Here is a 55331-nt window from a genome sequence, read left to right on the forward strand (position 1 = left end):
AAATTTATACCATCTGGTAATAATTAAGAGAATCTGATGATTAAATAATCAACCCCACCATTGTTTTGACTAAAAACTCATCACGTTTCAGCGTGTTGTGATCCCCGTCTGCTCTGACCACACGATTTCCTTCGACGTGCATCACTTTCGGCACGGTTATATTTTGCGTCGCTTATGAATTGCAGGTAGGATGCCTCGCCATGTTTCGCCTTATCCATACGCAGAATGACTGGGGAGGCGACATGTGTTTGCGCAGAAGCAATCGTTTGTATTGCGCTCTGCCAGGCAGGACTATCACGATAATGGTTCAGACAGGCAAACAGGTAACTCAATGAAAACAAGCAATAAAAGCGCAGCCGATCATCATGCTGCTAAACGTCGCTGGTTGAACTCCCACGAAGAGGGCTACCACAAAGCGATGGGCAACCGTCAGGTTCAAATGATCGCCATCGGCGGCGCTATCGGAACGGGTCTGTTTTTAGGTGCTGGTGCACGCCTGCAGATGGCTGGCCCGGCTCTCGCCCTGGTCTATCTGGTGTGCGGGATCTTCTCTTTCTTCATTCTTCGTGCACTGGGCGAACTGGTACTGCATCGCCCTTCCAGCGGCAGCTTCGTCTCTTACGCCCGTGAATTCCTCGGTGAAAAAGCCGCTTACGTCGCGGGCTGGATGTACTTCGTCAACTGGGCGATGACCGGTATCGTCGATATCACCGCCGTTGCGCTGTATATGCACTACTGGGGCGCGTTTGGCGATGTGCCGCAGTGGGTCTTTGCGCTTGGCGCGCTGGCGATTGTCGGCACCATGAACATGATCGGCGTGAAGTGGTTCGCGGAGATGGAGTTCTGGTTTGCGCTGGTAAAAGTGCTGGCCATCGTGGTGTTCCTGGTCGTGGGTACCGTCTTCCTCGGCAGCGGTAAGCCGCTGGATGGCAATGCCACCGGCTTCCACCTGATAACCGATAACGGCGGATTCTTCCCGCACGGTCTGTTGCCTGCGCTGGTTCTGGTTCAGGGCGTCGTGTTCGCCTTCGCCTCCATCGAGCTGGTGGGTACCGCAGCAGGTGAATGTAAAGATCCGCAGACGATGGTACCAAAAGCCATCAACAGCGTGATCTGGCGTATCGGTCTCTTCTACGTCGGTTCCGTGGTGCTGCTGGTGCTGCTGCTGCCGTGGAACGCCTACCAGGCGGGCCAGAGTCCGTTCGTGACCTTCTTCTCTAAGCTGGGCGTGCCTTACGTGGGCAGCATCATGAACATCGTGGTGCTGACGGCGGCGCTCTCAAGCCTGAACTCCGGCCTCTACTCGACCGGTCGTATCCTGCGCTCCATGTCGATGGGCGGTTCTGCACCGAAGTTCATGTCCAAGATGAGCAAGCAGCATGTGCCGTACGCCGGTATTCTGGCGACGCTGGTGGTCTATGTCTTCGGCGTGTTCCTGAACTACCTCGTCCCATCTCAGGTGTTCGAAATCGTTCTGAACGTGGCTGCACTCGGGATTATCGCATCCTGGGGCTTTATCGTGGTCTGCCAGATGCGTCTGCGCAAGGCGATTAAAGAAGGCAAAGCCGCTGACGTCAGCTTCAAGCTGCCTGGCGCGCCGGTAACGTCCTGGCTCACCCTGCTCTTCCTGTTCAGCGTGCTGGTGCTGATGGCGTTCGACTACCCGAACGGCACCTACACCATCGCGACCATTCCACTGCTGGCCGTGCTGCTGATTGCGGGCTGGTTCGGCGTGCGTAAACGCGTTCATGAAATTCACAGCACCGCGCCGGTTCATCCTGATGATGAAAAACACGACGCGCCGTTGGTGGAAGAAACCTCGCGTTAATAAAAAAGCCGGGTGGCGGCTTCGCCTTACCCGGCCTACATTTCATTATTTTGTAGGCCCGGTAAGCGCAGCGCCACCGGGCAATTCCCATCTTACAGCGCGATACGAATCACGTCGTCAGGCTGGGTGGCTTCCTGCTGGCGGGTAGATTTTTGTTTCACCGTCACGTACAGGGTTTTGCCATCCGCAGAGAGCGCCAGGCTGTTCGGGTAGACCGGCGTGTCGAACGTTTTAGTCACCTTATACGTTTTCCCATCAATCACGCTCACCTTGCCGGCTTCACGGTGCGTCACGTAGGCTTCATTGCGGGCCGGGTTAAACAGGACCGCCAGGGATTCCGGCGCGGCGATTTTCGCGATCACGCTGCCGTCTTTCAGGCTCACCACCAGCACTTCCGGCTGTTTTGAATCGGTCAGGAACGCACGCTGACCGGCTGTATCGAGGCTCAGGTTCAGGTAGAAGTGCTCTTTCCCGTCATCCTGCACTTTTTTACGGCTCAGGATTTTGTTCGTTGCCGTATCAATGGTTAACAGCTCGCCGTCCGCATTCGTGGTGTACAGACGTTTCGCCTGCGCATCCAGCGCCAGGCCGGTGCTGTAAGTACCGGTATTGGCAATGGTCTCTTTCAGCTTCAGCGTGGCGCCATCCACCACCCAAATCACGCTCTCTTTACCGACACCGGTGATGTAAATCGTGTTGCTTGCGTCATCCACCACCAGCTGGCGCGGCTGCAGCGGTTTGACGGTTTCGCTGCGTTGACGCCCGTCCAGCACCAGTCGCCCTTTTACGTCCCCCGTTTTTGCATCAATCGCGGTTACCGCGCCGTTGATCGTATTACCGAACCACAGCGTTTGGGTCGCGTTGTCAAAGGTGGCACCAAAGGGTTTGAGATCGCTATGGATCGCCTGCGTCACGTCCAGCGTGACCGGATCAAGACGGTAAACAATCCCGCCCTTGTCGGTTTTACGGCTTTGCGAGGTCGCCACCCACAGCGCATTCTCCTGCTGGCTCACGGCCATTTCATACGCCCCTTTGCCCACCGCTTTACGCAGCACCTCTTCGGCGGCATGCACCTGGAACGTCCCGGCAAGCAGTAAAGTGGCAGACAGCAGTGACAGGCTCAGACGCGGCGAGCACAGATGACGTAAAGACATAACAATTCCTTTTCTGAAAAGTGGGGTTTGGGCTGACATCACTTCCGGCAGACAACGTCATGGCATTGCCTTTTGATAATGAGAATAGTAATCATTAATCAGATGAATGTGGAGTTTTTCTTTCCCCTCTCGCCTTTCATTAACGCAATGTGCGGTTATAGTTTTCAAAACATTTACAAAACCTTTAACATGTATGGACATGTTCCATTTGGTTCGTTTACATACCACAACCGGTTTTATTCATGAAAATCATTTCTGCCCGTAAGGCTTCTCTCCCGCTGCTGCTGGTTCCTGTTATCTTTGCGCCGCTCACCGCCATGAGCGCAGAGGAACAGACCATGATCGTCAGCGCCACGCCGCAAACCGTATCGGAACTCGATACCCCGGCAGCGGTCAGCGTCGTCAATGGCGATGATATGCGCCAGGCTGCACCCCGCATCAACCTGTCTGAATCCCTTGGCAGCGTCCCGGGACTGCAAATCCAGAACCGTCAGAACTACGCCCAGGATCTCCAGCTGTCGATGCGCGGATTTGGCGCTCGCTCAACCTTTGGGGTGCGCGGTATCCGTATGTACGTCGACGGTATTCCAGCCACCATGCCGGACGGACAGGGTCAGACCTCCAACATCGATCTTTCCAGCGTAGAGAGCGTTGAAGTGCTGCGCGGCCCCTTCTCTGCCCTGTACGGCAACGCCTCTGGCGGCGTGATTAACATCAACACCCAGACCGGTCAGCAGCCGCCGACTATTGAAGCGAGCAGCTATTACGGCAGCTACGGTACCTGGCGCTATGGCATGAAAGCCACCGGCGCGATGGGTGATGGCACCCACGCGGGCGATGTGGATTACACTGTTTCCACCACCCGTTTCACCACCCAGGGCTACCGCGACCACAGCGGCGCGCGTAAGAATCTTGCCAACGCGAAGCTGGGCGTGCGTATTGATGACGTCAGCAAGCTGACGCTGATCTTCAACAGCGTGGACATGAAAGCCAACGATCCGGGTGGACTGAATTATCAGGAGTGGCGGGACAACCCGCGCCAGTCGCCGCGCGGCGATCAGTACAACACCCGCAAGACCATCAAGCAGACCCAGGCCGGTCTGCGCTACGATCGCCAGCTCAGCACCCAGGACGACCTGAGCGTGATGATGTACGCCGGCGAGCGTGAAATGACGCAGTACCAGTCGATTCCGTATCAGCCGCAGCTAAAAGCCACTCACTCCGGCGGGGTGATTGATATGCAACGCCACTATCAGGGCGTGGATACCCGCTGGACGCACCGCGGCGAGCTGCTGGTGCCGGTGACCTTTACCACCGGTCTGAACTACGAAAATCTGAGTGAAGATCGTCGCGGCTACGAGAACTTCGTGATGAGCAACGGGGTGCCGGACTACGGCGTCAAAGGCGATAAACGTCGCGACGAACGCAACCTGATGTGGAACGTCGATCCTTATCTGCAGAGCAGCTGGCAGCTGACGCAGAAACTCTCTGTCGATGCGGGTGTTCGCTACAGTTCGGTCTGGTTTGATTCCAATGACCATTACGTTACGCCGGGCAACGGCGATGACAGCGGTGACGCGAGCTATCACAAATGGCTCCCGGCGGGCGCCGTGAAGTATGCGGTGACTGAGGGGTGGAACCTCTACGCAGCCGCAGGGCGTGGGTTTGAAACGCCAACCATCAACGAACTCTCCTATCGTGCCGATAATCAGGGCGGTCTGAATATTGGCCTGAAGCCATCCACGAATAACACGTATGAAGTGGGCAGCAAAACCCGAATCGGCAACGGTCTGCTGACGGCGGCGTTGTTCCGCACCGATACGGACGATGAGATCGTGGTGGACTCCAGTTCCGGCGGCCGCACAACCTATAAAAATGCCGGGAAAACCCGCCGTCAGGGTGTGGAAGTTTCCCTGGATCAGCAGTTCGCGGAGAACTGGAAGCTGAAGATGGCGTGGACGTATCTGGATGCCACCTACCGGACTAACGTCTGCAGCGACGCAGACTGTAACGGTAACCGTATGCCGGGGATTGCGCGCAACATGGGCTTCGCTTCGTTTGGCTGGCAGCCGGAGGAAGGCTGGTACGCGGGCACGGACGTGCGTTACATGAGCGATATCATGGCCGACGACGAAAACACCGCGAAAGCGCCGTCTTATACGGTAGTCGGGCTGAATACCGGGTATAAGTTTAACTACGGCAACTGGGGAATGGACGTCTTTGGCCGCGTCGATAACCTGTTCGATAAAGAGTACGCAGGATCGGTTATTGTCAACGAGTCCAACGGTCGTTATTACGAGCCTGCACCAGGCCGTAACTATGGCGTCGGGCTGTCGGTCTCTTATCGCTTCGAGTAAGCAAAAAAGAAAAGTTTATTTTATAAATGAAATAACCCTCCTGATGGCAATAAGCCATCAGGAGTTATTCACCAGATAAATAATTAGCGGCGGTATATAGTCGCTCTGATAAATAATCTCTCAGTTAAAATATTGTTGCTGTAAAAGAGAATCCGCTTCATCAATCAACTTATCAATCGCCTTTTGGCTGGCCTCCACATCTCTCCGCTCAAGGGCTGAAAGAAGTTCGTCATAGTGATATGTTGCCGTTTTGATGTCGCTAAGCTCCTGGTGCAGATAGTTCATACAGGGGCCGATGCGGACCCATAGCTGTTCAATTAAGGCATTAAGCGTCGGCATTTCAGCATACTGATAAAGCGTAAACCTGAAGACACGATTCGCATGCAAGGCCTGCTGAACGTTTCCATTGCGCATGGCCTCATGGAAGGCCTCTGACATTTTGCGCAATGCCTCCAGCTTGCCGTCTGACATATTCTGGCATGCTGCGGCAACCGCCATTGGCTCAAGCTGTTTTCGGATGGCGTTAATCTCGTTATAACGCTCCAACGTTACCTCAGGGACCAGAAAAGCCTGCGCTGGCGTGGCGTGAAGCGCGCCTGAGGAGACCAGGCGCAGTAGCGCTTCGCGAACCGGCGTAATACTGGTGCCTAATTTATCAGCAATCTCTTTCGTAATCAGTCGTGCTCCTGGTTTGAGGGAGCCTGTAATTAACGCCCCTTTCAAACTGTGTTCAACCTGCATGGTAAGGCTAACCCTTTGGGCTTTTTCTAAGTGATCCAAATCAAGCATGTGGAATTCCTGTAGCTAAAACTTAATGCTATTTTTAAACGCCAGTTTTAATAAAACGGCGCCGGTACGATATATCCTGTATCGTCATGCCTGGTGGTGGGAAGTACGTAAAACAGCAAAAAAAAAGCAAACATCATTTTTTTTATCGTTTTCGGGCTCATCCGGGATGATGGCGCGAAAAACCGTGTCCAGTAATTAAAGACAATATATCGTATCTTCACAAATAAATATGGCGGGAAACCCCGCCATTGTGCGCTTTATTTATTGTCACTCGCGACGCGAATCACGACTTTGCCGAAGTTTCGTCCTTCCAGCAGGCCAATCAGCGCCTCGGGAGCGTTTTCCAGCCCGTCCGTCACCTGTTCGCGATAGTGGATTTTTCCCTCCTGCACCCAGCGCCCCATCTCTTCCTGGAACTCATGAATGCGGTGTCCATAATCCTGGCCGATAATAAAGCCCTGCATACGAATGCGTTTCTTGAGAAGGGTCGCCATCAGGAGCGGCAGGCGGTCCGGCCCTTCAGGCAGGCCCGTCGCGTTATAGCCGCTCACCAGGCCACACACCGGCACGCGCGCGGAGGTGTTCAGCAGGGGCAGCACGGCATCAAACACTTTCCCGCCGACGTTTTCATAATAGACATCAATACCGTTCGGACAGGCGTGTTTCAGCTGGTCGGCAAAATCCGCCGCATGGTGATCCAGACACAGGTCAAAGCCGAGAACCTCAACGGCATGGCGGCATTTCTCTGGGCCACCGGCCACGCCGACCACCCGGCAACCCTTGATTTTGCCGATCTGCCCTACTGTCGCGCCAACCGGGCCGGTCGCCGCAGCCACCACCAGCGTTTCACCCGCTTTCGGTTGCCCGATATCCAGCAGCCCCATATAGGCGGTAAAGCCCGGCATGCCCAATACGCCCAGCGACCAGGAAGGATGAGACGGATTGTCGCCCATCTTCACCAGGCCGCTGCCGTCCGAAAGTTCATACTCCTGCCAGCCGCTGTAGCCCAGCACCCATTCACCGGCTTTGAAGTCGGGATGGTTTGACTGCTCAACGCGGCTGACCGTTCCCCCCACCATCACCGCACCGATCTCAACCGGCGGTGAATAGGATGGCGCGTCGCTCATGCGACCCCGCATATAAGGATCCAGCGACAGCCAGACGGTACGAAGCAGAAGCTGCCCCGCACCCGGTTCCGGAACAGGCTGCGTTTCCAGACGAAAATTTTCCGCGACCGGTGCGCCCTGTGGACGAGAGGCCAGCACCCAGCGGCGGTTATGCGAAACAGAGTGATTCATCAGGATCTCCTTCTGGTACAAATGTCATTACAGCCTGGCTCACGTTCAGCGTTATCGCATTAGCATTACGAGCCAGACTGATTGAGGCGTACAACCAGATAGATGCAGGTTTCATTCGTCTCGTTGATGAACCGACAGTCATTAGGCGGCCCCAGCTCAAGACAGTCTCCGGCGTGCATCTCGTGGCGGGTGTCGCCCTCCTGAAACACCAGCTCACCGGACTGCAGCCAGATAAGCTGACGCGCCAGGGCGTAAGAAGAGGCCGGCATCGGAACGTCGCTTCCCGCAGGCAGTTCCACCTGAACAAGGTCGATGGGCAGATCGGTACGGGGAGAAACATGGCGGCGGAGGTAGTGCGTCTGCGGATCGCGCCAGACGGGCTGGTTTGCCAGGCGCAGCAGCTTACCCTCCTGCATTTCGGCCCGGGCAATCAGCGTTGACATGCTGATGCCAAACGCGCCCGACAGGCGGGCAAGCAAGGTGGCTGTCGGGCTACTGTCCCCGCGCTCGATTTTATGGATCATGGCGCGGGAGACCCCTGCCCGGTCCGCCAGCTCGCTGAGGGACCATCCGCGAGACTCGCGTTCAAGGCGAATTCTTGCGCTAATCCGTTGATTCATCGTGTCTGTTATGGTGTTCATGACGTCATACTATAGTGTATGAACGGCAATTCAATGGGCTTTTGATAACAAAAAAATATGGCTTATGCCATAGCGATCGGGCGATACAGTTGTGTAATATCGTAGCGATAACGTAATACTATAGTGAACAACACACAGAGGCTTCATCATGATCGTTCGTCATGCCTGCAAAGAAGACTGCGCTGCGATAGGCGAGATTTACAACCACGCGGTGCTGCATACCGCCGCGATCTGGAACGATAAAACCGTCGATACCGATAACCGAATCGCCTGGTTTGAGGCGCGCTCGCTTGCGGGCTACCCGGTTCTGGTAAGTGAAGAGGACGGCGTAATCACCGGCTACGCCTCTTTCGGCGACTGGCGCGCCTTTGACGGCTTCCGTCATACGGTTGAGCACTCGGTCTATGTCCACCCGGCCCATCAGGGCAAAGGGATTGGCCGCACGCTGATGAAGGCGCTGATTAACGAGGCCCGCGCCATTGGGAAACACGTGATGGTGGCCGGCATTGAAGCGCAAAACCATGCCTCGATTCATCTCCATGAAACGCTCGGCTTTGTGACGACCGGACAAATGCCGCAGGTGGGAACCAAGTTTGGCCGCTGGCTGGACTTAACCTTTATGCAGCTGCAACTGGACGAGCGCAGCGATCCGGACGCGATCCCATGAATCAGTCCCTGACCCTGGCGTTTCTGGTCGCGGCGGGCATCGGTCTGGTGGTGCAAAACACCCTGATGGTGCGTATCACCCAGTCCTCCTCCACCATTCTCATCGCGATGCTGCTGAATTCGCTGGTCGGCATCGTGCTGTTTGTCAGTATTCTGCTGCTGAAACAGGGCGTGGCCGGGTTCAGCGAGCTGGCCGCGACGGTGCGCTGGTGGACGCTTATCCCGGGGCTGCTGGGGTCGTTTTTCGTGTTTGCCAGCATCAGCGGCTATCAGAACGTTGGCGCGGCGACGACCATCGCCGTGCTGGTCGCAAGCCAGCTGATTGGCGGGCTGGTGCTGGACGTGCTGAGGAGCCATGGCATCCCGCTGCGCGCCCTGATCGGCCCGGTGTGCGGCGCGGTGATGCTGGTGGTCGGGGCCTGGCTGGTGGCGCGACGCCAGTTTTGATGGTTACAGTATGGTGCCGCCTTTCGTCAGCTGTTCCTCACGCGCGTCCATCTCCTCTTTATGCTGCTTACCATGGTGCGAAATCGCGGTGCGCAGACGCTGCTGCTGGGTGTAGCGATCTTCACGGCTGAGCTCTGCATCATCGCTTAATTCAATCAGCAGCTCGTTCATGTGGGTAATGACGCTCTCTTCGATAGCGGCATCGACGCGGGCGATAACTTCGTTTAAATGTGACATTGTCACTCCTTGTAATGTGCCCGGTGGCGGCTCCGCCCTTTCGGACCTACGGGTGCCAAATGTAGGCCGGGTAAGGCGTAGCCGCCACCCGGCTAAAAAGGCTTAGTTCAGCTTCGCTTTCGAGAAATCGCTGCCCATCAGGCTTACGCTGTACCCGGTCACATTGCTGCGGGTCGCGTAGAACGTTTTCCCGTTGGCCAGCGCGATCCACGGCGCCTGCTGGTAGAAAATCTCCTGCGCCTGGCCATAGAGCTTGGCTCGCTCAGCCGGGCTGCTGGTCAGCTTCGCTTTTTGCACCAGACCATCATACCCCTTATCGCACCAGCGCGCGGCGTTTGAGCCGGTTTTAATGCTGTTGCAGCCGAGCAGCACGTCGGCAAAATTGTCCGGGTCGCCGTTGTCGGACATCCAGCCAAACAGCGCGGAGTCATGTTCGCCTTTACGCATTCCGGAGAGATATTCGCCCCACTCGTAGGAGACAATTTTGGCCTTCACGCCGACTTTTGCCCAGTCGCTTTGGATCATCTCCGCGATACGACGCGAGTTCGGGTTATACGGACGCTGAACCGGCATTGACCACAGCGTGACTTCCGCGCCCTTCTCCAGACCCGCCTGCTTCAGCAGGGCTTTCGCTTTTTCAGGATCGTAGCTGTAGTCCTTGAGGTCTTTATTGAAGCCCAGCATATTTGGCGGGATCGGCGATTTTGCCACCGTGCCCGATCCCATAAACACCGCATTAACGATGGCCTTCTTGTCGGTCGCGTAGTTGAGCGCCTGACGCACCAGCACGTTATCAAACGGTTTTTTCTCGGTATTAAACGCCAGATAACCGACGTTCAGCGCATCGACCGAGTGCAGCGTCAGGTCTTTGTTGTTTTTGATGGCGTCAAACTGAACCGGGGATGGCGCAGGAATGATCTGGCACTCGTTGGTCTGCAGCTTCGCCAGGCGGGTTTCCACGTTTGGCGTAATGGAGAAAATGAGATGCTTCGTCGGCACCTCGCCTTCCCAGTAGTTCGGGTTCGCGACGTAGCGGATCAGCGAATCCACTTTGTACTGCTGCAGCACGTAAGGCCCGGTGCCAATCGGCCAGGTGTCCACGTTCTCAGGCGTGCCTTTTTTCAGCATTGCGTCGGCGTATTCAGCGGAGAGAATCGAGGCGAAATCCATCCCCCAGTCGGCCAGAAACGCGGCGTTGGGTTCACTGAGGGTGAACTGGACGTGATAATCATCGACCTTTTTAACGTCCTGGATCAGCTTATCGAGACCGACATCATTAAAGTACTCGTAGTTGCCCTGCGACACGTTGTGGTACGGGTGTTTAGGGTCTTTCTGACGCATGACCGAGAAAATAACGTCATCGGCATTAAAGTCGCGCGTCGGTTTGAAGTATTTGTTGCTGTTGAACTTCACCCCTTTACGCAGGGCAAAGGTATAGGTCTTGCCGTCCGGCGAAATCGTCCAGGACTCCGCCAGCGACGGCACCGGGTGTTTTTCACCGGGTCGAAATTGATCAGACGGTTATACAGTACCTGAGAGCTGGCCACAAAAGACGGGCCAGAGCTGGCGATTTGCGGGTTGAAGGACTCGGGGGAGGCCTCTGAACAGTAAATAAGGGTGTCGTTATTTGCCGCCCATGCGGCACCGGCTGGTAACAGCGCGCTCAGCGCAAGGGCGAGCAGTGTTTTCCCTGTAGACATGGTTATAACCCTGACAGTTTTATTATATAGGACAGTAATAACAGCACAGGCGTTTTGACCTGGCAAATAACGAAACACTATCAGGTTATTCTAAAGCCGCGTTTTTTGCTGTTTTAACCGCCAGCGCTCAAAAAGATGATTTGCCTTAAGTGCCATTATTCGTCAAGCACAACCGTCACTTTCTATGCCGCAAGAAATCGGCGCTTTTAGCGTCTCTTCCTCCGTTTGTTTGCTTCCTCGTTTCGTTAAAGTAATGGTGTGAAGAAGTATATGGGATCAAATCGTGGCAAAAACTCTTTTACGCAGCGGTAATCTGGATGATTTTCAGGCCGTTGGCGGCGGCGGACAAGCCGTTTTCGAATCAGCGTTGCAAATCCGGGAAGCGCTCCGTTTGCGCAAACAACAGGCCATCGTCGACTGTCTGGCGATTCCTCAGGTCAACGACAGTGGCGACCGCGTGGACTGGTATTCCCCGGTTGAAGGGAGCGTAATCAGCTGGAAAGCGGCCGATGAAGATGATCGCTATCGCGCCCTGCGCTATCTGGAAAACACGCTCGCCAGCGTCGAGTCATTAAGCAAGAAATGCCTGCAGTCGCCTAAAACCGCGCAACAGCTTTTTGGCTCTCTGCTGTCAAAGGCGTTTCAGTTTCCGGGCGAAAACTTCCTCTTCCTGGTGGACGGAAAGCCGGTCATTAGCTTCTGGGGGTTTGTAAACCTGAACGAGAACGCGCGCGACGATGTCCTCGACTGCCTGCGTGAATCGCTGATCCCTGAGCCAGCCCCCGTTGTGATTGACGATCCTGAACCCGAGCCTGAGCCAGAGCCGGTGATGACCTTTGAGCATGCTGACGAGCCGCTGATCGCCCCATCCACGGTGGTGCGTATTACGCCGGAGGAGCTGTATGAGCCCGAACCGGCCCCCGTCGTTGCACAACCTGTTCAGGCGCCTGCTCCGGCGAACGTCGTGAAAAAGCGCCGCGTTCCCCTCTGGACCCTGCCGGTTGCCGCCGTGATCGTCGCCGCCATTGCCGCCCCGCTGCTGTGGCCAAAACAGGCACCTTCCGCTGAGCCCGCCCCGGCCCCCACACCTGAACCTGTGGAGATTGCGCCAAAACCGATCAAAGCGGTTGAGCCGCTGGCGATGAAGCTACCGCTGCATCAGGCGGAGGTCGTGGCCAGCAAAGAAAAAGACGCAGCTCCGGCCGCTCCTGCGCCACAGCCCGCTCCGGTGGTGATTGTCGCCATCCCGAAAGACGCCATGGTGATGGAAGCGAATCAGGTAAAAGCGGGATCGACGCGCTTCCTGAACGGCACCTGGCGCGCCATCCTCGATGTGAAAGATCCGGTTACCGGCAAGCCGCCGTCGCTGCGCTATCAGATCCAGAACAATAAAGGTTTCGCCCGCGTTGTCCATGGCGACAATATTGTCTGCCGCGCGGAGGTCTTCTCCGGGCTGCACAGCAATGGCGAGCTGATGATTAAGAGTCGCGGCACTGCCCGCTGCACCGACGGTTCCCGCTACCCGATGCCGGAAATTGCCTGTAAAGCAGGCACCAGCGATATCGCAGAATGTCGCGCCCGTTATGATGCCAACACCGTCGTCCCACTGACGTTCAAGAAAGCAGGTGCCTGATCCTATGCTGGTAAATCTTTGCGACTATAAACAAAGCGTCACGCTTATTGCCAACAGCGGCGTGCAGTTCCTCGATTTCGGTCTGACGCCGCAGGACTCCGCCAGCAACGGGCGCTTCGTACGTAAAACCGCGAACGGCCCGCTATTGCGCCTCGATTTCGACCTGGTCAACGGTCGCTATACCCTGCCCGGCATGAACGGCGGGCAGCCAGAAGTGGTCAAACCGGAAACCACTATCCCGCTGCATCAGTCGCTGGCGGTACTGGATGGCGTCTGGCTTCCGGTTCCGTTCCTGCGCTTCAACCCGCCGCGGACCTTTGTTGAAGGGCCGGATAACTGGGCGCGCGTTCAGGTGCGCAAGCTTGACACCCCGGACACGGCAGGCAATACACACCGCGTCACCCTCGCGCTTGACAGCCAGATTGCCGATCATGCCACGTCCGCGCTCTCTCCGGTGGAAAACGATATTCTGAACGGGACCCGCTTCGCGCTGGCGTGGCGCGATAACGAGGTAGACAGTTTCCTCGATCAGACCTGGATTGACGGCTGGCTGCGCGAGGCGTTTACCCAGTATGCCGACGGCGTTGAGAACCGCTCTGAACGCGACCTGCAGCAGGCGATGCGCAGTTTTGAATATCAGGCCCACTGGCTTAACCTGCTGACTATGCTCGGTGAACAGCTCACCGTACCGGAAGTGAAATTTGTCACCCATACGCTCAGCACGCCAGCCATTCCGGTCGACCTGATCCTCGACGTGGGTAACACCCACACCTGCGGCGTCATTATTGAAGACCACGGCGATGCGAACGATGGGCTGCGTCAGACCGCCGAGCTGCAGGTTCGCTCGCTCAGCGAGCCGCAGTTCCTGAACGAGCCGCTGTTCACCAGCCGTCTCGAGTTTTCAGAAGCGCGTTTTGGCAAGCAGCACTTCTCGGTGGAAAGCGGTCGCGAAGACGCCTTTGTCTGGCCGTCGATTGTCCGCGTCGGCGATGAGGCCCGCAAGCTGGCGATGCAGCGTCTGGGAACCGAAGGCAACAGCGGTATCTCCAGCCCGCGTCGCTACCTGTGGGATGAAACCCCGGTCGTGCAGGACTGGCGCTTTAGCCAGATGAACAGCAAGACCCAGCGTGAACCGCTTGCCACCGCGTTCCCGCTGATGAACCTGATGAACGATGACGGCGAGCCGCTCTTCACGCTGCCGCAGGACGAGCGCCTGCCGGTCTTCTCGCCGCAATACAGCCGCAGCACCCTGATGACCCATATGTTGTGCGAGCTGCTGGCACAGGCGCTGGGGCAGATCAACAGCGTCGCCACGCGCCTGCGTCTGGGCTTCCCTGCCTCGCCGCGCCAGCTGCGCACGCTGATCCTGACGCTGCCCTCCGCCATGCCAAAGCAGGAGCGCGAGATCTTCCGTCGCCGCATGTTTGAAGCCATCGCGATTGTCTGGAAAGCGATGGGATGGCACCCGCAGGATGAGGATTTTGTCACCCGCAAACAGCAGGAAAAAAGCGTGGTGCCGGTACCTGAAATCCAGATGGAGTGGGATGAAGCCAGCTGCGGTCAGCTGGTCTGGCTGTATAACGAAGCCATCTCCCGCTTTGGCGGCCAGACCGAAGCCTTCTTCGCCTCCCTTGCCCGTCCGGACCGTGAACCTGAGCCGGGCAGCCAGCCGGGGCGCGCGCTGCGCGTCGCGTCCATCGACATCGGCGGCGGCACAACGGATATGGCGATCACCCATTATCAGCTGGATGACGGTTCCGGCAATAACGTCAAAATCACCCCGCAGCTGCTGTTCCGCGAAGGGTTTAAGGTCGCGGGCGACGATACGCTTCTGGACGTGATTCAGCGCTACGTGTTGCCCGCTCTGCAAACGCAGCTGCAGAAATCCGGTATCGCGGATGCCTCGCTGCTGATGGCCTCGCTGTTCGGTGACTCCGGGCGCATTGATACCCAGGCCGTACTGCGCCAGCAAACGGCGCTGCAGCTCTTTATGCCGATTGGCCATGCCATTCTTGCCGGATGGGAATCCAGCGACGTTGACGATCCGCTGGCCGGACTGCATGCCACCTTTGGCGATCTGCTGCCGCAGAAGCCGACCCGCAACGTGATGAACTATCTGCAGCAGGCGATCGATCATGCCCTGCCTGCGGGTTCAGACGCTTTCGATCTTTTCGCCGTGCCGCTGCATGTGAACTTCCGCGAAATGCAGGATGCGATGCTGGCCGGGCAGTTTACGCTGGCCTCCCCGCTCCACGCGGTTTGTGAGGCGATCTCCCATTACAGCTGCGACATTCTGCTGATCACCGGACGTCCGGGCTGCCTGCCTGGGGTTCAGGCGCTCATTCGTCACCTGCAGCCAGTGCCGGTCAACCGCATCGTCTGGCTGGATAAATACCAGGTACATGAGTGGTATCCGTTCAGCCAGCAGGGGCGCATTGGCAACCCGAAATCGACCGCTGCCGTGGGGGCCATGCTCTGCAGCCTGGCGCTTGACTTGCGTCTGCCGCGCTTCAACTTTAAAGCCGCGGACATTGGCGCGTATTCCACCGTGCGCTATCTGGGCGTGCTGGATAACACCGTCAATACCCTGCGCGAGGAAAACGTCTGGTATCAGGATATCGATCTTGATAAACCCGGCGCGAAGCTTGATGCGCGTCTGCACTTCCCGCTGCGCGGGAACGTGACTCTCGGCTTCCGTCAACTGGCAAACGCGCGCTGGCCGGCCACGCCGCTCTACACGCTCAGCATTAACTCGGCCGAACTGGCAAAAGCGATTGCCGGCGACGGCGTGCTGAACGTGCGGCTCAAGCTCTGCGGCGGCAGCAAGCAGGAAGGTCCGGAGGCCTTCGAGCTGAGCGATGCCTGGCTGCAGGACGGCACGCCGGTGGCGCCTGACGCATTAACCTTCAAACTGAATACCCTGGCCGATCGCCGACACAGCGGTAGCCACTACTGGATCGACAGCGGGAGCGTATACCTGAAATGACAGCGACCACGAACACCACTCAGGCCTTAATCGGGTGGATTAACGAGACGCGCCTGACCGCCCCTGTGCTGGATAACGATGCCGACGCCCTGCTTGCTCGCATCAACGCGGTGCAGGCGCGGGAGCAGGCCATTGAACGCGCCATGACCCGCCAGAGCAGCATTGGGCTTTACGGCCATTCGCAGAGCGCGAAAGCGCACCTGCTCTTATCGCTGTGCGGCAGCGGCAATGGTCGCCTGAACGTGACGCCAGGCCAGCGCACCTTTGACTATTTTTCGCATATCAATCCAGGACATGCCCTGACCAATATGGCCGTCCGCTTCACCCGGGAAATCCCGGAAGCGCTTGACGAGGCGTTTCCGCTGCGCCTGAACCTGGTCACCGAGGCCGAGCTGGTACAGCTGTTTATTGCCCGCACGACGCAGCACCCGCAGATGCGCGCGGTGGATAAGGCGGTCATCGAGACACGGCTGGAGAAATGGCGCGGCCTGCGCCAGCCGCAGGGCGTGCCCGGCATCACCGCTCAGGAAGTGGGGGCAATTGCCCGCTTCTGGCAGAGCATGGTACCCGCAGCGAAACAGCAGATTGATGATGCCCTGTGGCATGAGTTTGCCCAACTGGTGCCTTCACTCGATCTCAGCACGCGAGCCAGCGTCTGGTCGCTGCTCTGGGGCGAACAGCAGGAACTGACCCAGCAGTGGTTAAACCTGGCCCATGTGCTGCACCAGACCAGCCATGCCAGCGAGCTTGCGGCCCCCCTTAGCCTGCTGGTGGACAGCTTTGGGCTGCCGGGTGAAGGGTTCCTGACGCACGACGGTTCGATAGCGCTTCAGCACGCACAGGAGACGCTTCTTCATCCGCTGAACAACGGTGAAATGCTTAACGCCATCAGCCTCCCGGTCGATGTGCTGGCCTTCCTGACCCGCGAACTGGTGCTGCCGGTTGAGAGCGGCGCGCTGGATAATGTTGATATCATTGATATCCCGGTGTTTGAAGATAGCCATGCCGATCCGCTACGCCAGGCGAAATCCCAGTGGCTGCTTGAGCACTATCGTCAACAGCTCCAGCCGGATGTGCTGGTCATTTGCAACGCGACGGCGCAGCACGAACAGACGGCCAAAAAAGCAAAAGTGTTAATGAACTGGGTCAGGGAGACGCAGCCTGCCGAAGAATCTGCCCTGCCGGGGCTGGTGTGGGCGATCACCCCGCATGACGCCCGCTTTACTACCCGGCAGAACCTCGACGAAGCCGTACAGCATCTGCTCGGAAAGCCGGGCTTGCGCTGGGGCACCCTCCAGGCCCTGGACAGCCACAGCATGCAGCGCGTCATTGAGTGGCTGTCTCAGGCCACGTTGCCCGCGCAGCGACAGAAACGTCTCGGCACGCTGAAAAATGCGCTGCATCAGGAGCTCTCGGCGCTGATGCAAAGCTACCTGGCACCGCTGGTTGAGGAACCGGGTACCCGACGCGCTCAGGCAGAAAACATGGTGCGCATGCTGCAAAGCAGTGCCGCCCGCCACGGCGAGCTGCTTGAAGGCCTGCTGCCGCCGCTGAAGGCCTTTGAAACGCTGCTGGCCGTTCAGCAGCCGCGCGAGGAGCAGGTTAACGGGCTGTTTACGGATACCATTGACCTGTTTGCCGATAATGCCCAGGAAAGCGCAGGCCTGTTCCAGACCAAAGACAAAGCGCGTCTGGCGCACAGAGTATGGATAAATCATCTGCGCCAGTGGAGCCGCAACGAGGCGACCGCCGCCCGTCTTGGGCTGGATCCTGAGGTGTTACAGCAAATCGCGGATGTGCTGGTCGTCACCAGCTACCGGCTGAATCTGCCTCAACAGCTGCAGCGAATTGTCGAAGCAGATAAAAGTAGCGCTGCGCAACTGCATGCTGTGATGGGCAATTTCGTTGGCTGGCTGGGTTACGACCAGACGCCCGTGGCGACGCGTCCGGCAAGCCGCATCCGCAAGGGCCAGGCCATCTTCGTCACGCCGGTGGTCAGCAGCGCCGAACCTCGCCTGACGCGCCTGGGAGAACAGCCGGTCCATGCGGCTACCGCATATGTTTACGACTGGCTGGTCGCACTCTATAGCCGCGCGATAGAGAACATTGATTACCAGCACCCGCATGATGTTCAGCCTGACGCACGTCAGGCACTACGTGCTTTAATAAAGTAGCCGCCCTTCTTGCCGGGTGGCGCTGCGCTTACCCGGCCTACATTTCGCAACGATGATACATTGCACAATAATCACTCCGTCATACATTCGGCTAAGGCCCGCGCCAGCGCAGAGGGGTTTTCCCAGGACATTGAGTGACCCGCCGCAGGAATAATTTTCACCTCAACGCCCTTCTGCTGGAGATTTTCCACATCGTCATCCGGCAGAGAGAGCTCGCCAAAAATCAACGTTACCGGGCAAGAGAGTGACAGGAACTGCGCTTCCCATTCCGGTTCAACGCCCGCGACCAGGCCAGATGCACCGCGCCAGACGGCATAAGCGGCATTGCTCTGCAGGCATCCCGCCCACGCTGTTTTTTCTGCGCTAAGCATGGCGTCATATCCGTGCTTCAGAAATTGTTGCTCTGATTGCGCCGCTATAGACCGGCTGAACATGCCCCCACCCGCGTGAAAATTGGGCTCTGACACCATCAGTCCCTTCACGCGCGTTGCCAGCAGCCCCGCCGTCTCGATAGCAATACTGCCGCCCATGCTGTGGCCGTATAACCAGAAAGAATCCAGTTTAAGATGGTCAATCAGTTCCGCGACAACGTGCGCCTGGTCAGTGGTTTTATAGCTGTAGTGCTCAGGCTTATCGCTGTAGCCGCTGCCGGGCAAGTCGATGAGAATCGCTCTGCGCGCGCCAAACAGCGGGTCACAAACGACGCGGGGATATTCATAGGAAGAGGCGCAGCCCAGCCCGTGAATGAACACCACGGGATCGCCGGAACCGGGCAAGTCGTGCCAGCGCACGGTGCAACCGGCCTGCTGCGAGTAAAAACTGTTCATAAGCACTCCTTTTATGATGCACTGTTTATTTATACAGTTATCACATCAGGAATGCTATGTTCATCTTTTAAAACTGGAAGCGTGCTTCAGAAAAGCGAGACCAGCAGCGCAACGGGAAAGCTCATTGGCCAGGTTGACCCCACCAGGAAAGCGCTGAGCAGGCGGATACGTTTGCGGTCTTTAGAGAGGAACCAGGTGATTAATGCGCAGATGGAAGCCATGATTGCGTAAAAAACCAACATCTTTTGATACAACGTCATTCTGTATACCAGAGCCGAAAAAATAACCGCACGCAATATGCGTCATATGTTGACACAGATCAAGTTTTTTCGTTACAGAATAACCACTTAAAAATTACGGCTAATAACAATTGAGTATCTTGCGTAACACATGTGGCGAGCAAGGAGCACGCCTGGCCGCGCAAGCGGCCAGGCTGAGCGGATCAGTGTTTGATCATCACATGCCTGACGACCGTATAATCCTCAAGCCCGTAGACCGACATATCTTTCCCGTAGCCCGATAATTTCATGCCGCCGTGCGGCATTTCGCTCACCAGCATAAAATGGGTATTCACCCAGGTGCAGCCGTACTGCAGGCGCGCACTCAGGCGATGGGCACGCCCCACGTCTTTGGTCCAGACCGATGACGCCAGGCCGTATTGCGAATCGTTCGCCCAGGCCAGCACCTGCGCCTCGTCATCAAATTCGGTGACGCTCACCACCGGGCCAAACACCTCGCGTTGAACGATGGCATCGTCCTGTTTTGCCCCCGCCAGCAGGGTTGGCTGGAAGTAGTAGCCCGCTCCCTCTTTTTTGCTCCCGCCGGTGACAACCCGGATATGACCGAGCGCTTTCGCCTCATCGACGGCCTGGCAGACGCGTGAAAGATGGGCGGCCGAGCTGAGCGGACCGAGTTCGGTAGCCTCGTCCTCCGGGGCACCCATTTTAAGACTGGCAACCGCGGCGCCCAGCTTTTCCACCAGTTGGGCATAAATTCCCTTCTGGGCATAAATGCGGCAGGCCGCCGTACAGTCCTGTCCGGCATTGTAGAAACCAAACGTCCGCACGCCTTCGACCACCGCATCGAGGTCGGCATCATCAAACACGATCACCGGCGCTTTGCCACCCAGCTCCATATGGGTGCGTTTAATCGAGGACGCCGTATGGCCGATGATATGTTCCCCGGTCGCAATCGAACCGGTCAGCGAAACCATGCGGACCTTCTCGTGTCCGGTGAGCGGGTCGCCGACCGTTTTGCCCCGACCAAACAGCACGTTCAGAACGCCCGCCGGGAAGATATCTTTTGCCAGCTCTGCCAGCTTCAGCGCGGTCAGGGGCGTGATCTCTGAGGGCTTAATCACCACACAGTTCCCTGCTGCCAGCGCGGGGGCCAGCTTCCAGGCTGCCATCATCAGCGGGTAGTTCCACGGCGCGATAGAGGCCACCACGCCCACCGGGTCACGGCGAATCATTGACGTGTGGCCGTCAAGGTACTCGCCAGCGGCGAGGCCGTTCAGGCAGCGGGCGGCCCCGGCAAAGAAACGGAAAACATCGACCACCGCCGGGATTTCATCACCCAGCGCGCAGTGCAGCGGCTTACCGCAGTTAAGGGACTCGAGCCGGGCAAACGCCTCGCCGTGCGCTTCAATCGCATCCGCCAGCTTCAGCAGGCACTCGGCGCGGGTTTTCGGCGTCGTTTGTCCCCACGCCGCAAAAGCACGGTCAGCAGCCAGCACCGCCGCGTCGACCTGGGCCGCTGACGCCTCAGCAATCTCCAGCAGTACCTCTCCGGTGGCCGGGTTATAAACCGGCTGTTTTTCACCTTCTCCGGCAACCAGCTCACCGTTTATCAGCAGATGTTTTTGCATAGCATTTTCCTGTTGAATTCACTGTTATTTCCCGCTGCCGGCAATGTTTTCGCCGTCGCGGGTTAGCCACCAGGCTCCCAGAATGGGGATAGTTGTCACCAGCATCACCAGCAGAGCTACGACGTTGGTGACGGGCACGTCGCGTGGACGCCCGAGCTGGTTGAGCAACCACAGCGGTAACGTGCGCTCGTGTCCCGCCGTAAATGTTGTGACGATTATCTCGTCAAACGACAGGGCAAACGCCAGCATTCCCCCGGCCAGCAGCGCGGAACCCAGATTGGGCAGCACCACGTAGCGAAAGGTTTGCCACCCGTCAGCCCCGAGATCCATCGACGCTTCCACCAGGCTCCAGGAGGTGCGTCTGAACCGGGCAATCACGTTGTTAAACACCACCACCACGCAGAAGGTGGCGTGTCCGACAACGATGGTGAAAAACCCCGGCTCAAGATTGATCGTTTTGAAAGCCGTCAGCAGCGCCAGACCGGTGATGATCCCCGGTAACGCAATCGGTAACAGCAGCAGCAGAGAGATCGCATTCTTGCCAAAAAACGCGCTTCGCCACAGCGCTGCTGCAGCAAGCGTGCCAAGCACAAGGGCAATGGCGGTGGAAAGCGCGGCAATTTGAAGTGACAACGTCACGGATTCGATAATGTCGCCGCGCCCCGCCGCCACGCTAAACCATTTCAGCGTCAGCCCCTGTGGCGGAAAGCTGAAGGCGGCGTCTTCGGTGTTGAAGGCATAGGTCGCGATAATCAGCAGCGGGAAGTGCAGGAAGATGACGCCTCCCCACGCTGCCACTTTCAGGAACAGCGGTGCGCGTTCAGAGTGCATCGAATGCTCCCAGACGTTTCACGAACGCCAGATAAAGAGAAATCAGCACGATGGGAACCAGCGTAAACGCGGCGGCCATTGGCATATTGCCGATAGCGCCCTGCTGCGAGTAGACCATGTTACCGATGAAATAGCCCGGCGGGCCGACCAGCTGAGGAACGATGAAGTCCCCCAACGTCAGGGAAAACGTGAAAATGGACCCCGCCGCAATGCCCGGTATGGCCAGCGGCAGAACGACATAACGGAACGTCTGACGGGGGCGCGCGCCGAGGTCGGCTGAGGCCTGCAGTAGCGAGGCCGGCAGGCGCTCCAGCGCCGCCTGGACGGGCAGGATCATAAACGGCAGCCAGATGTACACGAACACCAGAAACCGCCCCAGCCCGGAGGTGGATAAGGTGTTACCGCCCACTGCCGGGAGCGTCAGGATTGAAGTCAGAATCGTCTCCAGTCCAAGATGGCTGAGAAACCACTGGGCCACGCCGTCCTTCGCCAGCAGCAGCGTCCAGGCGTAGGCTTTGACGATATAGCTCGCCCACATTGGCAGCATCACGGCGATATAGAAGAAAGCCTTCCACTTGCCGCTGGTGTATCGCGCCATGTACCAGGCCATCGGGAATGCGAGGATGGCGCTGGCAATGGTCACCGCAATCGCCATCGTTAACGTGCGCAGGATGATGTCGTAGTTTGCCGGGTTGAAGAGCGCCTGAATATTCGCCAGCGTCAGATCCGGCGTGACCGCCATGGTGAAATCGTCAAAGGTGTAAAACCCCTGCCACAGCAGCGTCAGCAGCGATCCTAAATAGACGATGCCAAACCACATCAGCGGCGCAAGCAGAAGCAGGAACAGGCCGAGCGACGGTTTACGCCAGAACAGTGCGGTCATGCGGCTTAAGCGGCCGCGCGGGGCGGGAGGATGCGCGACACTCATATCCATTTCACCTCTCCTCATGCAGGCGGATCATCGCGTCACGTGACCATGACGCCATGACCGCCTGCCCTGGCGCAATGCCGCTCAGCGGCGAGACGTCACTGAAGTTAGCCTGACTCACCAGCAGTTTGGCGCCATCGGCGAGCTTCAGCTCCAGACGCGTGGCAGCCCCCTGATACTGAACGGCCTGCACGACGCCCTGAACCTGAACGTCACCCTGTTCATTAAGGCGAATATGTTCCGGGCGCAGGGAAAAGGTGCCCTCCATCCCGCAAAGTGTCTTCGCAAGGCCCGCATCAAAAACGTTAGAGGTGCCAACAAAACCGGCGACAAAAGGCGTGCGCGGACGCATGTAGAGATCGCGCGGGGTATCCACCTGCTCGATGCGCCCGTTATTGAACACCGCCACCCGGTCCGACATGGAAAGGGCCTCGCCCTGATCGTGGGTGACAAAAATAAAGGTGATGCCGAGTTCCTGCTGAAGCTTCTTCAGCTCGAACTGCATCTGTTCCCGCAGCTTGAGATCGAGCGCCCCTAAAGGCTCGTCCAGCAGCAGGACGCGCGGTTCATTCACCAGCGCGCGGGCAATGGCGACACGCTGACGCTGGCCGCCGGAAAGTTGCGAAGGTTTGCGGGCGATGGCAAAGCTCAGGCCCACTTTTTCCAGGGCATCACGGGCCTGGGCATGACGTTTTTTCTTGTCGACGCCTTTGACCATCAGCCCGTAGGCAACATTGTCGAGGATCGACATATGCGGGAACAGCGCGTAGTCCTGAAACACGGTGTTCACATCCCGCTCCCAGGGGGGCAGTTCGCTCGCCTCTTTGCCGAAGATAGAGATCGTGCCACCTGACAGCTGTTCAAAACCGGCGATCAGACGCAGGCAGGTGGTTTTGCCGGAGCCCGAAGGCCCCAGCATGGAGAAAAACTCTCCGTCACGAATCGCAATGGTGACCCCATCCACCGCCCGGACGTCGCCGTACAGGCGGGAAACATTGTTAAACTCGACTGCGTACGTCATGTTCTGCTCCCGGGCAATTAACGACCGCCCATGATGGCGATGTAATCCTGCGTCCAGCGGCTGTAAGGGACAAATTTGCCGCCTTCTGCGATGGGGGTTTTCCAGAACATGATTTTGTCGAACTCGTTATAACCGTTTGTTTCGCAGCCTTTATCGCCCAGCAGCGTGCTGGCTTTACACCCTTCCGGAACCACAGGCAGGGAACCAAACCATGCTGCCAGATCGCCCTGCACTTTCGGCGTTAGCGACCAGTTCATCCATTTGTAGGCGCACATCGGGTGTTTAGCCTGCGCATGGAGCATGGTGGTGTCCGCCCAGCCTGTCACCCCCTCTTTCGGGAAGACGGTGGCAATGGGCTGGTTCTCGGCCTTCAGCGCATTCGCCTGATACGGCCAGGCGCTGGAGGCCACGACGCCTTCGTTTTTGAAGTCGCTCATCTGGACGGTAGTGTCGTGCCAGTAGCGGTGGATCAGGGCATGCTGGTCGCGAAGCACCTTAAGCACGGCGGCATACTGTGCTTCGGTGAGCTGGTACGGGTCTTTAATACCCAGTTGCGGCTGCGTGGCTTTAACGAACAGCGCGGCATCGGCGATGTAAATCGGGCCGTCATACGCCTGCACGCGTCCCTGATTGGTTTTACCGTCCGGCAGATCCTGTTTAGTAAAGACCACGCTCCAGCTGTCCGGCGGCGTCGGGAAGGTTTTGGTGTTGTACATCAGCAGGTTTGGCCCCCACTGGTACGGCGTGCCGTAGACCTTGCCCCCGACGTTAAACCATTCCCCTTTCACAATCCGTTCGTCGAGGGTTTTCCAGTTGGGGATAAGATCGGGGTTAATCGGCTGGACGCGTTTGCCCATGATCAGCCGCAGGGAGGCATCACCTGAGGCGGTCACCAGATCGTATCCCCCTTTCGCCATCAGGCTGACCATTTCATCCGACGTGGCTGCCGTTTTGACGTTGACCGCACACCCGGTCTCTTTTTCAAACTGGGTGACCCAGTCGTAGTTTTTATCCGTCTGCCCCCGCTCGATGTATCCCGGCCAGGCGATAATATCCAGTCGACCTTCCCCGTCGCCAATGGCCTTGGGGGGTTCTGCGGCTTGCGCTGTCATGATAGTCATGCCGAGCGCACACAGGCTGCTGCGGGCAAAATTTTTGCTCATAAGAGTTACTCCTGTCGCAATGAAATTTAGCGGCAGCCATGCCGTAAAAATATCTCCCTTATTAAACGTAGACCGCGCAAATGCGCCGCACCGTACGGCTTCAGGAAATTTCATCAAGGTGTGACCGAGGGCGCATTCCCCGTTAACTGGATTATAGACAAGGAGTTAGGCGCGAGAGACGGTATGCAGATTTCCTATGACAGGTCACCGCGAAATATTCGCAGTGCCGTCATCAGGATAAGAATTGATTATTTAAATAACGGAGAAAGGATTATTCCAGCATCGTGCTAATTAATTTTCCTAACTGAATGACCGCCTGCTCTTCCCGCTCTCCCCAGGCCCAGGAAGTATTAAAACGAAAGAACGGCGTCCACGCGTCAGAGGTGGAAAACATCTTTCCGGGGGCAATGCTGATGTGGTGCGTTAAGGCCTTTTCGCTCAGCAGCCCCGCATCCAGCGGTGCCGGCAGTTCCAGCCATAAAAAGTAGCCGCTGTCGTTATGGTGAATTTTGACACCGGCAGGCATATGGCGCAGAAGTGACTGCCAGGCCTGCTGCTTGCGCTCGGCCAGCGTACGCCGCAGGCGGCGCAGGTGGGCGTCGTAGCGTTTGGTCGCCAGGTAATCCACCAGCGCCAGCTGCATGGGAGAACTGGTTGAGAGCGTGCTCATCAGCTGCAGCTGCTGAATGCGACGCGCGTGTTTTCCTGCCGCCACCCAGCCGATGCGAAAACCGGCCACCAGACATTTTGAAAAGGACGAGCAGTGAAGCGTCATGTCCTGACGATCCCACGCTTTCGCCGGGAGCGGCTTTTCGCGGCCAAAATAGAGCTCGCTGTAAACGTCATCTTCAATCAGCGGGACGTTGTGCTGTGTTAACAGCGCGACAAGCTGCGCTTTTTTCTCCGCGCTTAGCGTGAAGCCGAGCGGGTTTTGGCTGTTGGTCATGATCCAGCAGGCTTTAACCGGGTACTCATTCAGCGCCTGTTCAAGGGCGTTGAGATCGATCCCCTCGCGGACGTCTGTCGCAATCGACAACGCTTTAAGCTTCAGGCGTTCCAGCGCCTGCAGCGCGCCGTAGAAACAGGGGTTTTCGACAATCACCCAGTCACCCGGCTCGGTCACCGCCTGCAGGCTAAGATTCAGCGCCTCGAGCGCGCCTGCGGTGATCACGATCTCTTCCGGGGAGATGTTCATTCCCTGCTGAGCGTAACGACGGGCAATGGCGTGGCGGAGATCGACGTTACCCGGCGGCAGGTTCTCAATCACGCTCATCGCCGTTGCGGTTTTACTGACGTTAGCCAGCGAGCGGTTGAGCTGCTGAAGCGGGAAAAGCCGGGGATCGGGAAACGCGGAAGCAAAGGGAACTACGGAGGGGTCGCGGCTGGCCTGTAAGACATCGAAGATATAGGTATTGATATCCACCGCTTCGTCACGCATCACCTGAGCGGGTGGCGCAGGCTGTTGTGCGGTCGGGCGCGAGGCAACGTAATAGCCCGACTGCGGTCTGGCGACGATGCGCCCCTGGCTTTCCAGCATCTGATACGCGTGGCCAACGGTCATAAAACTCATGCCGCTGCTTGCCACCTGCTCTCGCAGGGAAGGCAGCTTATCGCCCGGCAGCCATACGCCAAGCTCAATCTGCGAGATAATTTGTTGCGCCAGACGCTGGTATTTTTTCATCAGATTCTCCTTATGACCGATAGTGTATATCAGCAGGAGAAAAAGAGAAGATTTAGCTAACTGTTATAGTCTGGAAGATGAATTACTTACGGTATTCGGTCACGTGGCTCTGAGCGGAATGCGCGGCGGCCAGGTGGTCGAGCGTGATCATCGGCGATTTGCAAAAAATGCATTTCGCGCCAAACGGGTTTTTCTCAGACACATCAAAGGCTGAGGTACGGTACTGCGAACCATGGCAGCATGGGCAGCGAAAATGGATATAAGAAGTCATAGGATTCTCCTGAAACGTTAAAACGTAAATTACTAATGGGCCGATTGGGCATAATGGTTTTAAACAAAACGAATCGGAATGTAGATAAAGACCCAAGAGAGGCTGCGGAGAGGCACAACGTGATGAGAACTGCTTTAAAAACTACGTCAGATATTTATTTGGACTCAAAACCAGAAGATCATTAACGCACGACGCTGACGACAAAGCAAGCGGTTTAATGCGGAAAATTCATAAAAAGAATGTTTTTATTCATCAATACTAAGGTTGGCACTAACTATAGGTTAAGTCAATTACAAACAAAACTCCTATAAATCAATGAAATATAAATATTTTGCATAACACTTTTTGCCTAATAACCTTATCACACCGGGAGTAATAACATTCGTTAAAACACGAATTGTTAAAGAAAAAAGGAGTTTGAGATGGCCATTCCAGCATACCTTTGGCTCAAAGATGATGGCGGCGCAGATATCAAAGGCGCTGTTGATGTACAAGATCGGGAAGGAAGTATTGAGGTGTTAGGATTCGGTCACGGACTGCATCTACCGACAGATAACATGACAGGAAAAATAACGGGTACCCGTATTCATTCAGCCCTCGTTTTTGAGAAGGAATTCGACAGTTCTAGCCCCTATCTCTACAAAGCCGTTGCAAAAGGTCAGACGCTGAAAAGTGCGGAATTTAAGTGGTATAAAATCAACGATTCCGGGCAGGAAGTTGAGTACTTCAATATGCAGTTAGAGAATGTCAAGGTGGTATCTATATGTCCACTCATGCACGACGTTAAAAACCCGGCAACAGAGAAACATAACCATCTGGAAAGTATCGCCCTGCGTTACGAAAAAATAACCTGGAAGCACTGTGACGGTAATATTATTTTTTCTGACGAGTGGAAAGACAGATGATTCGGTGTACTTTTCATTTGAATGGCTATCAGCTTTCTACTTTGAGCTGTCCTGGCTTAGGTTTTTTTCCCGCGTATTCTGGAAACTCGGGGAATAACAGAAATAATCCTGATACCGTTGCTACTGCTGAGGTGGGCCCCTTACCACCAGGACTCTATTATATCGTGACACGACCACGAGGCGGGCTTGGTACTCACTGGCATGACGCAATCAAAGGGTTGGAAAGCGGTTCAAACCATGACTTTTGGTTTGCTCTTTACCGCCACGATACTCACATCGATGACAGAACTTTTATCAATAACGTTGAACGCGGTTCTTTCCGGTTACACCCTGCGGGACAGTCTGGAATTAGTAATGGATGTATTACGTTACCAAATCACTCCCACTACAGAATACTGATGCATGGTCTACTCGCATCCGGCACGTTTAAAGTCGCAGCTGGATTAGATGCACTTGGAACAATACAGGTATATTGATGAATGCAAAAAAGCATACCCTGACCTGGGTTATTGAAACATTGATGCTGTTTGTTATTTACTCCCTTGTATGTTACTTCATGCCTGATGTATTACTTTATCATCTCTTTACCAGACATTTTGGTTTTGTAACTGAACTCGAATGGAGTGAAAGCTATACGCTATTGCTTTTCATCTTTTCATTTTTGCTCAATGCCATGTTGATTTATCTCTGGGCATTACGAAAATGAACCTCTTCAGGGCGGAAAAATGGCCGCCCAACAAGAGCTACAACTCAGGCAGGCATGAGAACTGTTATAGATAAATAACAGAGGTCTGTTTCTGCAACCCAGAGCTGGCGCGGCTTAGAATGGCATCGACATAATTACATCGCGGAGTTTTGCATGTTTGGTTTGGATGCTTTTCACCTTGCGCGGATACAGTTTGCCTTTACCGTATCCTTTCACATTATTTTCCCGGCCATCACCATTGGTCTCGCAAGCTACCTTGCCGTGCTCGAAGGGCTGTGGCTGAAAACAAAAAATCCGGTCTGGCGCTCGCTGTACCATTTCTGGTCGAAGATTTTTGCCGTCAACTTTGGCATGGGCGTGGTCTCCGGGCTGGTGATGGCCTACCAGTTTGGCACCAACTGGAGCGGCTTTTCACAGTTTGCGGGCAGTATTACCGGCCCGCTTCTGACCTACGAAGTGCTTACCGCCTTCTTCCTCGAAGCCGGATTCCTCGGCGTAATGCTGTTCGGCTGGAACAAAGTTGGGCCTGGGCTGCACTTCTTCGCTACCTGCATGGTCGCGCTGGGGACCATCATCTCTACCTTCTGGATCCTCTCTTCAAACAGCTGGATGCAGACCCCGCAGGGCTATGAGATCGTCAACGGTCAGGTGGTACCGGTAGACTGGTTCGCGGTGGTGTTTAACCCCTCCTTCCCTTACCGCCTGCTGCACATGTCGATAGCCGCGTTCCTGAGCAGCGCCCTGTTTGTCGGCGCATCCGCGGCATGGCATCTGCTGCGCGGGAATAATACCCCCGCCATCCGGGCAATGTTTTCGATGGCGCTGTGGATGACGCTGATTGTCGCCCCCATCCAGGCCCTGGTTGGCGATATGCACGGGTTGAACACCTTAAAGCACCAGCCCGCCAAGATCGCCGCCATTGAGGGCCACTGGGAAAACCCGCCGGGTGAGCCGACCCCGCTGCTGCTGTTTGGCTGGCCGGATATGGAACAGGAGCGCACCCGCTTTGGACTGGAGATCCCCGCGCTCGGCAGCCTTATTCTGACGCACAGTCTGGATAAACAGGTTCCGGCGCTGAAAGAGTTTCCAAAGGAAGACCGCCCGAATTCCACCATCGTCTTCTGGTCGTTCCGCATTATGGCGGGCCTGGGCATGCTGATGTTGCTGCTTGGGGTAACGGCACTCTGGCTGCGCTATAAAAAGCGCGTTTATTCATCGCGCCCTTTCCTGTGGTTTGCGCTGCTGATGGGGCCATCCGGGCTGATTGCCATTCTGGCCGGGTGGATCACCACGGAAGTGGGCCGCCAGCCGTGGGTGGTCTATGGGCTTCAGCGAACGAAGGATGCGGTTTCTGCCCATGGTGATTTGCATATGAGCGTGAGCCTGCTGGCCTTCTTCATCGTTTACATCTCGGTATTCGGCGTGGGTTACAGCTATATGGTGCGCCTCATCCGAAAAGGCCCGCAGCCGCATGAGTCTTTCGCCACCGAGTCCGATGGACGTCCGGCGCGCCCGCTTTCTGCCGTCACAACTGAACATAAGGAGCAGCCATAATGGGTATCGATCTTTCCATTATCTGGTTTGTGATCATCGTCTTTGCCACGCTGATGTATATCGTGATGGACGGTTTTGATCTGGGGATCGGCATTCTGTTCCCGGCCACGCAAAACGCCGACGATCGCGACGTGATGGTCAACAGCGTCGCGCCGGTCTGGGACGGGAATGAAACCTGGCTGGTGCTGGGCGGTGCCGCCCTGTTCGGCGCATTCCCGCTGGCCTATGCGGTCATCGTTGATGCCCTGACCATTCCGCTGACATTAATGCTGATCGGACTTATTTTCCGCGGGGTGGCATTTGAGTTTCGCTTTAAAGCCACGCCGGCGCACCGTCCGTTCTGGGATAAGGCGTTTATAGGTGGTTCCATTCTGGCGACGTTTACCCAGGGCGTGACGGTGGGCGCCGTCATTAACGGCTTTACCGTCACCGGCCGGGCCTATACCGGCGGCCCCTTTGACTGGTTTACCGCGTTTAACCTGTTTTGCGGCGCGGGCCTGGTGGTGGCCTACGCGCTGTTAGGCTCGACCTGGCTGGTGATGAAAAGCGAAAACGCGTTGCAACAGCGGATGCGTGAAGTATCGAAAACACTGTTAATCGTGCTGCTGGCGTTTATTGCCGCCATTAGCCTCTGGACGCCGCTGGCGCAACCGGCCATCGCCGCGCGCTGGTTTACGCTGCCGAACCTGTTTTATCTGCTGCCCGTCCCTGCTCTGGTGGTGATTTTTAGCCTGTACCAGTGGCGCTGCCTGAATAATCAAGCCAGCCATAGCCGTCCGTTTATCCTGACGCTGGGGCTGATATTCCTCGGCTTTAGCGGGCTGGGGATCAGCATCTGGCCGCATATTATTCCACCGTCGATCACCCTGTGGCAGGCCGCCGCACCGACGCAAAGCCAGGGCTTTATGCTGGTCGGCGCGCTGTTGATCATTCCCGTAATTCTGGTCTACACCTTCTGGAGTTACTACGTTTTCCGCGGCAAAGTTCAGCATGGGGAGGGTTATCACTGATGCAACAACCGGTCTGGAAAAGATTGCTGTGGCTGGCCATTATCTGGGGCGGCAGCGTACTGGCGCTGGCTGCGGTCAGTATGCTCTTCCGTATGCTGATGACGGCAGCAGGGTTTAAATCGCATTAACTTCATCCCGGGCAACCGCAGCGTTGCCCGTCTCCTTCCCCCCGCACTTTCAGATAAACCCCATTAACGCACGGCAGAGTATCGTTACACTGGAAAAAGATTCACAGTATTTATAGTTTGAGAAGAAAAATGAAAAAGCTCATTGCGTTAAGTGTTATCAGTCTTGCCCTTACCGGGTGCGTTAATCCGGGTAAAGCCTCCGTTCAGCCGGAGCAACTTCAGAACCACCGCTTTGTGCTGGAAAACGTGAACGGTAAGGCGGTTAAGACCGCGACAACGCAACCTGAGATCAGTTTTAGTGCCCTGCCTGATATAAGCCTGGTGAATAACATCAGCGTTTCTGGCCAGATGTGTAACCGCTTCAACGGACAGGGGAAATTGTCCGAAGGCGAGCTTAAAGTGAAAACGCTGGCCATGACGCGCAAGCTCTGTACTGAACCGCAGCTGAATGAGCTGGATCAGGCCATCGGCGACATGCTGCGCAAAGGGGCGCAGGTCGACCTGACGGAAGACCAGTTAACGCTGGCGACAGCCGATAAAACGCTGATGTTTAAGCGTGTAGAATAATCAGTAGTTACCGCAGCTTCCAACGGCAAGCGACTGTTCACTACAGCGTTTGCCGTTTGGCAAGGCGCACATCCCAATCGCAGAACCATCAAGCTGGCGGGCAACCGACAGCGAGCCGCCAATCATCGCGCAGTTAGCCTGACCCGAGCTGGACATCGCCGCTTTCATTCCCGGCGCCACGTGGGCTGCCGTTGCCTGCTGAACGGGTTCACTGCTACATGCCGACAACAATAATGCGGCACACCCTACCCAAAATGCTGAGCGCATGCTCTCTCCCCCATGAATAATGCGAAACCTATGCATAATAGGCATCCCATCCCGTGTCGTCGAGAGCGGAAGCGCGTATTTATGCGCTCCAGAAACAATTTCTCGCAATTTTTTCGCCAAAAGTTTGATCTACTCATTGATGGCGAGAATACCGAGGACACAAAAGCGAAAATCGTAAAATCCCCCGTTTGCTAGAATACACAGATAATATTCAGGGTTTGTCGTCGTAATACAGACCCCTATTTTTTGCGCAATGTAAGGGTGTTGTCCTATGCAAACTATTGACGGTAATGGTGCAGTTGCCTCAGTCGCGTTTCGCACCAGTGAAGTTATCGCCATCTACCCGATTACGCCAAGTTCGACCATGGCTGAGCAGGCAGACGCCTGGGCGGGTAACGGGTTAAAAAACGTCTGGGGCGATGTCCCGAGAGTGGTTGAGATGCAGTCTGAAGCCGGTGCGATTGCCACGGTACACGGCGCGCTTCAGACCGGCGCGCTTTCCACGTCGTTCACCTCTTCTCAGGGATTATTGTTAATGATCCCGACGCTGTACAAACTCGCCGGGCAACTGACCCCCTTCGTTCTGCACGTCGCGGCGCGGACCGTTGCCACCCACGCGCTCTCTATCTTTGGCGATCACTCAGACGTGATGGCCGTGCGCCAGACCGGCTGCGCGATGCTGTGCGCCAGCAGCGTTCAGGAAGCCCAGGACTTTGCCTTAATTTCGCATATCGCCACGCTCAAAAGCCGGGTGCCGTTTATTCATTTCTTTGATGGTTTCCGCACCTCTCACGAAATTAACAAAATCGTCCCGCTGGCTGACGAGACAATCCTGAATCTCCTCCCGCAGGCGGATATCGACGCGCATCGCGCCCGCGCCCTGAATCCGGAACACCCGGTGATTCGCGGCACGTCGGCGAACCCGGATACCTATTTCCAGTCCCGTGAGGCCACGAACCCGTGGTACAACGCGGTTTACGACCATGTTGAACAGGCGATGAATGACTTTGCCGCCGCGACCGGTCGGGAATACAAACCCTTTGAGTATTATGGCCATCCGCAGGCGGAACGGGTCATTGTGTTGATGGGCTCTGCCATTGGCACCTGCGAGGAAGTTGTTGACGAGCTGCTGACGCGCGGCGAAAAGGTTGGCGTGCTTAAAGTGCGTCTCTATCGGCCGTTCTCGGCGAAACATCTGCTTTCGGCACTGCCGGAGAGCGCGCGTACCGTTGCGGTGCTCGATCGCACCAAAGAGCCGGGCGCCCAGGCGGAGCCGCTGTATCTGGATGTGATGACGGCCCTGGCCGAAGCCTTTAATCAAGGCGAACGTGAAACGCTGCCGCGCGTGATCGGAGGGCGGTATGGTTTGTCCTCCAAAGAGTTCGGACCGGACTGCGTGCTGGCGGTATTCAACGAGCTCAGCGAAGCGAAGCCCAAGCCGCGCTTTACCGTCGGCATTTATGATGATGTGACCAATCTGTCCCTGTCGTTGCCAGAAAACACCCTGCCCTCAACCGCCAAACTCGAGGCGCTGTTCTATGGTTTGGGCAGTGACGGTAGCGTCTCTGCGACCAAAAACAACATCAAAATCATCGGAAACTCCACGCCGTGGTACGCTCAGGGGTATTTCGTCTATGACTCCAAGAAAGCCGGCGGTCTGACTGTTTCCCATCTGCGGGTGAGCGAACAGCCCATCCGCTCAGCGTATCTTATTTCTCAGGCTGATTTTGTTGGCTGTCACCAGCTGCAGTTTATCGATAAATACCAAATGGCCGAGCGCCTGAAGCCTGGCGGTATTTTCCTCCTGAATACGCCATACAGCGCAGATGAGGTCTGGTCGCGCCTGCCGCAGGAAGTGCAGGCGGTGCTAAACCAGAAAAAAGCCCGTTTCTTTGTAGTGAACGCGGCGAAAATTGCCCGCGAATGTGGCCTTGCCGCGCGTATCAATACCGTTATGCAGATGGCCTTCTTCCATCTGACAAATATCCTGCCGGGCGACAGCGCGCTGGCGGAACTGCAGGGCGCGATTGCCAAAAGTTATAGCAGCAAGGGCCAGGAGCTGGTCGAACGTAACTGGCAGGCGCTGGCGCTGGCGCGCGAGTCGCTGTTCGAGGTACCGCTGCAGCCGGTCAATGCCGCAAGCCCGAACCGCCCTCCAGTCGTGTCCGATGCGGCGCCTGATTTCGTGAAGACCGTGACGGCGGCGATGCTGGCCGGGCTGGGTGATGCCCTGCCCGTCTCTGCGTTGCCGCCAGATGGCACCTGGCCGATGGGCACCACCCGCTGGGAAAAACGAAACATCGCCGAAGCGATCCCCATCTGGAAGGAAGAGCTGTGTACCCAGTGCAACCACTGCGTGGCGGCCTGCCCGCACTCTGCCATTCGCGCCAAAGTGGTGTCACCGGAAGAGATGGAGGCCGCGCCGGCCAGCCTGCATTCGCTGGATGTGAAATCACGCGATATGCGCGGACAGAAATACGTTCTGCAGGTCGCACCGGAAGATTGCACCGGCTGTAATCTGTGCGTCGAGGTCTGTCCGGCGAAAGACAGGCAGAACCCGGAGATCAAAGCCATCAATATGATGTCGCGTCTGGAGCATGTTGAAGAGGAGAAGGTTAATTATGACTTCTTCCTGAATCTGCCGGAAATCGATCGCAGCAAACTGGAACGCATTGATATTCGCACTTCGCAGCTGATCACGCCGCTGTTTGAATACTCCGGCGCCTGTTCAGGCTGCGGTGAAACGCCGTACATCAAGCTGCTTACCCAGCTGTACGGTGACAGGATGCTGATTGCCAACGCTACCGGCTGCTCATCTATCTATGGCGGTAACCTGCCCTCCACGCCGTACACCACTGACGCCAACGGGCGCGGTCCCGCGTGGGCGAACTCGCTGTTCGAGGACAACGCCGAATTTGGCCTGGGCTTCCGCCTGACCGTTGACCAGCACCGCGCACGCGTGATGCGCCTGCTGGAACAGTTTGCCGGGCAGATCCCCGCCGGGCTCAATGACGCGCTTCACGCGGACGCGACGCCAGAGGTACGTCGTGAGCAGGTTGCTGAGCTACGTCAGGCGCTTCAGGGCGTGGCGGGCGCTGAACAGCTGCTGACCGACGCGGACGCGCTGGTTGAAAAATCAATCTGGCTGATTGGCGGTGACGGCTGGGCTTACGATATCGGCTTCGGTGGACTGGATCACGTGTTGAGCCTGACCGAAAACGTCAATATCCTGGTTCTGGATACGCAGTGTTATTCCAACACCGGTGGCCAGGCGTCGAAAGCGACGCCGCTTGGCGCAGTCACGAAATTCGGTGAACACGGCAAACGCAAGGCACGTAAAGATCTCGGCGTGAGCATGATGATGTACGGCCACGTTTACGTCGCACAAATCTCGCTGGGTGCCCAGCTTAACCAGACGGTGAAGGCTATCCAGGAAGCGGAAGCATATCCAGGCCCGTCGCTGATCATTGCCTACAGCCCGTGTGAAGAGCATGGCTACGACCTGGCACTCAGCCACGATCAAATGCGACAGCTGACCGCGACCGGCTTCTGGCCGCTGTACCGGTTCGACCCGCGCCGTGCGGACGAAGGTAAGTTACCACTGGCGCTGGATTCACGTCCGCCGTCAGATGCCCTGGCCGAGACGTTGATGCAGGAACAACGCTTCCGTCGCCTTAACGCGCAGCAGCCGGAAGTGGCCGAACAGCTATGGAAAGACGCAGCGGCCGATCTGCAAAAACGGTATGACTTCCTGGCTCAGCTGGCGGGTAAAGCCGAAAAATCGACCAGCGACTAGTTTCTCAGCCCGGCGTGTCCGGGCTTTTTTTTGCCATAAAAAAACCCGGTGTATTCACACCGGGCGAATCCAGATAATCATTAAATATCTATTTAGTTTCCTAAATAATATTCACGCGAATTATGGATAAATAATCTTAAAGGCATATAACGCCGCCAAGAATAGCTTACTTAACGCCTGATTAATAATTTTAATTTTATATACTTTGCATTAAGACATTCATCAAACCAATGACTATTACCGTTGATTTATTCGGTTTAGATTTTACTTAGTTCGTAACAATTATAATTTATTACTCTTACTCAGGAGTGATTTAGCATGAGACAACTTTCTCATTCAGGAAGTTCAACAGGTAATTAAATAAAAACAACCGCAAAGGAATATCATAATGCAAAGAAAAGTACTGGCCCTGATGATTCCGGCTCTGTTAATGGCTGGCGCAACTCATGCAGCAGAGATTTATAATAAAGACGGTAACAAATTAGATCTGTACGGAAAAGTAGATGGTCTGCACTATTTCTCCGACGATAAAGGCGCTGACGGGGATCAAACCTACATGCGTCTGGGCTTCAAAGGCGAAACCCAGATCAACGACATGATGACCGGCTACGCGCAGTGGGAATACAACATTCAGGCTAATAACACCGAAGGGTCTGATAACCAGTCCTGGACACGTCTGGCCTTCGCCGGTATCAAAGTGGGTGATTATGGCTCCTTCGATTACGGTCGTAACTACGGTGTTCTGTACGACGTGGAAGGCTGGACCGATATGCTGCCTGAGTTCGGCGGGGACTCCTACACCAAAGCCGATAACTTCATGACCGGCCGTGCCAACGGCGTGGCCACCTACCGTAACACCGACTTCTATGGTCTGGTGCAGGGTCTGAACTTTGCGCTGCAGTATCAGGGCAAAAATGAAGATGCCAGCAACAATCAGGAAGGCACCAACAACGGTCGCGACACGCGTCACGAGAACGGTGACGGCTTCGGTATCTCTACCACCTATGACTTCGGCATGGGGATTACCGCAGGTGCAGCCTATACCTCTTCTGACCGTACCAACGAGCAGGTGATGAATACCACTGCGGGCGGCGATAAAGCGGATGCATGGACTGCGGGCCTGAAATATGACGCCAATAACATCTATCTGGCAGCCATGTACTCTGAAACCCGCAATATGACGCCTTACGGTGATAACACCGACGCCGTGGCCAACAAAACCCAGAACTTCGAAGTGACCGCACAGTACCAGTTCGACTTCGGCCTGCGTCCGTCCCTTTCCTACCTGCAGTCTAAAGGTAAGGACCTCGGCAACGGCCAGGGCGACCAGGATCTGGTTAAATACGCTGACATCGGCGCGACCTACTACTTCAACAAAAACATGTCCACCTACGTTGATTACAAAATCAACCTGCTGGATGAAGATGACAGCTTCTACAAAAACAACGGCATCGGCACGGATGATGTCGTGGCACTGGGCCTGGTTTACCAGTTCTGATTGCCAGAGCCCGCATGATGATGCGGGCTCCCCCCCCTTTTTGAAGCTCGTCACAAAAAACAGGTTCTGGAATCGTGTGGTTGAGGGTAAGTTGAGGGAAAGCTGGTTAAACTCAGACGATAACCTTTTCATCACAAGGGATAACAGCGTTGTTTGGTCGTGTATCCGTTGCCGTACTTACTCTTTTAGCGCTCATCTGGATGGCGTTAATTTTTGATTTTGCTGATATTGTCGGTCATCTGGGCGCGGTGTTGAACCACCTCGATGGCGTTTAATATTGCTCCCGCGAAAATAAAAAGCCACCAGCAGTGCCGGTGGCGGGTAAACGCGCAGTACGCGTTATTTTTTCACGGGTTGAGGCTTTTTATCACCTGATTCAGGGGCCTCACGCGGATCGTCTTTTTCAACACAGAGCATAGTTTCTCCTGTTTCAGATAACCACCCTCCACTATAGCCAGGCTGATTACAGAGTGGCCAGGCGGCAATTACGCCTCAACTGCCCCTTTCTTGCGAAAAGAGAGGTAGCCAAACACCCCACTGTCTCCATCCGAGGGATGGTTTACCCCGTCCATTACCGTCACTTCAGGGAAATCGAACGGTGAGACGTTTTCGAAGCAGGCAACGTTCACGCCGTATTCGTTTGGATTGGAACGCCGCTGATGGAACGTGTAGATCCCGCACACCGAGCAGAAGAAGTGCCGTGCCGTCCCCGTGTTAAACCGGTACTCCGTGAGCTTATCCTCACCTTTGGTCACGGTAATCCCTGACAGCGGCGCAGAGACGACGACCGCGCCCCGCATGCGACAAAAGGAACAGCTGCAGCGCCGCGCGGTATTCAGGCCATCCGTGAGCGCAACGGTAAAGGCCACCGCACCGCAATGGCACTGCGCATTACGACATTCAGCCATAGGCTATACCCCTTTTCTCACCAGCTCGGCGGCCTTGACGAAAACCTCGTCTTCTACACCATCGCCTTTTTGCCTGCCGAGCCTGACCAGTTCATCGACAATACTGTTGCGATGGATCGGTTTCTGCGCTGAAACCAGCCCAATGACGGCGGCCCCAATCGCCAGCCCCACTAAACCTGTTTGTTCGTCTTTGTTCATCATGCTCATGCTCCTGATACAACAAACAAGCGTAGCAGGAATCCGGTAAAACGGAATGAGGACACACGCTTTGTGAATATAATTTACGTAGTTCAGACAGGTACGACTTCTAAAATCGACAGATACGAACGGGTGTCTATTATAGTGTTTAACTTCAGACTGGTCTTTTCAAACAAGGTCTGATACTCAGACTCCGTTCTTGCCCGCCCTCCATCAAAGCTTGTTAAAAGAAGAAGGTCAATTTCAAATCGTCCCTGCTCATTATTTTCTTTTTTTATAAGTGGTTCAAAAATTAATAATCGGGAATTTTCTTTCATTGCATTTCTACACGATTGAAGTATCTGAACCGCTTTCTCATCAGGCCAGTCCATCAAAATATATTTAAGCAGGTAAATATCCGCTACAGGACAGGCTTCAAAAAAGTCACCCTCAACTGCCTTCCATCGACGATTGTCATTTAACAGATACAGTCGATTCCGCGCAAGCACGTCTTTTTGATCGAACAGGATCCCTGTTAAGGTCGGATTTCGGCGTAAAACAGCCAGCAATAAATTACCCAGCCCACCGGCAATATCGGCAACGATAGCATTTTGAGGAAACGAATAGCTATCGGCGATGACTTCATTCTCTACGGATGACATAGAGGCCATACCCGCATGAAAAATGTTGCTGTCAGTCATCGTGTCATCATGCTGCCAGTAGTCGTAAAAAGGCTTGCCAAACAAATCATTAAAAACAGGTTTGCCTTGCAATATCTCATCCATTTTAGCCGCTGGCTGCCAGAATGTTGGGTCTGTCAGCATGAGCACCGCCGCACGCAATGAAAATTCATGCTCAGAACACAGGAACTGTGCTGAATGGCTAAGGCTATATTCAGCTTCGGACAGTTCGTTGAACACTCCACGAGAGGATAATACGCGCATGATCCGATGAAGATAGTCGCCATCGACATTAAGCTCCTCCGCCAGTTGCGTAACGGATTTTTTTCCTTCAACCAGACGATCTGCAACGCCTAACACTGCGACAGCCCGAAGTGCTGCCTGCCAGACAAAACCCATGCTTTGCTCTAACAAACACATTCCTTCTTTACGGCTTAGCAAATCCAGACTATTAGGATGTGACATTTTCTGCTCCTTACCAATAAAGATGTGCTGAACAACTAAAACGCCGTTAGCAAGCGTAAGTCTGGTAGCGAGCTTTATCCATAATGTCAGTAAGGATTATTTGTGCGGTTTCGTACCGTTTAGCATACAGTCCATTTCAATACGTAAAAAAACAGGGCCACTTACTCCATATTTTGATTAATAACACCATGACACTATTCTTTCATAAATGATTACCATGATAGAAATAATACCTGTCGTGAGACAGACATTTCATCGTTAGAATCTCGGTGCCAGCCCGTATTTTGGCGTTTTGATATTTGCCGCCCAAATTTTGATATCGTTTTGCAGGAGAATAGTGAAATCAGATTTTAAATGCGTCACCATGCCATTGACGCTGTCCGCATCCACAACTGAAAAATGTTCAATTCTGTTCTTCCCTATCTGAACACAATCATATTTGGCGGGCAGCACTTTACCATTCACATTGAGTGGCAGCTTATTCTCACCACAGCGCCCTTCCGTAATATATGACACCAGCAAATTAGCGGATTTCCTCCCAGGCTGGGATACGCTCACCATGACGGGATAACCTTCCGAGGTCTGCGTCATATCATAAAGCACCGCATTTTTCATATACCAGGTATTATATTCCCGCTCCTGAAAAGCGGACCAGGCAGGCTCAGAAAAAAGCGCCAGCACTGCCAGCATAATAGAGACTATTTTCATGGGATGTTATCGTCCGTGGTGTTGCACGTATTATTCAGATTGTGCAAAAAACAGCAACAACTTAAGAATAGTCCTACTACTATTGGCAGTGATGGAGGATCAATTAACGACGCGCGACGCGGTCTGTTTCCTGTTGCTAACGTATCTTCGCTTTATTTATTCCGACTGGCCGTTCGGATCGCTTCCAGACCGACGCGCTGTCCGAATGACAGCTCTAACGTATTTCCATCGGGATCGGCAAAAAAGACATAGTATCCGACGGGGTCGCCTACATTCTCAGGCGCCTTCCTTAGCACACCTTCAGCGGTGGCCATCGCGGTTTTTCTGTCAATTTCTTCGCGGGTCGCACAGGCAATTCCCAGATGCCCGAAGCTGCCCAGCGGCGTGTCGGTCACGGTATCGGCCTGTACCAGAACCAGTGCAAAAGGACGGGTATGGTCGCTAAGCCATGCGACTTTTCTGGCATCAGGCATGTCGGGTTCACGTAAATGAATGACCTCCATACCGGCATAGCGACGATAGAAGGCAATACTCTTTTCCAGGTCCCTGACCATAAACGCGACATGAGTGAAACCTACATCAATGTCTTTCATTTTAAGATGTTACTCCTTTATCAACGTGGTGCTGACATCTTAAAAGCTCAAGTTAACTTGATGTCAATACGCTCATAAAGAAGAAACAGGCGAGAAATGGTAAACCGCCGTCATCACGGCAATGCTAACGACAATGCTTAAGAAAAAGTAGGTTTTAAAGGGCTGCTTTTGCGTTTTATGGCGAAAGAGTTGCTGGCCCACAATCGCGCCAGGCCAGCCGCCGGTTACGCCAAATACCAGCAGCGTGGCTTCCGGTACCCTGCGCATACCCTTACGCGCTGCCTGTTTATCGGCGCCATACATAGCCATCGTCAGCACATTGATCAGCAGAAACCACATAGCCAAAGGGTTAGAGGCAAAAAGGCTGCCGATTGCAGCAAAGATCAGGAGTAAATAAAAAAAGCGATTGAGGGTCATAGCACCAACCACCGGGTTGTTTAGCAATTACGAAGCCGCATTATACCCTATCTTGCTGACGCATCTTCAAGCCAGGTTAATATGTAAGCATGACTGCATCGTCATTTCGCAGTCAGCATTTTTTTCTTAAAAAATTATACGGAAACGCCTAACGTCCAAAACCCACCGCCAGAGCAGTTGCTTAACAAGTTAAACATGATTGCATCTATTATTCAGCCGTGAAGGCGGTAATATTGACCAGGATCAACTTTAAAATTTTACCTTAGACTCTTCATTCTTTTTTTAGTATGTAATCTCTACAGCAAAGGTTGAAAACAATTAAATTGACCACAAAGCACTCAGATAACAAAATAGCACCGTAGTTAAAACAATAACGGTCTGCATTTTATTTGGGGGATGATGCCCCCCTTTTTTTCTTTATCGCAATTCCGGGGAAAACGTCACTCCACCCTCACTTTAACCTTTGGCTTCGACAAAAGGATTTTTATCAACTCCTTAAAAGGAACAGGTTTGTAGAAGAAGTAGCCCTGTAAAAACGTGATGTTATTGCGGATGAGATAATCAAGCTGTTGCTGGGTTTCAACCCCTTCCGCAACAATACGGATTGACAGTTTTTTTGCCAGTTCCAGTACCGAATCCAGGATCAGGGTGGAATCCTCATTGGCATTCACTCTGGCAACAAAGCTTTGGTCGATTTTGATGTAATCAATGCGCAGGTCCTGCAGGTAGGACAGGCCAGAATAGCCCGTTCCAAAATCATCCAGCGCAATTGCAAATCCGTTGTTATGCAGTTCATTCAGGGTCTTAACGAGATGTTCATCTACGTGGAGGGGCTCGCGCTCGGTCACCTCAACGACGAGGTTCAGATCCTGTTGCACAAAGCTGCGCTTGTAATACAGACACTCTTCAAAAAAAGTTGAAGCCACGATATGAGACGCACTGAAGTTAATTCCTACATGGAATCCTTCCGGCAGCAGCGTAGAAATTGAATTCATCTGCATTGCAACCTGACGCATTAAGCTTTGGGTTAATGGAATAATTAGCCCTGATTTTTCTGCAAGAGGAATAAACGACGCGGGAGAAATAAACCCGGATTGCGGATGCTTCCATCTGGCCAGCACCTCGACACCGCGCAAGGTGCCCTCTTTTCCGCTCACGACGGGTTGGTAATAGGGAATAATTTCATTTCTGTAGATGGCAGTACGCAGCGAATCTTCAGGCGATATATCCTTAGAGAGATAGCGTTGCAGAAGATAAGCAGGAAGAGAGGAAATGAGCAGCAGAAATAACAGCACCCCACCGGCCTGGTCGAATAATCTCGTCAGGCTAAAAAGAGGCGGAGCGTTAAATTGAATCGCGAAGGGATAATCAGCGTCTTTTACCGTCAGTACATCTTTGTTTGCATGGGGTGCCGTCAACACATCGCCGGATTGGCCTAAACGACGATTGCCGACTTGCAGTGAATACGCCACGCCACGTAATGGCACATTCAGCGCATCCCGGATATGGCTGTCGCTGATGCTCACCATGATTCGGCTTCCGGCATGGTTTGTCTGGTATAAGAGAACCGGCAGGCCGTTGACCGTACTTTTCGATGGAACAAGTAGCAATGATGCCTGAGGCAGCGCTGAGCCGTTAACCAGCAACACGCGATTTCCCGGTAAAGAGGAGCACCAGACCGCATCTTGTTTCAGAATAACGATCGTTCTCAGATGGGGTTGTAATGCCGCTTCAGTACCGAGCCGATACTGCCCTTCAGCATCACACTCATTCTCAGCAAGCTGCATTGCTATCTGGGTCGCATGACGGGCTTCTTTAAGAATGACGTTCATGTTTCGCACGACATAGTGCGCCCCTGCAAGGCTGTCAGCCCGTGCAGAATACCAAACCTGTAAATTGATGATAAAAACGCCCAGCATAAAAATTGCCGTGGCTGCAGCTAAGGAGATAGGTGCATGGCGCATTCAGGATTCTCGACTCGAGTGACGTTGCCGCTTCGGTGATGCTGAAGTGATTGAATTGTCTTCGTCTTAAGCATGGTTGATAAAGAAAGAAATACCATGTCAGGCGTCAGAAATTTTCCCGCAAGCCAGACTCCATCTTTGCACCTTCTCAAATGGGGAAATAAAAAGGCCGCCGAACGGCAGCCCTGGTTAATACGTGCTTATTAGTACTGCTTTATTGTCTTGACCGGCGTTCTTTCTGACCAGTCAGGCCGCTCGCCTGCCATGATTGCGCGCTGTTGTGATGGCGTCACAGACTGCGTTATTTCAGGCATCGATTTGTATTCAGGTTGCTGAGGTGGGCTGAGAACCAGATCGGCGCTACAGCCTGACAGTAGCAACGCCACCAGTAGCGATGAATTAAGCTTGAACACGTTAACCCCTTCCAATGGGATAAAAGTTACAGAAAAAGCGTGGCGTCGGTTCTATCCCGGTGACTTTTCTTTGTTATACAACGTCACGCGCCTGGCTACCGGCCATAGATTCACCACGCAGATAACCCCGCAAGGATATATTCACTCGAGCAATAAGCGCAACGCTTTGTTTTCCTGCCCACCAGTGAAAAAAGGTGTCAGTAAAGCAGAGTACGCTTCTGGTATCGACGATGTTTATGCTAAAACCGCTGGTATGTTTCTTTTGAAAAAAAGTTATGAGGGAAGTTGAATGGTGACGGTTGAGGAATTAAAAATGAAATACCCGGGCGCACAGGCCTGGCAAATGGGTGACAGCCCGGAACTGGCGAACGAACTAGCGGACCTGATTAAAAAAGGGCTCAAAACGGCCACCTGCGGATCTTTTGCCTCGTACTCGCAGGAAGTGTCTGCTCCACGGATAGGAAGCTACAACATAATCCTTGATGGTCAGAATGTCCCAGTCTGTGTGATCCGGCTGGTTTCCATGCGACTGGTGCGTTTTTGCGATGTTAATGAGGAATTCGCTCGTAAAGAGGGTGAAGGTGATTTAAGCCTTGAATACTGGCAGACAGAGCATCAGCGATTTTTCTTCCGCGAAGGCCATTTTTCTGAAGATATGGAACTGGTCGCAGAAGAATTTGAATTGGTTGAGGTGCTGTAAGCGGAGATAAAGTGGCAGAGGTGTATCTGTTACTTAAGCAGGCTTACCAATATTAAGCTCATAGACTACGCATTCCGTATCGTAATGCTGCTCTATTGCTTTATAAGTCATACCTAACCTTTTCATAACACGCTGCGATGCGATATTTTCGGGATCGGCCACGGCCACCAGATAAGATGCTCCCACCCGTTCTACAGCGTAATCAACGATCGCTTTCGCTGCCTCTGTAGCATAGCCTTTGCCATTGTGTTCAGGAACGAGGCGCCAGCCAATCTCTAATGGTGCACCCTCCACGTTTGCCAGGTGCTGGAGGCATGCTGCACCAACGATCGCACCAGAAGATTTCTCTCTGATAGCCCACCACGAGAAGTGATACTTATCCCAGCGAGCCTGCACCCTTCTGATGCCCTCCCAGGTTTCTTCGGGCGTTTTAACAATACCCTTATTGATATAGCGCATCACCTCAGCATCACTATCCATTACCCTTAAGCCTTCATAATGTGAATCATTAAAGGGTTCCAGGATTAAGCGGACCGTTTCTACATTCATCTTAAATTCCTCTTACATTAAGCCAGTGCCTTCATTGAACTCGTCCCGATAAAACACCATGACGCCGGAGGTAGCTTATTGGAATCGTTTTAATCTAGTAGAATTCAACTTTCGTATGCGCTGTCATTGAAACTGGTTTCGGCACCGGATTACCTGCGTTCTGTACTGTGGCATTACATATTTCAGGCACAAGCATTTCGTTATAATGACAAAAACTGGTTGCTGTATACCCCTCCGAGAAAACTGATGAGTTTATTAGTTTATAATCAAGAGGCTTTCTTTTTTTATCAACATAAGATATTTCATTTTTAGACATAACGCTTTCTGAACTATAAAATTCAGAGCGCGTCAAATTATAGTCTTCATCATAAAAATGTTCAGATATTTTTTTGCCTAAAAAATAGGTGTCTTTAATTAATCCATTCGGGTAAAGAGTGTAACGCAACTCGTCACCGTTTTCATTTTTACTCAAAATGTGACATTTTTCATCAAGTTGTATTGAGAAAGGCTTGCCATCTCTATGGCCAATAAGACTTCCATTTGTATATTTTAGAATGGTTTGATGTCCAGAAGAAACATTATCAAGATTTAAGCTATCAACACAACCATTTTTATCCAGTCTGATGGAGATTTTATAAGTGATTTTTCCATTCTCCTCAACATCAGTATCTAACGATTTAACAGCCCCCTTAACTGGATTGAAATCAAACATAGTCGATAAGTTATAAAGTAGAGGTATGTAGTGATTTTCTGCAAAAGCCATGCTTGAAAATAAGGAAGTACAAAGGAAAAGAGTAGAAGTTTTTATCATTTTTAAATCTAGGCTCAAGTTACCCTCAAATTAAGTAAGCTCATTACAGCATGCTACTGCTAATCTTCAACATTGATACTGGCGGAGATGATTGCACCACAACTGTACCGTTTGCCGTAAAGTCGCTATCGTATCCAAACGTCTGAACGCTACCCTTTATCACGTATCGGCGCCAGATTTCACGCAGCCGTAAAACGTGCTGGCCTGAATCAGTCCATACAGCGCCGCAAGCTCTGGCTTTTCACGCACCGCCTTCACGAACTGCTGGTAGACGAACTTGAACACTTCTGGCGTCGTCGTTACATTGATGCCATTTCGCAGCCCATCGACCTTATAACGCATACGGGCGATGATTTTTCGCCAGGCCTGCTGCGCTTTGGCAGCCGCCATGACGTCCAGCTCATCCACCATCGCGTTACCAATTTTGAAACCAACTATCGAGCCGGGCTTCTCCATCGAGCGGCAGATGGTTGTCCCGCGGTAGCGCCATCCCTCGTAGAAGTGAACTTCTTTGTTCCCCTCGTTGATTTTGACGCTCAGCCCCCAGTCAAAGGCCACCTCTTCAATCGTCGGGTAGAAGATGTCACGGATCTGCGGATATGTTGGAGCGAAATAGCCCTGGTTGATTTTAGGGTGCTCCCACATCCCCTTACAGATGCCGCTATAACCCACCCACGTCTTACCGGAACCGAACCCGGCAACATAGGCTTTGAATTTATGCTGCATTGCCAAGAACCGAGCTTGAGGGATATTAAGTGTCGGGCTGATCCCCATCGTCCGCCCTCGCGTCCACTACGTTGATATTGATTTGAACTGGAGTTGGCTCGTCATCGTCACCATCACCCGCCAGCTCCTTGCGGAGTTTCTCGACCTCAAGCTGCCGGCGTTCGATTTCGATCTGCTGCAGACGCTGTGCAAACTCGCTATCAGCAAGGCCAAGGCGCTTCATTACCGCTTCGAACATACGCTCGCGGCTTATTGCTGTGATTTCGATGCCATTTTTGCCGACCTTCACGCCTGAATAAGCGAGCCGTGAGACTGGAGGAAGTTTGCGAGTATCAGGGAAATAAGGCTGGCCGATGCCGTCACCGTTGCAGCGCGGGCATTCTGGGTTTGGTTCTCGGTTATGGTCGTAACCATAGCCGCCAGTATCCTGCGGCAGCCTGGCACCTTCCCTCGACTTTTGCCGTTTCCTCATCAAACTCAACTGCATCGCGCCACTGGTAATGGTGACCGAAGCCCCAGCAGTAACGACACGCGCCGCGACGATACTGTGAAAGCTGGTTTGCATCGAAAGTGGCGAGCTGCCACATCTGCGCCAGGACTTCATCGGCACTGCCAAGCGTGCGCACAATGGAGGCTTTCTGCTGCTTCGCAATGGCCTGGGCAACGTTAGGATTCGCTATGAGCTGACGGCCATAATTTGGGTCGCTATAACCAGCACGTGCAGCTGCGGCTGTGGCGTTATTGTCCTTCAGGTATTCAGCAATAAAGCGCTTTACCTTCGCGCTTAACTTTATGTCCACCAGCACTTCTGCGCTTTGTTCGTTCTGCGCAGTGCACATTTTTTTCTGCGCAGTTTTTTGCGCAGTTTTTTGCGCAGTTTGCGCAGAAGTTTTTTTGATATATCGACGGGCGGTAGCGTAATTCAGTCCCTGCGCTTCACACCATTCCTTAGGTGATACGCCGGTTTCGGCATGTTCGGACAGGAACCGTTGCTGAAGCAAGCCCCAGTCCGGTTTCGTCATTTTTTATACCTTTACTAAAATTTTGATGGGTTATGCCGATATAAATCAATGGAAAGGGCAATGAAAAAAATTTAATTTTTGTCGGTAAGACTTGTAGCGTAAACACAAAAGGAAAATTTATGACTTGGGTAACAATTTTTGATGGCGTGGTTATGGGTGATCACATCAAGGTTCAGCGGTATGTTGATGAAGATTCTGAAGAAGATTACCCTGTCAGAGTGAAAGCCACAGATAAAAACCCTCCACAGATTACCCCACCTATTGTTGAAGAAGGAGCCATTATGATTCCTTTGCCTCCGCACAATCCTAATCATAGATTCACATTTGATTATGACAATATCAATGATATGTATAACAAATTCGCAAGCGATTCAGGGAGAGACACGGAATTCACAGATGCTTTAGAAAAAGCCATTTTAGGAAACTAAAACTAATAAAATATTATAGCCATCACCACGTATTATCTCTTGATGATGGCTATAAAACCGCCTTCAGACGGTTTGTAATGAAAGCAATGTGTGCGGTAACCACTTAAGAATAATTTTTCTTAAAATGACGATCGCAGTATTCATCAGATGTTGCTACCTGAAGTGGTCCAGGGTTGGGCGATAATTGAACCTGCCGTTGGAACCCAGAACTTTGTTCGCTTTGCCAGTCAAAATCAATTTTATCAACGATATAGACGTTACCCCCATCTTCCTGCTTTACTATAATCTTATCAACAAAGAAAGGATGGGCACTTTTATCAGTATAAACTTCATATCGAATACAGACGTCATTTTTATCATACAGGTAAGTTTTTTCTAGGGTTAACCGCACATTCTGGCTCATGTCACATCTCCATTGGAATGAGACGATACTTTAGCGCCATAATTATATTTTTTACAAACACATTACGCTTAAAATATGGCATTGATCAATGTCCTCTTCAGAAAAACTACGGAATAATCCGCATAATCGGTTAGCTATCTAAGGCACTGAATATTGATGTAATCCTGCAGATAGCCGACCTGCTTCGTCACAGTAGTGATTCGTTCTCTGAGGGTGAAATAATCCCGTTCAGCGGAGTCAGTAAGTCTGGGGGTGGAAGCATCGCCCAGGCCGCCGGTGCTGGCCGTTCCATTCGCGGGACATCTTGCGTTGACGTGCAGCCCACACTTGCCAGAGCTAACACAACGCTGCAGATCTTCAAGCTGAGATTTCGCATCAGCTAATTCCTTCGTGTATTTAGCATCCAGTGCAGCGACATCTCGCTGCCGGGTCTGCATATCTTTGATGGTGGCGTTCGCCAAGCTGAGTTTATCAGTCGCCTTATCGCGCTGCTCTTTGTATGTGATGGCGTTGTCGCGGTAGTGATTGATCGCACAAGCCATGGAAACCAGCAGGCAGATAACGACAGTGCAGATGATGCCTGTTAATCGGCTCATTTCTAACCCCACTCGCAGACTTCGCGCTCAATCTCGCGTCGAGTGATCAAACCCTTCCACTGTTTTCCACCGGCATACGTCCAGCGCTGCAGCTCTTTGCATGCACCCGGAACATCACCGGCATTCAATTTCTTCAGCAGCGTCGATCTGTTAAACGCTCCAGTTCCCACGTTGTAAGTGAAGGAGTAAAGTGCGGCACGAGTGGTTTCGGGAACATGGACCTTTATCAACGGGTCGATAGCTACAGCGACCTTGCGCAGGTCGGATTGAAGCAAAGCATCACATTCTTTATCGGTGTAGCGGTAGCCGCGGCGAATATCAGCGCCAGTGTGCCCGTCACAAACAGTCCAGACACCAACTACGTCTTGATAAGCGTAATAGCGTCTTCCTTCAAGTCCATCCGCATTGCCCAGCATCACAGCTGCAATAGTGATTGCGCTGGCTCCGCCAACAACGGCGCCCACCAGCTTATTTCGGAGTGTCGGGTTCATCTCGGCTCCTGCTGCGGCGGTTGTCTTCGCGGATTTTGAAATAGAGGTTTGTCAGGTACGTCATCACTGCAATGATGATACCCACCAGCACGCCGATAGCGTTCCACTGCTCGGGGCTATAGGCATTCAGCATACCGTTTAGGATGCTACCGGCTGAAGCGCCATATGCAGCACCTGTGGTTATTTTGTCCATGCGATACATGCTCTCACCTCGCGATGCTGCGGGTGTTGAATGTTTGAAGATGATTAGCCGTAATGACTAAAGCTGAGAGTGTGTTCTACCGATATTGATATGAACATTTAATCTGGGAAATTTTATGCAGACAGTATCTACTTACAAAGATCTTGCAAAAGCAATAGCCTGTGATTCAAACAAAATTGAAGTCACTGGTGATATCACCAAGGGAACGGTAAAAATCGTGGCCAGTGGCGCGGTTTCCTGGGCAATTGCTATCGGCGCAATCAGCATCGCATACGCTGCATTTGTTATGACGCCTGCGACGGGGGGAACTAGCTCAACTTTATCATTAATGTTTGCACCGGCAGCTGTTGCCAGCATTGGATTACCAGCAACTACCGCAGCAATTGCAATTGTAACTGGCGCAGGATCCTTAACGGCGATTAAAAACTTAAGGAAATATAAGGTTGAATCTCTTGAAGATGGTAAAGCTATTTTAGTTAAAAAATAGTTTCATGAGTTCCTAGCTGGTGTACAGAGTTGTTTTGAAGGTATAAAAAAAGCCCCACGGGGTTAACCGCAGGGCTTTAAACGAAGGCAATAACCCATCGTTAGGGCAAAATTACCACAGATTCGGGAAAAGTAAATAGCTCACGATAAATTCATACCCTATTTTGTTATCTGCTTCAGCTGCGCATCAGCCCACGCCTCTTCGATATCAAACTTGGTGATGAGCTGGTCGTAGAATGGCTTAACAGACTTCTTCCAGGTATCGAGGCTGATTGCATCCGTTATCTCACTTAAAGCTGCGTAAGCCTCAGTTGATGGAATTCGCTCAAATCCCCGCCCACTGCAGCGCTTGCAATCAGCCAGTACCGGAACGCCCTGCTGCTCTGTAAGAGCCTGATTAACAGCTTTCCCGCGTCCATGGCAATCTTTACAGGCACAACTTAAAACCTTCTTGCCCTTACACTGAGGGCAGAGAACGCGCGCTACCTCCCTGACCTGCCTGCGCATTTCATACTCGGAAGGGCGAATATTTTCCACACCCATGAGCAAAGACATCTTCACGAATTTCTTCTCTTTTGCCGGAGTGTGGGACTTCATGCTGAAAACCTCAGCGTCAATAAACCCTGCCCCTTTGCAGCCATCGCACTGCTTCACGCTGGCGGCGCTACGGGAATAGTCCTCGAACGCGAAGGTCGCCAGCTGTTGTATCACCAGTGGTTTAATCTTTGCATCAAGCTTACGTAATGCCGCAACATGGTCGCACTTAGTCAGCGCATACTGGATCAGCAGTTCGATCGCCCTCTCCCGATCGTTACTGCTGATCCCCATCTTTCCGAGAAAGGCGCTGTAACCCAAAGCAGCCCGTTCCTGCGTCATGCCCATAGCGGCCATGATATCCGTTCCGGTTAATGATTCTGACGCCGTTGCGCGCGGAGAGTCGCTAATCATTGTCGATTTGGCGAAGTGATATTTGAGGGTGTTTTCAAGATTCATGCGGTCTCCAGCTCGGTAATGGTGAGTTCTATTTTCCCGCCCTTAACGACAGGCATTTTCACAACGCGATAGTCGACAACCTGGCAGTCATCCAGCCAGAATCCCGCCTTGGTTAAAGCGTCAAATGCAGCTTTCTGCAGATTGTCCAGATCGCGGCGCCGGCGGTCGGGCATGTGACATTCAATCCGGATTTTGAGTGGTGCGGCCGTCCGGATATTAAGCCGGGCGCTTCGGATGACGCTGGCCACCGCATAGCGATACGCGACGCCATCAGCACTGATATGCGTGCGCCCGCGGTTGTGCCTGTAATACCGGTTGTTGCTCGGCGGCCATGGCAAAGTGATTTGATATGTCTTCACGTTCCCCCCCACATCCGGTTTCGCCAGCGGCTATCCGGGCGCGCTGGCGTGTTTAATGTTGGAAGGAATGCACTGACAGTCCAGGTCACGTAATCGTGGTTAAGGCTGCGCTCAACCCGGACGCCGCGCGCTTTGTAACGCTTAACCAGTTCGTCGGCCTGTTCGGTGCTGCAATCGGTGTGGTGGAACCAGGTATGCTTCATCCCCATTACCCCGCAAAGCCAAGTAGCTGAGCGGCGACATTTTCTGCCTCACCACGACTGCGGAATGAACGGGACAGGACCCAGCGCCAAAGAACATCGAGCGCAGCTTTATAGAGTTGTTGAAACTCGAGCTCGTCCATGTTGGCAAACGAGATGCTGCGAGGATGTTTTTTGAGTGTTCCGTCTGGCAGCTGAATGGCATCAAAGTGCCCTGCTTCGACGATCACCCAGGAGCGATAAGCATCGAAGGATTTGCACAGGCTGATGCCATTCGTGACGCGCCGGTAAGCAACCTGCTCAAGATACTGCTTAGCAGCATCGATCAGCGCGCCCTCATTCCCGCCATACGAAGCCAGGAACTTGGCGTAGCCGGTAATCAGCTTCCGCTCGTTACTCGAAATAGCCCCGCCTGTTGGTTCCCAGTATTCAAAACCGAGATTAAGAAGCGCGAAAAAGCGCCGATGGAATGCCGGGTTACGTACCCGCCTGAACTCGGCAATAAGAACATCGCCGAGCCGGGTTTTGGATTGCAGGATATCGCTGGTCTCGGGCGTAGCCGGGATCAGTATTCCTGAGTGGTGTTTGATAAGTTGTAATTCTAGCGCCATGGTTCTCTCCGTGGCGCATCAGGTATAGGGTGTTCAGGCCTATGAAAGAATAATATCAGACGGTGGAGTAATTCGGTACCCAAGCCGTTTTGCAAATTGCATAAACCCGTTGAGAGTGAAGATTTGTTCCTCTTCAAGTAACGGTCGTAATGAAACTATTCCATTTACTCGATAAACCAGATATCTCCCTTCCGCCGGGAAGCTATAGATAACTGCTTTATCGGCCCTTCTCACCACATCGTACCATTGATAATCTGCATTAAAGGCATCTGCACTACACACTATTTCCCCCAGAGCGACTTATTGACGCGGTAAACAGTAATCGGGAACAGCCAGGGGAACGCAAACAGCGATACTCTTTGTAACTGCTCCAGTGAAATTCACGCGATTAATTAAACCACTCGTCAGCGCTTTCCCAGGTCTCCTGCACGATATGGTCAATCTCTTTCTTATCGCCCCCAAAAACAGTCAAACCATCATTACTGGCACGTCTAATCGTAAGCTGGCAATCATCAAACTGCTTGCTAAGTCTTTTGAGCAGTTCTGACTCGAGTGCAGGTATAGCTCCATCAGGAAGTTTCTTCATGCGATCAATGGTTAACTCAATTCTCATAACCCCTCCACACTACTGTATGTTTATACAGTTATTTATATTCCTATCTTACAGATTTTGCAACAATTAAAAGGCACAAAAAGCAAACCATAATCATCGTTGCAAGCTGAATACATTTGGTTGTGCAATGGCTCACGACCAGTTCAACCAATTCCAAATCTTGGCGCACTCAAAGTTAATTTATTACTATTGCTCCACCCGAAAGGTTCCCGCTATTTTATTCCAAGAGCAAGTCGTGTGAAGTAGTTATAGCGAATGTTGTGTCATCATCTTGTTTAAACTAACGAAAATTAGCTTCTTCGAGACGGCTTTTGTTTGCAGAATATCACTGACCTCGGGAGTGGACGGGATCAGAATACCTGTGTAGTACTTGATGGGGAGTAGTGCAAGCACCATATTTTGCTTCGTGCGCATCAGGTTGTCATTTGCTCATGCTGACTGGCTCAATTATGATGAGCAAAATAAGAAAACCAATTAGAATAGTTATGAAATCACTGTTTTCAATCTAACTTTTATTTGCTCCTAACTTAGAGTCTTATTTCCATATCATTATAATTTATGTTAAATACTAAAATTGCGATAAATAGCCCCAATATAACATTCTGTAAAACTTAAAATAATAACCATAGCAAATCCATTAAATCACTATTAAAAATAAAAATACCAACAAAGAGCCATTAATAAATAATTGCACAAAGTAAATATTTAGTGTAAAATCTTCATAAAATCAAATACAAACACAGTCTTGCACTGAGTGGCGGTAGCGTGCCTTACTCATATAGCATCCATCATTCCATTTAGATTCCTTCCTTTTATAAAGAGAAAAGTAGCATCATGGAACTAATATATACATACATTCAAAATTATAAAGGCTTATATAATTTATCTTTACCCACCTCAAGCAAATATAAATTCACTCATGACACTGGTCATCTTAAAATCACTAAGCAAGATTTAAGTCAAGACTATTATAGTGGCATACCATGTACATTAATCCTAGGTAAAAATGGAGTTGGGAAAACATCCATTTTAGATTTTATCAACAGTTTTATTTATGATTTCGAAGGTGTCGGTTATTGTGTTTGGAATGAAGATGGCAAACTTATAATTACCGCAAGTAACTCCCTCATGCCATCAATAGTATCCAACATGCAAACAGAATATATTGAAAACAATGAACACTTCTTCAAGAAAAAGAAAATAAATCTAGTAAAAATAAATAACACTATCGATCTCAAAAGCATGTTGGTTGGTCGAAAAAAGAAAAAAAACACATCTATCTCTAAAGATTTATCGTTATCATACTTCCTACAAGGTAACAAAACACGCACAAAAAAATTACTCAAACAGCTAATTTCATTTTCAGATCATAGTTCATGGGCTCATGATAATTTATCAAGGCTTAACACTAAATTTCAATTTGAAATTGAAAATTCACCAACATATAAAATCAATTCCATTTTAAAAAACAATGAAATTGGAGATAAAGGGTTGCATGGGGCAATTAATTATTTTTTTGGTATGCTGCATGATAAAATTGAAAATCGACAAGTACCAAGATATATAGAGTCTGACTTTCAGTCCCAAGGCATTTCTCTCGATGAGATACAAAATGGAGAAATAGAACTTAATGAAGAAGAAATAGTTAATATAATTTTTAATAAACAAAGACCCATGTATTTCCCCTCTACTTACCCATATCACCAAATCATTTACTTAATGCTTATGCCTGCGATAGTATGGCATTTACTTAAAACATCAAAAGTTCCGAAAGAAATATGCGAGTCTATCTATTTATATTGTTTATGCAGAACATATCTTGAAGAAAAAAAACCATCCCAAGTTATAATCGAAACCCTAGATGAATTTAATATAAAAGACAATTATAATTTAAAAATAAAAAATACATTAGAATCCATACTTGAGATTATACATAATATAGCCGAGATGTTAGACAATTTTGAGAGAGATCAAGTGGATGACTTTTCTTTTACTTTAGAGGACCCTAAGCAAATAATTGAACTAATAAGATTAGTCGATAAACTACCAAGTGGAGTTTCGTCAAGATTTAAGTATGGTTGGGATTCGCTCAGTTCAGGGGAGTTTGCTAAGTTAAATCTATTCAATCAACTTTATGACTCAATAGAGAATAGCAATAGCCATAACATAATCATACTATTAGATGAATGCGATCTATATCTACATCCAGAGTGGCAAAGGATTATTTTTTCGGAAATTTTAGATTTAATAAAAACACATAAACGCAGTAAAAACGTCCAAGTATTGTTTACAACACATTCCCCCATACTCGCAAGCGATTTTTTACCTTCTGATATAATTTATCTTGAAAAAGATAGTAATCAGAAGACATATACTAAACACGTGGAATTTGGTTTCGGAGCAACTATATCGGAGCTATATATAAATGGTTTCTTCATTGAAGCAACCATAGGTCAACATGCACACAATTATCTAAACTCAATAATAAATAGTGCAGAACACAACCTTTTAAATAAAAATCAAAAAACCATACTAAAACAAATTAAAAACAAACTTCTAAAAAACCTCATACACATAAAATCAAACATAATAAACGATGATGCACAAACTATTGGAGTGAGTGAAAAAAATGATAAGGATTAATAGAGAGTTTGATCAGGATATAAAAAAATCATTTTCTAAAATAGTCCAACAACTCAACAAGATAGTGAAAACAAAAAAAACGCGAACGACTATTACTGAAGAGTTGAATTTTCTTAATACGATTGATAAAAAAACAATTCGAAAATTAGTATTTTCAAAACCGAAAAGATTAAAAAACATAGTTCTTAAGATTTATAATGAACATCCTTTAGTATGTGAATTTTATTCCCCTGATTATTTTTT

At 52.5% G+C, this 55331-nt stretch carries 57 protein-coding genes and 2 pseudogenes (2 of these 59 only partly in view); 22 read left to right on the forward strand and 37 right to left on the reverse strand.

The genetic code is table 11. The features are described from left to right. Both ACMGGU_RS10095 and ansP read left to right on the forward strand, forming a co-directional pair. Positions 1 to 27, forward strand: partial view of a LysR family transcriptional regulator gene (locus ACMGGU_RS10095; RefSeq protein ID WP_420300501.1) — the final stretch only. The gene continues 888 nt to the left of window position 1, outside the view; the window shows 27 of its 915 coding nt (coding positions 889-915); the start codon falls outside the window, past its left edge; the stop codon is at positions 25 to 27. A 304-nt stretch (positions 28 to 331) separates the two neighbouring features. Then, positions 332 to 1828 (forward strand): L-asparagine permease, encoded by a 1497-nt coding sequence (gene ansP, locus ACMGGU_RS10100; RefSeq protein WP_008501774.1) that lies wholly within the window; start codon positions 332 to 334, stop codon positions 1826 to 1828. A 92-nt stretch (positions 1829 to 1920) separates the two neighbouring features. Here the strand turns inward: ansP and ACMGGU_RS10105 are convergent, their stop codons facing one another. Continuing rightward, positions 1921 to 2982, reverse strand: a complete 1062-nt coding sequence (locus ACMGGU_RS10105; RefSeq protein WP_420300502.1) for a YncE family protein — start codon at positions 2980 to 2982, stop codon at positions 1921 to 1923. Positions 2983 to 3224: 242 nt separating this feature from the next. Here ACMGGU_RS10105 and pqqU point away from each other — a divergent pair, with 242 nt between their 5' ends. Further along, positions 3225 to 5339, forward strand: coding sequence for a TonB-dependent receptor PqqU (gene pqqU, locus ACMGGU_RS10110; protein WP_420300503.1), 2115 nt, complete (start codon positions 3225 to 3227; stop codon positions 5337 to 5339). 120 nt (positions 5340 to 5459) lie between these two features. Here the strand turns inward: pqqU and ACMGGU_RS10115 are convergent, their stop codons facing one another. From ACMGGU_RS10115 to ACMGGU_RS10125, 3 genes are all read right to left on the reverse strand, one after another. Continuing rightward, positions 5460 to 6128, reverse strand: a complete 669-nt coding sequence (locus ACMGGU_RS10115) for a GntR family transcriptional regulator (protein ID WP_420300504.1) — start codon at positions 6126 to 6128, stop codon at positions 5460 to 5462. A 257-nt stretch (positions 6129 to 6385) separates the two neighbouring features. Continuing rightward, a complete protein-coding gene (locus tag ACMGGU_RS10120; protein ID WP_420300505.1) occupies positions 6386 to 7426 on the reverse strand; it encodes an NADP-dependent oxidoreductase in 1041 nt (346 codons plus the stop codon). 65 nt (positions 7427 to 7491) lie between these two features. Further along, a complete protein-coding gene (locus ACMGGU_RS10125) occupies positions 7492 to 8067 on the reverse strand; it encodes a helix-turn-helix domain-containing protein (protein WP_008501301.1) in 576 nt (191 codons plus the stop codon). Between the two features lie 148 nt (positions 8068 to 8215). Here ACMGGU_RS10125 and ACMGGU_RS10130 point away from each other — a divergent pair, with 148 nt between their 5' ends. Beyond that, a complete protein-coding gene (locus ACMGGU_RS10130; RefSeq protein ID WP_023292298.1) occupies positions 8216 to 8734 on the forward strand; it encodes a GNAT family N-acetyltransferase in 519 nt (172 codons plus the stop codon). Further along, a complete protein-coding gene (locus ACMGGU_RS10135; RefSeq protein ID WP_008501299.1) occupies positions 8731 to 9180 on the forward strand; it encodes a DMT family transporter in 450 nt (149 codons plus the stop codon). Before ACMGGU_RS10130 ends, ACMGGU_RS10135 begins: the two co-directional genes overlap by 4 nt. Positions 9181 to 9183: 3 nt before the next feature. On the opposite strand, the gene ACMGGU_RS10140 is transcribed toward ACMGGU_RS10135, so the two are convergent. Both ACMGGU_RS10140 and ACMGGU_RS10145 read right to left on the reverse strand, forming a co-directional pair. Further along, positions 9184 to 9417, reverse strand: a complete 234-nt coding sequence (locus ACMGGU_RS10140) for a YdcY family protein (RefSeq protein ID WP_008501298.1) — start codon at positions 9415 to 9417, stop codon at positions 9184 to 9186. Positions 9418 to 9519: 102 nt separating this feature from the next. Further along, positions 9520 to 11117 (reverse strand): annotated as a pseudogene (locus ACMGGU_RS10145) (ABC transporter substrate-binding protein). Positions 11118 to 11400: 283 nt separating this feature from the next. On the opposite strand from ACMGGU_RS10145, the gene ACMGGU_RS10150 reads away from it, so the two are divergent. From ACMGGU_RS10150 to ACMGGU_RS10160, 3 genes are read left to right on the forward strand one after another with little or no spacing between them, the layout of a single operon-like run. Continuing rightward, entirely contained in the window at positions 11401 to 12750 is a 1350-nt protein-coding gene (locus ACMGGU_RS10150) for an SrfA family protein (protein ID WP_048223425.1), read from the forward strand. A 4-nt stretch (positions 12751 to 12754) separates the two neighbouring features. Next, positions 12755 to 15736, forward strand: coding sequence for a virulence factor SrfB (locus tag ACMGGU_RS10155; RefSeq protein ID WP_008501295.1), 2982 nt, complete (start codon positions 12755 to 12757; stop codon positions 15734 to 15736). Beyond that, a complete protein-coding gene (locus tag ACMGGU_RS10160; RefSeq protein WP_420300506.1) occupies positions 15733 to 17910 on the forward strand; it encodes a virulence factor SrfC family protein in 2178 nt (725 codons plus the stop codon). Before ACMGGU_RS10155 ends, ACMGGU_RS10160 begins: the two co-directional genes overlap by 4 nt. Before the next feature lie 71 nt (positions 17911 to 17981). Here ACMGGU_RS10160 and ACMGGU_RS10165 read toward each other — a convergent pair whose 3' ends face one another. The 9 genes from ACMGGU_RS10165 to ACMGGU_RS10205 all read right to left on the reverse strand — a co-directional run bounded on the left by ACMGGU_RS10165 (position 17982) and on the right by ACMGGU_RS10205 (position 26499). Then, complete coding sequence (locus ACMGGU_RS10165; protein WP_420300507.1) at positions 17982 to 18737, reverse strand: alpha/beta fold hydrolase; 756 nt, start codon at positions 18735 to 18737, stop codon at positions 17982 to 17984. An 86-nt stretch (positions 18738 to 18823) separates the two neighbouring features. Beyond that, positions 18824 to 18997 carry a GhoT/OrtT family toxin gene (locus ACMGGU_RS10170; RefSeq protein ID WP_013096478.1) on the reverse strand — a complete coding sequence of 58 codons (174 nt, stop codon included), beginning with the start codon at positions 18995 to 18997 and terminating at the stop codon, positions 18824 to 18826. A gap of 182 nt (positions 18998 to 19179) precedes the next feature. Next, complete coding sequence (patD, locus tag ACMGGU_RS10175) at positions 19180 to 20604, reverse strand: aminobutyraldehyde dehydrogenase (RefSeq protein ID WP_047748833.1); 1425 nt, start codon at positions 20602 to 20604, stop codon at positions 19180 to 19182. Between the two features lie 24 nt (positions 20605 to 20628). Continuing rightward, entirely contained in the window at positions 20629 to 21435 is an 807-nt protein-coding gene (locus ACMGGU_RS10180) for an ABC transporter permease (protein WP_023292290.1), read from the reverse strand. Further along, a complete protein-coding gene (locus ACMGGU_RS10185) occupies positions 21425 to 22369 on the reverse strand; it encodes an ABC transporter permease (RefSeq protein ID WP_262780831.1) in 945 nt (314 codons plus the stop codon). Before ACMGGU_RS10185 ends, ACMGGU_RS10180 begins: the two co-directional genes overlap by 11 nt. Before the next feature lies 1 nt (position 22370). Then, positions 22371 to 23384, reverse strand: coding sequence for an ABC transporter ATP-binding protein (locus tag ACMGGU_RS10190; protein WP_406915111.1), 1014 nt, complete (start codon positions 23382 to 23384; stop codon positions 22371 to 22373). Positions 23385 to 23401: 17 nt separating this feature from the next. Then, a complete protein-coding gene (gene ydcS, locus ACMGGU_RS10195; RefSeq protein ID WP_024907240.1) occupies positions 23402 to 24547 on the reverse strand; it encodes a putative ABC transporter substrate-binding protein YdcS in 1146 nt (381 codons plus the stop codon). 271 nt (positions 24548 to 24818) lie between these two features. Beyond that, positions 24819 to 26228: a PLP-dependent aminotransferase family protein gene (locus ACMGGU_RS10200; RefSeq protein WP_032674890.1), complete on the reverse strand. Its 1410-nt coding sequence runs from the start codon at positions 26226 to 26228 to the stop codon at positions 24819 to 24821. A gap of 82 nt (positions 26229 to 26310) precedes the next feature. Beyond that, positions 26311 to 26499 carry a hypothetical protein gene (locus tag ACMGGU_RS10205; RefSeq protein ID WP_032645155.1) on the reverse strand — a complete coding sequence of 63 codons (189 nt, stop codon included), beginning with the start codon at positions 26497 to 26499 and terminating at the stop codon, positions 26311 to 26313. 422 nt (positions 26500 to 26921) lie between these two features. On the opposite strand from ACMGGU_RS10205, the gene ACMGGU_RS10210 reads away from it, so the two are divergent. From ACMGGU_RS10210 to hslJ, 6 genes are all read left to right on the forward strand, one after another. Further along, positions 26922 to 27404 carry an Hcp family type VI secretion system effector gene (locus ACMGGU_RS10210; protein WP_104948426.1) on the forward strand — a complete coding sequence of 161 codons (483 nt, stop codon included), beginning with the start codon at positions 26922 to 26924 and terminating at the stop codon, positions 27402 to 27404. Continuing rightward, positions 27401 to 27880 carry a DUF2778 domain-containing protein gene (locus ACMGGU_RS10215; protein WP_420300508.1) on the forward strand — a complete coding sequence of 160 codons (480 nt, stop codon included), beginning with the start codon at positions 27401 to 27403 and terminating at the stop codon, positions 27878 to 27880. Before ACMGGU_RS10210 ends, ACMGGU_RS10215 begins: the two co-directional genes overlap by 4 nt. Before the next feature lie 383 nt (positions 27881 to 28263). Beyond that, the gene (locus ACMGGU_RS10220; protein WP_420300509.1) at positions 28264 to 29664 is read left to right on the forward strand and encodes a cytochrome ubiquinol oxidase subunit I; all 1401 of its coding nucleotides are present in this window, start codon (positions 28264 to 28266) and stop codon (positions 29662 to 29664) included. Then, positions 29664 to 30674: a cytochrome d ubiquinol oxidase subunit II gene (gene cydB, locus ACMGGU_RS10225; protein WP_048223450.1), complete on the forward strand. Its 1011-nt coding sequence runs from the start codon at positions 29664 to 29666 to the stop codon at positions 30672 to 30674. Before ACMGGU_RS10220 ends, cydB begins: the two co-directional genes overlap by 1 nt. Beyond that, positions 30674 to 30802 carry a DUF2474 domain-containing protein gene (locus ACMGGU_RS10230; protein ID WP_008501283.1) on the forward strand — a complete coding sequence of 43 codons (129 nt, stop codon included), beginning with the start codon at positions 30674 to 30676 and terminating at the stop codon, positions 30800 to 30802. The genes cydB and ACMGGU_RS10230 overlap by 1 nt, the downstream gene beginning before the upstream one ends. A 129-nt stretch (positions 30803 to 30931) precedes the next feature. Next, the gene (gene hslJ, locus ACMGGU_RS10235) at positions 30932 to 31369 is read left to right on the forward strand and encodes a heat shock protein HslJ (protein ID WP_045908840.1); all 438 of its coding nucleotides are present in this window, start codon (positions 30932 to 30934) and stop codon (positions 31367 to 31369) included. Here the strand turns inward: hslJ and ACMGGU_RS10240 are convergent, their stop codons facing one another. Next, positions 31370 to 31636, reverse strand: a complete 267-nt coding sequence (locus ACMGGU_RS10240) for a DUF333 domain-containing protein (protein WP_023312003.1) — start codon at positions 31634 to 31636, stop codon at positions 31370 to 31372. A gap of 271 nt (positions 31637 to 31907) precedes the next feature. Here ACMGGU_RS10240 and nifJ point away from each other — a divergent pair, with 271 nt between their 5' ends. Continuing rightward, positions 31908 to 35432 carry a pyruvate:ferredoxin (flavodoxin) oxidoreductase gene (gene nifJ, locus ACMGGU_RS10245; RefSeq protein ID WP_063621813.1) on the forward strand — a complete coding sequence of 1175 codons (3525 nt, stop codon included), beginning with the start codon at positions 31908 to 31910 and terminating at the stop codon, positions 35430 to 35432. Between the two features lie 388 nt (positions 35433 to 35820). Beyond that, positions 35821 to 36930 carry a porin OmpC gene (gene ompC / locus ACMGGU_RS10250; protein ID WP_045908842.1) on the forward strand — a complete coding sequence of 370 codons (1110 nt, stop codon included), beginning with the start codon at positions 35821 to 35823 and terminating at the stop codon, positions 36928 to 36930. 339 nt (positions 36931 to 37269) lie between these two features. Here ompC and ACMGGU_RS10255 read toward each other — a convergent pair whose 3' ends face one another. From ACMGGU_RS10255 to ACMGGU_RS10290, 8 genes are all read right to left on the reverse strand, one after another. Further along, complete coding sequence (locus ACMGGU_RS10255) at positions 37270 to 37347, reverse strand: hypothetical protein (protein WP_223239581.1); 78 nt, start codon at positions 37345 to 37347, stop codon at positions 37270 to 37272. A gap of 68 nt (positions 37348 to 37415) precedes the next feature. Further along, on the reverse strand, positions 37416 to 37838 hold the full coding sequence (locus tag ACMGGU_RS10260) for a GFA family protein (RefSeq protein ID WP_045908843.1): 423 nt from the start codon (positions 37836 to 37838) through the stop codon (positions 37416 to 37418). Between the two features lie 3 nt (positions 37839 to 37841). Continuing rightward, positions 37842 to 38039, reverse strand: coding sequence for a hypothetical protein (locus tag ACMGGU_RS10265; protein ID WP_023616678.1), 198 nt, complete (start codon positions 38037 to 38039; stop codon positions 37842 to 37844). An 89-nt stretch (positions 38040 to 38128) separates the two neighbouring features. After that, entirely contained in the window at positions 38129 to 39160 is a 1032-nt protein-coding gene (locus tag ACMGGU_RS10270; protein ID WP_262805178.1) for a methyltransferase, read from the reverse strand. 258 nt (positions 39161 to 39418) lie between these two features. Further along, positions 39419 to 39868, reverse strand: coding sequence for a hypothetical protein (locus ACMGGU_RS10275; RefSeq protein ID WP_048223460.1), 450 nt, complete (start codon positions 39866 to 39868; stop codon positions 39419 to 39421). A gap of 152 nt (positions 39869 to 40020) precedes the next feature. Then, positions 40021 to 40461 (reverse strand): VOC family protein, encoded by a 441-nt coding sequence (locus tag ACMGGU_RS10280; protein WP_045908846.1) that lies wholly within the window; start codon positions 40459 to 40461, stop codon positions 40021 to 40023. A gap of 72 nt (positions 40462 to 40533) precedes the next feature. After that, on the reverse strand, positions 40534 to 40878 hold the full coding sequence (locus ACMGGU_RS10285; RefSeq protein ID WP_048223463.1) for a DUF1294 domain-containing protein: 345 nt from the start codon (positions 40876 to 40878) through the stop codon (positions 40534 to 40536). A 440-nt stretch (positions 40879 to 41318) separates the two neighbouring features. Next, positions 41319 to 42842: an EAL domain-containing protein gene (locus ACMGGU_RS10290; protein ID WP_420300510.1), complete on the reverse strand. Its 1524-nt coding sequence runs from the start codon at positions 42840 to 42842 to the stop codon at positions 41319 to 41321. 405 nt (positions 42843 to 43247) lie between these two features. Between ACMGGU_RS10290 and ACMGGU_RS10295 the strand changes: the two genes are divergently transcribed. Together ACMGGU_RS10295 and ACMGGU_RS10300 are read left to right on the forward strand one after the other, a co-directional pair. Then, on the forward strand, positions 43248 to 43544 hold the full coding sequence (locus tag ACMGGU_RS10295; protein ID WP_167210947.1) for a hypothetical protein: 297 nt from the start codon (positions 43248 to 43250) through the stop codon (positions 43542 to 43544). Beyond that, positions 43545 to 43955 (forward strand): ASCH domain-containing protein, encoded by a 411-nt coding sequence (locus tag ACMGGU_RS10300; RefSeq protein WP_420300511.1) that lies wholly within the window; start codon positions 43545 to 43547, stop codon positions 43953 to 43955. It begins immediately after the preceding gene. 33 nt (positions 43956 to 43988) lie between these two features. On the opposite strand, the gene ACMGGU_RS10305 is transcribed toward ACMGGU_RS10300, so the two are convergent. The 4 genes and pseudogenes from ACMGGU_RS10305 to ACMGGU_RS10320 all read right to left on the reverse strand — a co-directional run bounded on the left by ACMGGU_RS10305 (position 43989) and on the right by ACMGGU_RS10320 (position 47063). Continuing rightward, positions 43989 to 44504, reverse strand: coding sequence for a GNAT family N-acetyltransferase (locus ACMGGU_RS10305; RefSeq protein ID WP_111966583.1), 516 nt, complete (start codon positions 44502 to 44504; stop codon positions 43989 to 43991). A 94-nt stretch (positions 44505 to 44598) separates the two neighbouring features. Then, positions 44599 to 45315, reverse strand: a complete 717-nt coding sequence (locus tag ACMGGU_RS10310) for a YnfC family lipoprotein (protein WP_414455269.1) — start codon at positions 45313 to 45315, stop codon at positions 44599 to 44601. A 159-nt stretch (positions 45316 to 45474) separates the two neighbouring features. Beyond that, a complete protein-coding gene (locus ACMGGU_RS10315) occupies positions 45475 to 46089 on the reverse strand; it encodes a terminase large subunit domain-containing protein (RefSeq protein WP_420300512.1) in 615 nt (204 codons plus the stop codon). Further along, a pseudogene (locus tag ACMGGU_RS10320) lies at positions 46067 to 47063 on the reverse strand (terminase small subunit). The gene ACMGGU_RS10315 and the pseudogene ACMGGU_RS10320 overlap by 23 nt, the downstream one beginning before the upstream one ends. Before the next feature lie 119 nt (positions 47064 to 47182). Here ACMGGU_RS10320 and ACMGGU_RS10325 point away from each other — a divergent pair. Beyond that, positions 47183 to 47491 carry a hypothetical protein gene (locus ACMGGU_RS10325; RefSeq protein WP_267214914.1) on the forward strand — a complete coding sequence of 103 codons (309 nt, stop codon included), beginning with the start codon at positions 47183 to 47185 and terminating at the stop codon, positions 47489 to 47491. Between the two features lie 103 nt (positions 47492 to 47594). Here ACMGGU_RS10325 and ACMGGU_RS10330 read toward each other — a convergent pair whose 3' ends face one another. The 4 genes from ACMGGU_RS10330 to ACMGGU_RS10345 all read right to left on the reverse strand — a co-directional run bounded on the left by ACMGGU_RS10330 (position 47595) and on the right by ACMGGU_RS10345 (position 49183). Next, the gene (locus tag ACMGGU_RS10330; protein ID WP_196352175.1) at positions 47595 to 47894 is read right to left on the reverse strand and encodes a hypothetical protein; all 300 of its coding nucleotides are present in this window, start codon (positions 47892 to 47894) and stop codon (positions 47595 to 47597) included. Between the two features lie 134 nt (positions 47895 to 48028). After that, a complete protein-coding gene (locus ACMGGU_RS10335) occupies positions 48029 to 48490 on the reverse strand; it encodes a lysis protein (RefSeq protein WP_267214915.1) in 462 nt (153 codons plus the stop codon). A 2-nt stretch (positions 48491 to 48492) separates the two neighbouring features. Continuing rightward, positions 48493 to 48981 (reverse strand): lysozyme, encoded by a 489-nt coding sequence (locus ACMGGU_RS10340; RefSeq protein WP_420300513.1) that lies wholly within the window; start codon positions 48979 to 48981, stop codon positions 48493 to 48495. Beyond that, positions 48959 to 49183 carry a class II holin family protein gene (locus tag ACMGGU_RS10345; protein ID WP_196352172.1) on the reverse strand — a complete coding sequence of 75 codons (225 nt, stop codon included), beginning with the start codon at positions 49181 to 49183 and terminating at the stop codon, positions 48959 to 48961. Before ACMGGU_RS10345 ends, ACMGGU_RS10340 begins: the two co-directional genes overlap by 23 nt. Positions 49184 to 49298: 115 nt before the next feature. On the opposite strand from ACMGGU_RS10345, the gene ACMGGU_RS10350 reads away from it, so the two are divergent. Further along, entirely contained in the window at positions 49299 to 49670 is a 372-nt protein-coding gene (locus ACMGGU_RS10350) for a hypothetical protein (RefSeq protein ID WP_196352171.1), read from the forward strand. Between the two features lie 158 nt (positions 49671 to 49828). Here ACMGGU_RS10350 and ACMGGU_RS10355 read toward each other — a convergent pair whose 3' ends face one another. The 5 genes from ACMGGU_RS10355 to ACMGGU_RS10375 form a co-directional block, all read right to left on the reverse strand. Next, on the reverse strand, positions 49829 to 50662 hold the full coding sequence (locus ACMGGU_RS10355; RefSeq protein WP_196352170.1) for an antitermination protein: 834 nt from the start codon (positions 50660 to 50662) through the stop codon (positions 49829 to 49831). Next, entirely contained in the window at positions 50659 to 51021 is a 363-nt protein-coding gene (gene rusA / locus ACMGGU_RS10360; protein WP_196352169.1) for a crossover junction endodeoxyribonuclease RusA, read from the reverse strand. Before rusA ends, ACMGGU_RS10355 begins: the two co-directional genes overlap by 4 nt. Continuing rightward, complete coding sequence (locus tag ACMGGU_RS10365; protein ID WP_196352168.1) at positions 51018 to 51230, reverse strand: hypothetical protein; 213 nt, start codon at positions 51228 to 51230, stop codon at positions 51018 to 51020. Before ACMGGU_RS10365 ends, rusA begins: the two co-directional genes overlap by 4 nt. Then, a complete protein-coding gene (locus tag ACMGGU_RS10370) occupies positions 51230 to 51832 on the reverse strand; it encodes a DUF1367 family protein (RefSeq protein WP_196352167.1) in 603 nt (200 codons plus the stop codon). Before ACMGGU_RS10370 ends, ACMGGU_RS10365 begins: the two co-directional genes overlap by 1 nt. A gap of 388 nt (positions 51833 to 52220) precedes the next feature. Further along, positions 52221 to 52445, reverse strand: coding sequence for a DinI-like family protein (locus ACMGGU_RS10375; RefSeq protein ID WP_196352166.1), 225 nt, complete (start codon positions 52443 to 52445; stop codon positions 52221 to 52223). 834 nt (positions 52446 to 53279) lie between these two features. Between ACMGGU_RS10375 and ACMGGU_RS10380 the strand changes: the two genes are divergently transcribed. Both ACMGGU_RS10380 and ACMGGU_RS10385 read left to right on the forward strand, forming a co-directional pair. Then, complete coding sequence (locus tag ACMGGU_RS10380) at positions 53280 to 55088, forward strand: AAA family ATPase (RefSeq protein ID WP_420300514.1); 1809 nt, start codon at positions 53280 to 53282, stop codon at positions 55086 to 55088. Beyond that, positions 55075 to 55331 carry the 5' portion of a hypothetical protein gene (locus ACMGGU_RS10385; protein WP_420300970.1) on the forward strand. Its footprint extends 934 nt past the window's final position, so only the first 257 of its 1191 coding nucleotides appear in the window; its start codon is at positions 55075 to 55077; the stop codon falls past the right edge of the window. The genes ACMGGU_RS10380 and ACMGGU_RS10385 overlap by 14 nt, the downstream gene beginning before the upstream one ends.

The organism is Enterobacter sp. BNK-8, assembly GCF_048685095.1.
Lineage (GTDB): Bacteria > Pseudomonadota > Gammaproteobacteria > Enterobacterales > Enterobacteriaceae > Enterobacter > Enterobacter quasiroggenkampii.

What these genes read in the sequence shown, in the direction of transcription:
- ansP (WP_008501774.1), top strand. Translation starts at nt 332, where the DNA reads ATGAAAACAAGCAATAAAAGCGCAGCCGATCATCATGCTGCTAAACGT.
- ACMGGU_RS10105 (WP_420300502.1), bottom strand. Translation starts at nt 2,982, where the DNA reads ATGTCTTTACGTCATCTGTGCTCGCCGCGTCTGAGCCTGTCACTGCTG.
- pqqU (WP_420300503.1), top strand. Translation starts at nt 3,225, where the DNA reads ATGAAAATCATTTCTGCCCGTAAGGCTTCTCTCCCGCTGCTGCTGGTT.
- ACMGGU_RS10115 (WP_420300504.1), bottom strand. Translation starts at nt 6,128, where the DNA reads ATGCTTGATTTGGATCACTTAGAAAAAGCCCAAAGGGTTAGCCTTACC.
- ACMGGU_RS10120 (WP_420300505.1), bottom strand. Translation starts at nt 7,426, where the DNA reads ATGAATCACTCTGTTTCGCATAACCGCCGCTGGGTGCTGGCCTCTCGT.
- ACMGGU_RS10125 (WP_008501301.1), bottom strand. Translation starts at nt 8,067, where the DNA reads ATGAACACCATAACAGACACGATGAATCAACGGATTAGCGCAAGAATT.
- ACMGGU_RS10130 (WP_023292298.1), top strand. Translation starts at nt 8,216, where the DNA reads ATGATCGTTCGTCATGCCTGCAAAGAAGACTGCGCTGCGATAGGCGAG.
- ACMGGU_RS10135 (WP_008501299.1), top strand. Translation starts at nt 8,731, where the DNA reads ATGAATCAGTCCCTGACCCTGGCGTTTCTGGTCGCGGCGGGCATCGGT.
- ACMGGU_RS10140 (WP_008501298.1), bottom strand. Translation starts at nt 9,417, where the DNA reads ATGTCACATTTAAACGAAGTTATCGCCCGCGTCGATGCCGCTATCGAA.
- ACMGGU_RS10155 (WP_008501295.1), top strand. Translation starts at nt 12,755, where the DNA reads ATGCTGGTAAATCTTTGCGACTATAAACAAAGCGTCACGCTTATTGCC.
- ACMGGU_RS10160 (WP_420300506.1), top strand. Translation starts at nt 15,733, where the DNA reads ATGACAGCGACCACGAACACCACTCAGGCCTTAATCGGGTGGATTAAC.
- ACMGGU_RS10165 (WP_420300507.1), bottom strand. Translation starts at nt 18,737, where the DNA reads ATGAACAGTTTTTACTCGCAGCAGGCCGGTTGCACCGTGCGCTGGCAC.
- ACMGGU_RS10170 (WP_013096478.1), bottom strand. Translation starts at nt 18,997, where the DNA reads ATGACGTTGTATCAAAAGATGTTGGTTTTTTACGCAATCATGGCTTCC.
- patD (WP_047748833.1), bottom strand. Translation starts at nt 20,604, where the DNA reads ATGCAAAAACATCTGCTGATAAACGGTGAGCTGGTTGCCGGAGAAGGT.
- ACMGGU_RS10180 (WP_023292290.1), bottom strand. Translation starts at nt 21,435, where the DNA reads ATGCACTCTGAACGCGCACCGCTGTTCCTGAAAGTGGCAGCGTGGGGA.
- ACMGGU_RS10185 (WP_262780831.1), bottom strand. Translation starts at nt 22,369, where the DNA reads ATGGATATGAGTGTCGCGCATCCTCCCGCCCCGCGCGGCCGCTTAAGC.
- ACMGGU_RS10190 (WP_406915111.1), bottom strand. Translation starts at nt 23,384, where the DNA reads ATGACGTACGCAGTCGAGTTTAACAATGTTTCCCGCCTGTACGGCGAC.
- ydcS (WP_024907240.1), bottom strand. Translation starts at nt 24,547, where the DNA reads ATGAGCAAAAATTTTGCCCGCAGCAGCCTGTGTGCGCTCGGCATGACT.
- ACMGGU_RS10200 (WP_032674890.1), bottom strand. Translation starts at nt 26,228, where the DNA reads ATGAAAAAATACCAGCGTCTGGCGCAACAAATTATCTCGCAGATTGAG.
- ACMGGU_RS10205 (WP_032645155.1), bottom strand. Translation starts at nt 26,499, where the DNA reads ATGACTTCTTATATCCATTTTCGCTGCCCATGCTGCCATGGTTCGCAG.
- ACMGGU_RS10210 (WP_104948426.1), top strand. Translation starts at nt 26,922, where the DNA reads ATGGCCATTCCAGCATACCTTTGGCTCAAAGATGATGGCGGCGCAGAT.
- ACMGGU_RS10215 (WP_420300508.1), top strand. Translation starts at nt 27,401, where the DNA reads ATGATTCGGTGTACTTTTCATTTGAATGGCTATCAGCTTTCTACTTTG.
- ACMGGU_RS10220 (WP_420300509.1), top strand. Translation starts at nt 28,264, where the DNA reads ATGTTTGGTTTGGATGCTTTTCACCTTGCGCGGATACAGTTTGCCTTT.
- cydB (WP_048223450.1), top strand. Translation starts at nt 29,664, where the DNA reads ATGGGTATCGATCTTTCCATTATCTGGTTTGTGATCATCGTCTTTGCC.
- ACMGGU_RS10230 (WP_008501283.1), top strand. Translation starts at nt 30,674, where the DNA reads ATGCAACAACCGGTCTGGAAAAGATTGCTGTGGCTGGCCATTATCTGG.
- hslJ (WP_045908840.1), top strand. Translation starts at nt 30,932, where the DNA reads ATGAAAAAGCTCATTGCGTTAAGTGTTATCAGTCTTGCCCTTACCGGG.
- ACMGGU_RS10240 (WP_023312003.1), bottom strand. Translation starts at nt 31,636, where the DNA reads ATGCGCTCAGCATTTTGGGTAGGGTGTGCCGCATTATTGTTGTCGGCA.
- nifJ (WP_063621813.1), top strand. Translation starts at nt 31,908, where the DNA reads ATGCAAACTATTGACGGTAATGGTGCAGTTGCCTCAGTCGCGTTTCGC.
- ompC (WP_045908842.1), top strand. Translation starts at nt 35,821, where the DNA reads ATGCAAAGAAAAGTACTGGCCCTGATGATTCCGGCTCTGTTAATGGCT.
- ACMGGU_RS10255 (WP_223239581.1), bottom strand. Translation starts at nt 37,347, where the DNA reads ATGCTCTGTGTTGAAAAAGACGATCCGCGTGAGGCCCCTGAATCAGGT.
- ACMGGU_RS10260 (WP_045908843.1), bottom strand. Translation starts at nt 37,838, where the DNA reads ATGGCTGAATGTCGTAATGCGCAGTGCCATTGCGGTGCGGTGGCCTTT.
- ACMGGU_RS10265 (WP_023616678.1), bottom strand. Translation starts at nt 38,039, where the DNA reads ATGATGAACAAAGACGAACAAACAGGTTTAGTGGGGCTGGCGATTGGG.
- ACMGGU_RS10270 (WP_262805178.1), bottom strand. Translation starts at nt 39,160, where the DNA reads ATGTCACATCCTAATAGTCTGGATTTGCTAAGCCGTAAAGAAGGAATG.
- ACMGGU_RS10275 (WP_048223460.1), bottom strand. Translation starts at nt 39,868, where the DNA reads ATGAAAATAGTCTCTATTATGCTGGCAGTGCTGGCGCTTTTTTCTGAG.
- ACMGGU_RS10280 (WP_045908846.1), bottom strand. Translation starts at nt 40,461, where the DNA reads ATGAAAGACATTGATGTAGGTTTCACTCATGTCGCGTTTATGGTCAGG.
- ACMGGU_RS10285 (WP_048223463.1), bottom strand. Translation starts at nt 40,878, where the DNA reads ATGACCCTCAATCGCTTTTTTTATTTACTCCTGATCTTTGCTGCAATC.
- ACMGGU_RS10290 (WP_420300510.1), bottom strand. Translation starts at nt 42,842, where the DNA reads ATGCGCCATGCACCTATCTCCTTAGCTGCAGCCACGGCAATTTTTATG.
- ACMGGU_RS10300 (WP_420300511.1), top strand. Translation starts at nt 43,545, where the DNA reads ATGGTGACGGTTGAGGAATTAAAAATGAAATACCCGGGCGCACAGGCC.
- ACMGGU_RS10305 (WP_111966583.1), bottom strand. Translation starts at nt 44,504, where the DNA reads ATGAATGTAGAAACGGTCCGCTTAATCCTGGAACCCTTTAATGATTCA.
- ACMGGU_RS10310 (WP_414455269.1), bottom strand. Translation starts at nt 45,315, where the DNA reads ATGATAAAAACTTCTACTCTTTTCCTTTGTACTTCCTTATTTTCAAGC.
- ACMGGU_RS10315 (WP_420300512.1), bottom strand. Translation starts at nt 46,089, where the DNA reads ATGGGGATCAGCCCGACACTTAATATCCCTCAAGCTCGGTTCTTGGCA.
- ACMGGU_RS10325 (WP_267214914.1), top strand. Translation starts at nt 47,183, where the DNA reads ATGACTTGGGTAACAATTTTTGATGGCGTGGTTATGGGTGATCACATC.
- ACMGGU_RS10330 (WP_196352175.1), bottom strand. Translation starts at nt 47,894, where the DNA reads ATGAGCCAGAATGTGCGGTTAACCCTAGAAAAAACTTACCTGTATGAT.
- ACMGGU_RS10335 (WP_267214915.1), bottom strand. Translation starts at nt 48,490, where the DNA reads ATGAGCCGATTAACAGGCATCATCTGCACTGTCGTTATCTGCCTGCTG.
- ACMGGU_RS10340 (WP_420300513.1), bottom strand. Translation starts at nt 48,981, where the DNA reads ATGAACCCGACACTCCGAAATAAGCTGGTGGGCGCCGTTGTTGGCGGA.
- ACMGGU_RS10345 (WP_196352172.1), bottom strand. Translation starts at nt 49,183, where the DNA reads ATGTATCGCATGGACAAAATAACCACAGGTGCTGCATATGGCGCTTCA.
- ACMGGU_RS10350 (WP_196352171.1), top strand. Translation starts at nt 49,299, where the DNA reads ATGCAGACAGTATCTACTTACAAAGATCTTGCAAAAGCAATAGCCTGT.
- ACMGGU_RS10355 (WP_196352170.1), bottom strand. Translation starts at nt 50,662, where the DNA reads ATGAATCTTGAAAACACCCTCAAATATCACTTCGCCAAATCGACAATG.
- ACMGGU_RS10365 (WP_196352168.1), bottom strand. Translation starts at nt 51,230, where the DNA reads ATGGGGATGAAGCATACCTGGTTCCACCACACCGATTGCAGCACCGAA.
- ACMGGU_RS10370 (WP_196352167.1), bottom strand. Translation starts at nt 51,832, where the DNA reads ATGGCGCTAGAATTACAACTTATCAAACACCACTCAGGAATACTGATC.
- ACMGGU_RS10375 (WP_196352166.1), bottom strand. Translation starts at nt 52,445, where the DNA reads ATGAGAATTGAGTTAACCATTGATCGCATGAAGAAACTTCCTGATGGA.
- ACMGGU_RS10380 (WP_420300514.1), top strand. Translation starts at nt 53,280, where the DNA reads ATGGAACTAATATATACATACATTCAAAATTATAAAGGCTTATATAAT.